At 71.2% G+C, this 57,173-nt stretch carries 49 protein-coding genes; 25 read left to right on the plus strand and 24 right to left on the minus strand.

The genetic code is table 11. From position 1 onward, the window contains the following. Positions 1-7: 7 nt before the first annotated feature. Positions 8-295: a metal-sensitive transcriptional regulator gene (locus ACZ69Q_RS07880; RefSeq protein ID WP_471038147.1), complete on the plus strand. Its 288-nt coding sequence runs from the start codon at positions 8-10 to the stop codon at positions 293-295. 41 nt (positions 296-336) lie between these two features. On the opposite strand, the gene ACZ69Q_RS07885 is transcribed toward ACZ69Q_RS07880, so the two are convergent. Both ACZ69Q_RS07885 and ACZ69Q_RS07890 read right to left on the minus strand, forming a co-directional pair. Next, on the minus strand, positions 337-1,086 hold the full coding sequence (locus ACZ69Q_RS07885; RefSeq protein ID WP_471038149.1) for a sulfite exporter TauE/SafE family protein: 750 nt from the start codon (positions 1,084-1,086) through the stop codon (positions 337-339). 51 nt (positions 1,087-1,137) lie between these two features. Further along, on the minus strand, positions 1,138-3,003 hold the full coding sequence (locus tag ACZ69Q_RS07890; protein ID WP_471038152.1) for a rhodanese-like domain-containing protein: 1,866 nt from the start codon (positions 3,001-3,003) through the stop codon (positions 1,138-1,140). 216 nt (positions 3,004-3,219) lie between these two features. Here ACZ69Q_RS07890 and ACZ69Q_RS07895 point away from each other — a divergent pair, with 216 nt between their 5' ends. The 3 genes from ACZ69Q_RS07895 to ACZ69Q_RS07905 all read left to right on the plus strand — a co-directional run bounded on the left by ACZ69Q_RS07895 (position 3,220) and on the right by ACZ69Q_RS07905 (position 6,005). Further along, the gene (locus ACZ69Q_RS07895) at positions 3,220-4,308 is read left to right on the plus strand and encodes an S-(hydroxymethyl)mycothiol dehydrogenase (protein ID WP_471040141.1); all 1,089 of its coding nucleotides are present in this window, start codon (positions 3,220-3,222) and stop codon (positions 4,306-4,308) included. Next, positions 4,308-4,937, plus strand: a complete 630-nt coding sequence (locus ACZ69Q_RS07900; protein WP_471038155.1) for an MBL fold metallo-hydrolase — start codon at positions 4,308-4,310, stop codon at positions 4,935-4,937. The genes ACZ69Q_RS07895 and ACZ69Q_RS07900 overlap by 1 nt, the downstream gene beginning before the upstream one ends. A 153-nt stretch (positions 4,938-5,090) precedes the next feature. After that, the gene (locus tag ACZ69Q_RS07905; RefSeq protein ID WP_471038158.1) at positions 5,091-6,005 is read left to right on the plus strand and encodes an SDR family oxidoreductase; all 915 of its coding nucleotides are present in this window, start codon (positions 5,091-5,093) and stop codon (positions 6,003-6,005) included. Here the strand turns inward: ACZ69Q_RS07905 and ACZ69Q_RS07910 are convergent. Then, positions 5,996-6,544, minus strand: coding sequence for a hypothetical protein (locus tag ACZ69Q_RS07910; RefSeq protein ID WP_471038161.1), 549 nt, complete (start codon positions 6,542-6,544; stop codon positions 5,996-5,998). The genes ACZ69Q_RS07905 and ACZ69Q_RS07910 overlap by 10 nt on opposite strands. A gap of 50 nt (positions 6,545-6,594) precedes the next feature. On the opposite strand from ACZ69Q_RS07910, the gene ACZ69Q_RS07915 reads away from it, so the two are divergent. Together ACZ69Q_RS07915 and ACZ69Q_RS07920 are read left to right on the plus strand one after the other, a co-directional pair. Next, a complete protein-coding gene (locus ACZ69Q_RS07915; RefSeq protein ID WP_471038163.1) occupies positions 6,595-7,392 on the plus strand; it encodes an SDR family NAD(P)-dependent oxidoreductase in 798 nt (265 codons plus the stop codon). 147 nt (positions 7,393-7,539) lie between these two features. Continuing rightward, positions 7,540-8,241 (plus strand): L,D-transpeptidase family protein, encoded by a 702-nt coding sequence (locus ACZ69Q_RS07920; RefSeq protein ID WP_471038165.1) that lies wholly within the window; start codon positions 7,540-7,542, stop codon positions 8,239-8,241. 32 nt (positions 8,242-8,273) lie between these two features. Here the strand turns inward: ACZ69Q_RS07920 and ACZ69Q_RS07925 are convergent, their stop codons facing one another. The 4 genes from ACZ69Q_RS07925 to ACZ69Q_RS07940 are packed head-to-tail and all read right to left on the minus strand — an operon-like array spanning position 8,274 to position 12,751. Beyond that, complete coding sequence (locus tag ACZ69Q_RS07925) at positions 8,274-9,476, minus strand: Gfo/Idh/MocA family protein (protein WP_471040144.1); 1,203 nt, start codon at positions 9,474-9,476, stop codon at positions 8,274-8,276. Positions 9,477-9,490: 14 nt separating this feature from the next. Then, the gene (locus ACZ69Q_RS07930) at positions 9,491-10,840 is read right to left on the minus strand and encodes an ABC transporter substrate-binding protein (RefSeq protein WP_471038167.1); all 1,350 of its coding nucleotides are present in this window, start codon (positions 10,838-10,840) and stop codon (positions 9,491-9,493) included. A gap of 10 nt (positions 10,841-10,850) precedes the next feature. After that, positions 10,851-11,768, minus strand: a complete 918-nt coding sequence (locus tag ACZ69Q_RS07935) for a carbohydrate ABC transporter permease (protein WP_471038169.1) — start codon at positions 11,766-11,768, stop codon at positions 10,851-10,853. Positions 11,769-11,785: 17 nt separating this feature from the next. After that, positions 11,786-12,751, minus strand: a complete 966-nt coding sequence (locus ACZ69Q_RS07940; protein ID WP_471038172.1) for a carbohydrate ABC transporter permease — start codon at positions 12,749-12,751, stop codon at positions 11,786-11,788. 164 nt (positions 12,752-12,915) lie between these two features. On the opposite strand from ACZ69Q_RS07940, the gene ACZ69Q_RS07945 reads away from it, so the two are divergent. Both ACZ69Q_RS07945 and ACZ69Q_RS07950 read left to right on the plus strand, forming a co-directional pair. Continuing rightward, positions 12,916-14,076: an ROK family transcriptional regulator gene (locus tag ACZ69Q_RS07945; RefSeq protein WP_471038176.1), complete on the plus strand. Its 1,161-nt coding sequence runs from the start codon at positions 12,916-12,918 to the stop codon at positions 14,074-14,076. 99 nt (positions 14,077-14,175) lie between these two features. Then, positions 14,176-14,361 (plus strand): hypothetical protein, encoded by a 186-nt coding sequence (locus ACZ69Q_RS07950; protein ID WP_471038179.1) that lies wholly within the window; start codon positions 14,176-14,178, stop codon positions 14,359-14,361. 163 nt (positions 14,362-14,524) lie between these two features. Here the strand turns inward: ACZ69Q_RS07950 and ACZ69Q_RS07955 are convergent, their stop codons facing one another. Beyond that, a complete protein-coding gene (locus tag ACZ69Q_RS07955; protein ID WP_471038181.1) occupies positions 14,525-15,889 on the minus strand; it encodes a S1 family peptidase in 1,365 nt (454 codons plus the stop codon). Between the two features lie 251 nt (positions 15,890-16,140). Between ACZ69Q_RS07955 and ACZ69Q_RS07960 the strand changes: the two genes are divergently transcribed. Then, the gene (locus tag ACZ69Q_RS07960; protein ID WP_471038183.1) at positions 16,141-17,319 is read left to right on the plus strand and encodes a MalY/PatB family protein; all 1,179 of its coding nucleotides are present in this window, start codon (positions 16,141-16,143) and stop codon (positions 17,317-17,319) included. A gap of 57 nt (positions 17,320-17,376) precedes the next feature. Continuing rightward, complete coding sequence (locus tag ACZ69Q_RS07965) at positions 17,377-17,760, plus strand: PPOX class F420-dependent oxidoreductase (RefSeq protein ID WP_471038185.1); 384 nt, start codon at positions 17,377-17,379, stop codon at positions 17,758-17,760. Positions 17,761-17,787: 27 nt separating this feature from the next. On the opposite strand, the gene ACZ69Q_RS07970 is transcribed toward ACZ69Q_RS07965, so the two are convergent. Then, the gene (locus ACZ69Q_RS07970) at positions 17,788-20,565 is read right to left on the minus strand and encodes a hypothetical protein (RefSeq protein ID WP_471038188.1); all 2,778 of its coding nucleotides are present in this window, start codon (positions 20,563-20,565) and stop codon (positions 17,788-17,790) included. A gap of 170 nt (positions 20,566-20,735) precedes the next feature. On the opposite strand from ACZ69Q_RS07970, the gene ACZ69Q_RS07975 reads away from it, so the two are divergent. Beyond that, entirely contained in the window at positions 20,736-22,154 is a 1,419-nt protein-coding gene (locus tag ACZ69Q_RS07975; RefSeq protein WP_471038191.1) for a Gfo/Idh/MocA family oxidoreductase, read from the plus strand. Here ACZ69Q_RS07975 and ACZ69Q_RS07980 read toward each other — a convergent pair. Together ACZ69Q_RS07980 and ACZ69Q_RS07985 are read right to left on the minus strand one after the other, a co-directional pair. Beyond that, the gene (locus ACZ69Q_RS07980) at positions 22,136-22,549 is read right to left on the minus strand and encodes a Zn-ribbon domain-containing OB-fold protein (protein ID WP_471038197.1); all 414 of its coding nucleotides are present in this window, start codon (positions 22,547-22,549) and stop codon (positions 22,136-22,138) included. The two genes, ACZ69Q_RS07975 and ACZ69Q_RS07980, sit on opposite strands and share 19 nt — an antisense overlap. A gap of 199 nt (positions 22,550-22,748) precedes the next feature. Continuing rightward, positions 22,749-23,423: a TetR family transcriptional regulator gene (locus tag ACZ69Q_RS07985; protein ID WP_471040147.1), complete on the minus strand. Its 675-nt coding sequence runs from the start codon at positions 23,421-23,423 to the stop codon at positions 22,749-22,751. 324 nt (positions 23,424-23,747) lie between these two features. Here ACZ69Q_RS07985 and ACZ69Q_RS07990 point away from each other — a divergent pair, with 324 nt between their 5' ends. Next, a complete protein-coding gene (locus ACZ69Q_RS07990; protein ID WP_471038199.1) occupies positions 23,748-24,581 on the plus strand; it encodes an ATP-grasp domain-containing protein in 834 nt (277 codons plus the stop codon). A 178-nt stretch (positions 24,582-24,759) separates the two neighbouring features. Continuing rightward, positions 24,760-25,539 carry a cellulose binding domain-containing protein gene (locus ACZ69Q_RS07995; RefSeq protein WP_471038201.1) on the plus strand — a complete coding sequence of 260 codons (780 nt, stop codon included), beginning with the start codon at positions 24,760-24,762 and terminating at the stop codon, positions 25,537-25,539. 356 nt (positions 25,540-25,895) lie between these two features. On the opposite strand, the gene ACZ69Q_RS08000 is transcribed toward ACZ69Q_RS07995, so the two are convergent. The 5 genes from ACZ69Q_RS08000 to ACZ69Q_RS08020 all read right to left on the minus strand — a co-directional run bounded on the left by ACZ69Q_RS08000 (position 25,896) and on the right by ACZ69Q_RS08020 (position 32,570). Next, positions 25,896-26,270, minus strand: coding sequence for a hypothetical protein (locus ACZ69Q_RS08000; RefSeq protein ID WP_401555671.1), 375 nt, complete (start codon positions 26,268-26,270; stop codon positions 25,896-25,898). Positions 26,271-26,682: 412 nt separating this feature from the next. Next, entirely contained in the window at positions 26,683-27,606 is a 924-nt protein-coding gene (locus ACZ69Q_RS08005; RefSeq protein WP_471038205.1) for a MurR/RpiR family transcriptional regulator, read from the minus strand. An 80-nt stretch (positions 27,607-27,686) separates the two neighbouring features. Continuing rightward, positions 27,687-29,237, minus strand: coding sequence for a phospholipid carrier-dependent glycosyltransferase (locus ACZ69Q_RS08010; RefSeq protein ID WP_471040149.1), 1,551 nt, complete (start codon positions 29,235-29,237; stop codon positions 27,687-27,689). A gap of 310 nt (positions 29,238-29,547) precedes the next feature. Next, positions 29,548-31,470, minus strand: coding sequence for a phosphatase PAP2 family protein (locus ACZ69Q_RS08015; RefSeq protein ID WP_471038210.1), 1,923 nt, complete (start codon positions 31,468-31,470; stop codon positions 29,548-29,550). Between the two features lie 200 nt (positions 31,471-31,670). Beyond that, the gene (locus ACZ69Q_RS08020; protein WP_471038212.1) at positions 31,671-32,570 is read right to left on the minus strand and encodes an N-acetylglucosamine kinase; all 900 of its coding nucleotides are present in this window, start codon (positions 32,568-32,570) and stop codon (positions 31,671-31,673) included. A 353-nt stretch (positions 32,571-32,923) separates the two neighbouring features. Between ACZ69Q_RS08020 and ACZ69Q_RS08025 the strand changes: the two genes are divergently transcribed. The 6 genes from ACZ69Q_RS08025 (at position 32,924) to ACZ69Q_RS08050 (ending at position 41,201) form a co-directional block, all read left to right on the plus strand. Beyond that, positions 32,924-34,057: an ROK family transcriptional regulator gene (locus tag ACZ69Q_RS08025; RefSeq protein WP_471038216.1), complete on the plus strand. Its 1,134-nt coding sequence runs from the start codon at positions 32,924-32,926 to the stop codon at positions 34,055-34,057. A 274-nt stretch (positions 34,058-34,331) separates the two neighbouring features. After that, positions 34,332-35,663, plus strand: coding sequence for an extracellular solute-binding protein (locus tag ACZ69Q_RS08030; protein ID WP_471038219.1), 1,332 nt, complete (start codon positions 34,332-34,334; stop codon positions 35,661-35,663). Positions 35,664-35,787: 124 nt separating this feature from the next. Further along, positions 35,788-36,699: a carbohydrate ABC transporter permease gene (locus tag ACZ69Q_RS08035; protein WP_471038222.1), complete on the plus strand. Its 912-nt coding sequence runs from the start codon at positions 35,788-35,790 to the stop codon at positions 36,697-36,699. Further along, positions 36,696-37,598 (plus strand): carbohydrate ABC transporter permease, encoded by a 903-nt coding sequence (locus ACZ69Q_RS08040; protein ID WP_471038224.1) that lies wholly within the window; start codon positions 36,696-36,698, stop codon positions 37,596-37,598. The genes ACZ69Q_RS08035 and ACZ69Q_RS08040 overlap by 4 nt, the downstream gene beginning before the upstream one ends. 2 nt (positions 37,599-37,600) lie before the next feature. Next, positions 37,601-39,319 carry a hypothetical protein gene (locus ACZ69Q_RS08045; protein WP_471038227.1) on the plus strand — a complete coding sequence of 573 codons (1,719 nt, stop codon included), beginning with the start codon at positions 37,601-37,603 and terminating at the stop codon, positions 39,317-39,319. Positions 39,320-39,368: 49 nt separating this feature from the next. Next, positions 39,369-41,201 (plus strand): hypothetical protein, encoded by a 1,833-nt coding sequence (locus tag ACZ69Q_RS08050; RefSeq protein ID WP_471038232.1) that lies wholly within the window; start codon positions 39,369-39,371, stop codon positions 41,199-41,201. A gap of 5 nt (positions 41,202-41,206) precedes the next feature. Here ACZ69Q_RS08050 and ACZ69Q_RS08055 read toward each other — a convergent pair whose 3' ends face one another. Further along, entirely contained in the window at positions 41,207-41,887 is a 681-nt protein-coding gene (locus ACZ69Q_RS08055) for a nucleoside/nucleotide kinase family protein (protein WP_471038237.1), read from the minus strand. Between the two features lie 227 nt (positions 41,888-42,114). Between ACZ69Q_RS08055 and ACZ69Q_RS08060 the strand changes: the two genes are divergently transcribed. The 3 genes from ACZ69Q_RS08060 (at position 42,115) to prcB (ending at position 45,484) form a co-directional block, all read left to right on the plus strand. Further along, positions 42,115-43,611 carry a hypothetical protein gene (locus ACZ69Q_RS08060; RefSeq protein ID WP_471038241.1) on the plus strand — a complete coding sequence of 499 codons (1,497 nt, stop codon included), beginning with the start codon at positions 42,115-42,117 and terminating at the stop codon, positions 43,609-43,611. Next, complete coding sequence (locus ACZ69Q_RS08065) at positions 43,608-44,555, plus strand: lysylphosphatidylglycerol synthase domain-containing protein (RefSeq protein ID WP_471038244.1); 948 nt, start codon at positions 43,608-43,610, stop codon at positions 44,553-44,555. The genes ACZ69Q_RS08060 and ACZ69Q_RS08065 overlap by 4 nt, the downstream gene beginning before the upstream one ends. 74 nt (positions 44,556-44,629) lie before the next feature. After that, positions 44,630-45,484 (plus strand): proteasome subunit beta, encoded by an 855-nt coding sequence (prcB, locus tag ACZ69Q_RS08070; RefSeq protein ID WP_471038247.1) that lies wholly within the window; start codon positions 44,630-44,632, stop codon positions 45,482-45,484. A 65-nt stretch (positions 45,485-45,549) separates the two neighbouring features. Here prcB and ACZ69Q_RS08075 read toward each other — a convergent pair whose 3' ends face one another. From ACZ69Q_RS08075 to sthA, 3 genes are all read right to left on the minus strand, one after another. After that, positions 45,550-46,521, minus strand: coding sequence for a hypothetical protein (locus tag ACZ69Q_RS08075; RefSeq protein ID WP_471038251.1), 972 nt, complete (start codon positions 46,519-46,521; stop codon positions 45,550-45,552). A gap of 10 nt (positions 46,522-46,531) precedes the next feature. Continuing rightward, positions 46,532-48,004, minus strand: coding sequence for an APC family permease (locus ACZ69Q_RS08080; RefSeq protein WP_471038254.1), 1,473 nt, complete (start codon positions 48,002-48,004; stop codon positions 46,532-46,534). A gap of 378 nt (positions 48,005-48,382) precedes the next feature. Continuing rightward, the gene (sthA, locus tag ACZ69Q_RS08085; RefSeq protein ID WP_471038257.1) at positions 48,383-49,786 is read right to left on the minus strand and encodes a Si-specific NAD(P)(+) transhydrogenase; all 1,404 of its coding nucleotides are present in this window, start codon (positions 49,784-49,786) and stop codon (positions 48,383-48,385) included. Between the two features lie 167 nt (positions 49,787-49,953). Between sthA and ACZ69Q_RS08090 the strand changes: the two genes are divergently transcribed. Continuing rightward, on the plus strand, positions 49,954-51,117 hold the full coding sequence (locus tag ACZ69Q_RS08090) for a sulfite oxidase (RefSeq protein WP_471038259.1): 1,164 nt from the start codon (positions 49,954-49,956) through the stop codon (positions 51,115-51,117). A gap of 131 nt (positions 51,118-51,248) precedes the next feature. Here ACZ69Q_RS08090 and ACZ69Q_RS08095 read toward each other — a convergent pair whose 3' ends face one another. Beyond that, positions 51,249-51,455, minus strand: a complete 207-nt coding sequence (locus tag ACZ69Q_RS08095; protein ID WP_471040152.1) for a hypothetical protein — start codon at positions 51,453-51,455, stop codon at positions 51,249-51,251. 126 nt (positions 51,456-51,581) lie between these two features. Then, positions 51,582-52,790, minus strand: coding sequence for a beta-1,3-glucanase family protein (locus tag ACZ69Q_RS08100; RefSeq protein WP_471038261.1), 1,209 nt, complete (start codon positions 52,788-52,790; stop codon positions 51,582-51,584). A gap of 499 nt (positions 52,791-53,289) precedes the next feature. Between ACZ69Q_RS08100 and ACZ69Q_RS08105 the strand changes: the two genes are divergently transcribed. Continuing rightward, positions 53,290-54,186 carry a GNAT family N-acetyltransferase gene (locus ACZ69Q_RS08105; RefSeq protein ID WP_471038264.1) on the plus strand — a complete coding sequence of 299 codons (897 nt, stop codon included), beginning with the start codon at positions 53,290-53,292 and terminating at the stop codon, positions 54,184-54,186. Positions 54,187-54,334: 148 nt separating this feature from the next. Here ACZ69Q_RS08105 and ACZ69Q_RS08110 read toward each other — a convergent pair whose 3' ends face one another. Next, positions 54,335-55,240 (minus strand): AraC family transcriptional regulator, encoded by a 906-nt coding sequence (locus tag ACZ69Q_RS08110; RefSeq protein WP_471038266.1) that lies wholly within the window; start codon positions 55,238-55,240, stop codon positions 54,335-54,337. Between the two features lie 146 nt (positions 55,241-55,386). Between ACZ69Q_RS08110 and ACZ69Q_RS08115 the strand changes: the two genes are divergently transcribed. Continuing rightward, on the plus strand, positions 55,387-56,148 hold the full coding sequence (locus ACZ69Q_RS08115; RefSeq protein ID WP_471038268.1) for an SDR family NAD(P)-dependent oxidoreductase: 762 nt from the start codon (positions 55,387-55,389) through the stop codon (positions 56,146-56,148). 6 nt (positions 56,149-56,154) lie between these two features. Here ACZ69Q_RS08115 and ACZ69Q_RS08120 read toward each other — a convergent pair whose 3' ends face one another. After that, on the minus strand, positions 56,155-57,039 hold the full coding sequence (locus ACZ69Q_RS08120) for a Gfo/Idh/MocA family protein (RefSeq protein WP_471038271.1): 885 nt from the start codon (positions 57,037-57,039) through the stop codon (positions 56,155-56,157). Positions 57,040-57,173: the final 134 nt, after the last annotated feature.

A 57,173-nucleotide genomic window follows, 5' to 3' on the forward strand; every position in this document is an offset into this window, starting at 1 on the left:
AGTGATCGTGGAGCTTCAGTTCGAGGGCGATGACCTCAAGTCGGTGCTCAACCGGCTGCGCCGGGCGCAGGGGCAGATCTCCGGAGTGATCAAGATGATCGAGGAGGGCCGCGACTGCGAGGACGTGGTCACCCAGCTCGCCGCCGCTTCGCGCGCCCTCGACCGGGCCGGCTTCGCGATCATCGCCACCGGGTTGCAGCAGTGCCTCACCGACGCGGAGAACGGACGCGCCAACGGCGAGACGAAGGAGCAGATGAAGGCCCGCCTGGAGAAGCTCTTCCTGTCGCTGGCATAGCCACGGGGCCGGCCGTATGTCGTACGGGGTCCTGCTCGGGCTCATGTGACGGCGTCCACCAGCATGAACACGGCCACCGCCAGCAGGGCCCAGGCGAACATCTGCCGCAGCCGGTCTCCGGACACCTTCGCGGCGAGGCGCTTGCCGTCCCATGCGCCGAGTACGGCGGCCGCGGCGAAAGGAGCCACCGCGGCCCAGTCGATCCGCGCCTGCGTGCCCGTTCTCGCCACCAGGGCGACCAGTGAGTTGACGGTGATGACCAGCAGGCTGGTCCCGACGGCGGCCCGCATCCGCAGCCCGACGACGTTCACCAGTGCCGGCACGGCGAGGAAGCCGCCGCCCACCCCCAACACGCCGGTCACCGCGCCGAGTCCCGCCCCGGCCCGGACGACCTGCCAGGACCGCACCGGCACGTCCTCGTGCCGGTCGGACGCGGACGGCCGCAGCATGCGCAGCGCGGCCAGAGCGGCGATCACCGCGAACGCCCCGGTGAGCAGGCCGGGTGGCAGCCACCCGGACAGCATGCCGCCCAACGCTGCCGGGACCAGCCCCGCCGCCGCGAACAACGCCCCGCCCCGCCAGCGCACGGCACCCGCACGGGCGTGCGCACCGAGCGCGGTGGCGGAGGTGACGGCGACCACGACCAGGCTGGCGGTGGCCGCGGCGGCCGGACTGAAGCCGAGCAGATAGATCAGCGCCGGCACCGCCAGCACGCTGCCGCCTCCACCCAGCGCGCCGAGCGCCAGCCCGGTCGCACCACCGGCGAGGAGACCGAGGACCAGGGTGGTCACGAGGGGGCTCCGGGGGTCGGCGCGATGCGATGGAAGCCGTCGGTCCGGACCTCACTCCCCACCGGACGCCCTCGAGTCCGTCACCACGGGGAGGCATGCCTCCGAAACCACAGGGAGACCCGGCTCCGTCACTACAGGGAGGCCGGGCTCCGTCTCCACCGGGAGGGCCGCATCTGCCGCGACAGGGAAGCCTGCCTCCGTCACCTCCGGAAGCCCCGCCTCCATCACGACAGGGAGGCCCGACTCCGCCGCCACAGGGACGCCCGCCTCCGTCACCACCGGAAGCCCCGCCTCCCTCCACGCGTGCATCCCCCCGACGACATCCACGACCTCCGCGCCACGGGCGGACAGCAGGGCCGCCGCCTCGCGGGAGCGCCTGCCGGAGCGGCAGATGGCGACGATCGGGCGCGACCGGGCGGACTCGGGCAGCGGCTTACCGGCCGCCAGGGCGGAAAGGGGAGCGAGGACCGCGCCGGGGGCGTGGCCGCCGGCCCACTCCGGCGCCTCGCGGACGTCCACGAGCACCGCGCCCGCGTCCGCCCGCTCCTGCGCCTCGGCCGGCGTGACGCGGGCCATGGGCAGCCCGGCCGCGCGCGCCGCGTCGAAGGAGTCGTCGACGGCGACGACATCGCGGCCCGCCGCGTCGAGGAGCGAGGCGGCGATACCGGCCCGCATGCCACCGGCGCAGTGCACCCACACGGTGCCGTCCGGTATCTCGCAGAGACGGCCGCGCAGCTCGTGCAGCGGGATGTGCAGCGAGCCCTTGATGTGGCCGGCGTGGCGCTCTGAAGACCGCCGTACGTCCAGGGTGATCACGCCGGCCTGGGCCGCGAGGTCGGTGAAGGTGCCTCGGGGGAAGGAGCGCGGACGCTCGCCGGGTCGTAGCCAGTCGGCCGGGGAACCGGTGGCCGCCGCGGCCGGACGGTCGATGCCGACGCGGACCAGTTCGCGCTGGGCGCCGGCGAGTTGGGCGGGCGTCTCGGCGAGCAGGGTCACCGGCTTGCCCCACGGCAGCAGCCAGGCCAGATAGGTGGCCAGTTGCCCCTCGGCCTCGAAGTTGACGGCCCCGGCGACATGGCCCTCGGCAAAGGCGACCCGATGGCGCAGGTCCACCACCCACTCCCCGGCGGCCAGCCGCGCCGCGATCTCCTCGGCGTCGGCCGGGCGGGGCGGCGTGAGGTCCACAGGAGCCGGGCCCTGTGTGTTGGCGGGCCCCATGTGAGCGTAGTACGCAGGCACGTCGTCCAGCGCGGCGAGCAGCTCGGCGACGAAGGTGTCGACGTCCTTGACCAGGGCGTCGTTGACCTGCCGCTCGCGACCGATGGTCGTCGCCGTGCCGCCGGCCGACTGACCTGCCGAACAGAAACTGCCGAAGCCGTGCGTGGGCAGGACCCGCGTCTCGTCGGGCAGCTCGGCCGCCAGCCGGTGCGCCGAGTCGTACTGCGCCCGCGCCAGCCCGCCGGTCAGCCCCGGCTCGACCAGGTCGGGCCGCCCCACGGTGCCGATCAGCAGGGAACCGCCGGTGAAGACGGCCACCGCGTGTCCGGCCTCCTCCAGCACGTAGGAGATGTGGTGCGGGGTGTGCCCGGGGGTGGCCAGGGCGCGCAGCGCCAGGTCGTCCTCGATCCGCGTACGGTCCCCGTCGGCGACCGGCACGCGCGCGTAGGCGACCCGTGCCGCGGCCGGCACGAGATAGGCGGCGCCGGTGAGCCGGGCCAGCTCCAGGCCGCCGGTCACGTAGTCGTTGTGGACATGGGTCTCCACCACATGGGTGATGCGCACACCCCGCAGGGCGGCGGCCGTGATCACCCGGTCGATGTCCCGTGGTGGATCGACCACGGCGGCGCTGTGCGCACCGCCCGCCAGATAGCCGCGGTTGCCCAGTCCCGGCACCTCGATGGTGTCGACGAAGTACACGGCAGCACTCCTCTCCTGTCCTGGTGAAGCCCGTGCCGCCCCGGTGGGAAAATTACCCCCGGGGGTATGCAGTCAACAGTAGCAGGGTACCCCTGGGGGTATTTAGTGGCGGTGGCCGGAAGTGCATGTGAAGGTGCCCGCTCCGCGCCCTTACTGATCAGTTGCGTCTAGGGTCGGAAGTGGATGGAGATCCACTTCAGGGAAGGGCTGAGCACCATGGCGCAGGAAGTGCGGGGCGTGATCGCACCGGGCAAGGACGAGGCCGTGCGCGTGGAGACGATCGTCGTGCCGGATCCGGGGCCGGGAGAAGCCGTCGTACAGGTTCAGGCCTGCGGGGTCTGTCACACCGACCTGCACTACAAGCAGGGCGGCATCAGCGACGACTTCCCCTTCCTGCTCGGCCATGAGGCGGCGGGCGTGGTGGAGTCCGTCGGCGACGGCGTCACGGACGTCGCACCCGGAGACTTCGTGATCCTCAACTGGCGTGCCGTGTGCGGGAACTGCCGGGCCTGTCTGCGCGGCCGGCCCTGGTACTGCTTCGCCACCCACAACGCCGGCCAGAAGATGACCCTCGCCGCCACCGGTCAGGAACTCTCCCCGGCGCTCGGCATCGGCGCCTTCGCCGAGAAGACGCTGGTCGCCGCCGGACAGTGCACCAAGGTCGACCCGGCGGTGGCGCCGGCGGTCGCCGGGCTGCTGGGCTGCGGCGTGATGGCCGGCATCGGCGCGGCGATCAACACCGGCAACGTGGGCCGCGGCGACAGCGTGGCCGTCATCGGCTGCGGCGGGGTCGGCGACGCGGCCATCGCGGGCTCGCACCTGGCCGGGGCCGCGAAGATCATCGCCGTGGACATCGACGACCGCAAGCTGGACAAGGCGCGCTCCATGGGCGCCACGCACACGGTCAACTCCCGCGAGACCGATCCCGTCGAGGCGATCCGCGAGCTGACCGGCGGGTTCGGCGCCGACGTCGTGATCGAGGCCGTCGGCCGCCCCGAGACGTACAAGCAGGCCTTCTACGCCCGCGACCTCGCCGGCACGGTGGTGCTGGTCGGCGTACCGACCCCCGAGATGAAGCTCGAACTGCCGCTGCTCGACGTCTTCGGCCGCGGCGGGGCCCTGAAGTCCTCCTGGTACGGCGACTGCCTGCCGAGCAGGGACTTCCCGATGCTGATCGACCTGCATCTGCAAGGCCGCCTGGACCTGGCGGCGTTCGTCACCGAGACGATCGAACTCACCGACGTGGAGAAGGCCTTCGAGCGGATGCACCACGGTGACGTCCTGCGCTCGGTGGTGGTGTTCTGATGACCACCCGTATCGAACGCCTCGTCACGTCCGGGCAGTTCAGCCTCGACGGCGGCACCTGGGACGTCGACAACAACGTCTGGCTGGTCGGGGACGACCACGAGGTGATCGTCATCGACGCCGCCCACGACGCCGACGCCATCGCCGAGGCGGTCGGCGACCGGCGCCTGACGGCGATCGTGTGCACCCACGCCCACAACGACCACATCGACGCCGCGCCCGCCCTGGCGGACCGCACCGGCGCCATGATCTGGCTGCACCCCGACGACATGCCGCTGTGGAAGCTGACCCACCCGGACCGCGACCCCGACGCGCACCTCCTGGACGGCCAGGTCATCGAGGCCGCGGGCGCCGACCTCACGGTCCTGCACACCCCGGGGCACGCTGCCGGCGCCGTATGCCTGCACGACCCGGGCCTCGGCGTCGTCTTCACCGGAGACACCCTCTTCCAGGGCGGCCCCGGCGCCACCGGCCGCTCGTACTCCCACTTCCCGACGATCATCAACTCGATCCGCGACCGGCTGCTCACCCTCCCGCCCGAGACCAAGGTCCTCACCGGCCACGGAGACCCGACCACCATCGGCGACGAGGCACCGCACCTCCAGGTGTGGATCGACCGAGGCCACTGAGCCCGCAACCGGCGGACCCGGACACGCGGCCGCGCCCGGCCGGGTGACCCTGCCGCGAAAAGCGGCACCCGCCCGAAAAAGACGACAGAAGATGTCCGGCTTCCCCGGCACCCTCGATGACGACACCACATACGAGGGCACGGGAGGCCGGACATGTCACAGCCGCTCAGGGACAAGGTCGCACTGGTCGCCGGGGCGACACGAGGCGCCGGACGCGGCATCGCCGTGGAGCTCGGCGCGGCCGGCGCCACGGTCTATGTGACGGGACGCAGCACCCGCGCCCGGCGCTCGGAGTACGACCGCCCCGAGACGATCGAGGACACCGCCGACCTGGTCACCGAGGCGGGCGGCCAAGGCATCGCCGTACCCACCGACCACCTCGACCCGGCACAGGTCCGCACCCTCGTGGACCGGATCGCCGAAGAACAGGGCCGCCTCGACGTCCTCGTCAACGACGTCTGGGGCGGCGAGAAGCTCTTCGCCTGGGACAGCCCTCTCTGGGAGCACGACCTCGACAAGGGCCTCAGGCTGCTCCGGCTCGCGGTCGAGACGCACGCCATCACCAGCCACCACGCCCTGCCCCTGCTCCTGCGCCACCCGGGCGGACTGGTCGTGGAGATGACCGACGGCACGGCGGACTACAACAGCGTCAACTACCGCAACTCCTTCTTCTACGACCTCGCCAAGGCGTCAGTGCTGCGCATGGCCTTCTCCCTCGGCCACGAGCTCGGACCACGCGGCGCCACCGCCCTCGCGCTGACCCCGGGCTGGCTGCGTTCGGAGATGATGCTGGACGCCTTCGAGGTGCGCGAGGACAACTGGCGCGACGCCCTCGGACGCGTCCCGCACTTCGCCATCTCCGAGACGCCGCGCTACGTCGGCCGGGCCGTCGCCGCCCTCGCCGCCGACCCCGACGTGGCCCGCTGGAACGGCGGGTCCCTCTCCAGCGGGCAGCTCGCGCAGGTCTACGGCTTCACGGACCTCGACGGCAGCCGGCCCGACGCCTGGCGGTACCTCGTCGAGGTGCAGGACGCGGGGAAGCCGGCGGACGTGAGGGGTTACCGCTGAGGCGGTACGGGCGTGGCATCGCGGACCGGCCAGCGCGCCGAGTGGCCCGGCGGGAGGCCGAGGTCCTCCCGTACGGCCGCGTAGTAGGCCTCGCGTCCGGCGCGCTGCCGCTCCAGCAGCGCCTGCCAGCCCGCACGGTCCTGACCGGCCGAGCGGACGAAGTTCTCCATGTCCATCGCCGTCACGACCCAGGCCCGTGCCGCCTCCACCACCGCGATGCCGCCCAGCATGATCAGCGCCTCGCCCGAGGGATCCCGTTCCATGTTCGCCTCGGCCAGCAACGACTCGGCGTCCGCGAGGGTGAGCGGCGCCGGGTGCGTGCTGAAGCCCTGCTGTGAAGCGACCCGGTAGGTGATCGTGACCGTCTTCTTCACCGTCCGCGCGTAGTCGCCGTACACCGCGAGCCGCCGCTCCTCCCAGCGCGCCGCCTGCTCCCGTCCGAACCTCATCCGGTCGCCCCGCACGACCACCACGTAGGAACCGAGGGCGCCGACCACGACGCCTATGAGCGCGGGGAGTTGCTGAAGGAACACCGACATGGGTGCACGCTATCTGCCGCGATGATCGTCCCGGCACTACGGTTCGCCCCATGACGGACACGACGCGCTTCGCAGACCACGCAGTCCTGATCACCGGCGCGGGCCGCGGCATCGGCGCCGCGACCGCGCGCCGCCTCGCCGAGGAGGGCGCCCGCGTCCTGGTGACCGACCGGGACGGCCCCGAGGCCGAGAGGACGGCGGGAAAGCTGCGGGGACGCGGGCTCGTGGCCGAGGCGCTGGCCTGCGACGTCGGCGACCGGGTGTCGGTCGAGGCGGCCGTCGCCCGCACGGTCGCCGCCTTCGGCTCGCTGGACGTCCTGGTCAACAGCGCGGCCTCCTGCACACCCGACACCGAGCTCTTCGAGGACGGCCCCGACGACGCGTGGGCCCTCGACCTCGACATCACGCTGACCGGCACCTACCGCTGCTGCCGCGCCGCCCTGCCGCACCTGGCCGCCTCCGGCCGCGGCGCCATCGTGAACATCGGCTCCGTCAACGCCCTCCAGGACTTCGGCAACCACGGCTACAGCGCGGCCAAGGCCGGCCTCGGCTCCCTCACCCGCACCCTCGCCGGCCACGCCGCAGCCCGCGGCGTCCGAGTCAACCTCGTGACACCGGGCACGGTGCGCACCTCGGCGTGGGAGGGGCGGGACGAGGAGCTCGACGCGATCCGTGGCCTGTACCCGCTCGGCAGGGTCGGCGAGCCCGAGGACATCGCTGCGGCCGTCGCCTTCCTGGCATCCCGTGACGCGGCCTGGATCACCGGCACCACACTCACCGTCGACGGCGGCCTGACCGCGGTGAACACCGGATTCCTGGCAGCGCTCAGGCGCGCGGACGACGCCTGAGGGGCCGGGCGCCTTGGCCGGAACATTGCCTTCCGCCTGCAAAACTTCACCGTTCGGTCACAGCCGGGCAAGGAGCACAACCGATCCCCCCGTACACCGGTCTACCTGGCAGAAGTCCACAGGAACACGCTAGGGAAGGGCCCGGCCATGGGGGACATACGCAGACGGCGCGCCGTCGCACTCGGCATCACCGGCGGACTGGTCGCACCGCTCGCACTCACGCTCACCGCCACTCCGGCGCAGGCGGCGCCGAGCTGCACGACGCAGGCCGGCCCGTATCAGAAGCAGGTGGAGAAGTTCCTGGGCCGTCCGGTCGACGGCAGGCAGTCCAGCGCCGACTGCAAGGCCATCCAGGCCTTCCAGACCAAGCACGGCATCTCCCCGAACGCCGGCTACGCGGGTCCCGTCACCTGGGGCGTGATGGACCTGATGAACAAGCAGAAGGCCGTCGGCACGAACCCCAACAAGGAAGGCAAGTGCCCCGTCAACAAGGGCCGTATCGCCTGCGTGAACCTCACGCTCCAGCTCAGTTGGATCCAGGACGGCAGCAGGCTCGTGTACGGCCCGGTCCCGGTGCGCACCGGTCGTAACGGCTACGAGACCCGCACCGGCCTGAAGAAGATCTACTACCGCAACATCGACCACGTGTCGAGCATCTACAACGTGCCCATGCCCTACGCCCAGTTCTTCGACGGCGGCCAGGCCTTCCACTCCGTGGGCGTCAGCATGTGGAACCCGCCGGGCTCGCACGGCTGCACGAACATGACCAAGACCGACGCCAAGAAGTACTGGTCGCTGCTGAAGAACGGCGACGACGTCTACGTGTACGGCCGCAAGCCGGGCACCTGAGAGGTCCCAGGCACCCGGCTCGCGGAGAAACGTCACGCCCCGGGTGCGTCCCCGAAGTCCGGGATCTCCAGCCTGGCCCCTCCCTGCCGCGCTGACTCGTGCGCGACGATGCCCGGCAGGGTGTAACGGGCCGCCACCCACGCGTTCACGGACGGCAGGGTGCGGGAGTTGACCGCGGTCACGAAGTCGTCCACCAGGAAGTGGTGGCTGCCCTCGTGCCCGTTGTGCAGGTTGTCGAACTCCCTCGGCAGCCGGGCGCGGTCGTGCACCGGCGCCGAACCCGAGGTGAAGGCGGCCCGCAGGTCCGGCGCGATGTGCTGGAGCGACGGATCGTCGGGCGACAGGGTGGGCTTGGGCTCCAGTAGCTCACTGATGTCCTTGACGCCCTTTTTGTCCTGCCATAGCGCCACGGTGGCGAGCTGCTCCATGCTCGCCTCGGTGCCGAAGAACCGGAATCGCGACTCCCGTATGTGGGAGGGATATCCGACCCGACGGAACTCGTTCGTACGGAACGATCCGCCGCCCGCGACCTCGAACAGCGCGGTCGCGTTGGACACGTCGTTGCCGAACTGGCTGACGGACTTGTCGAAGACGCCGTCGCCGCGGTCGTCCACGACGCCGATCGCCGACACGCTCACCGCGTGCGTCTGCCAGGCCCCCAGCACACCGCCCACCGCATGCGTCGGATACAGCAGCGGGGGATAGGAAGCCGTCGCCTTCCAGTTCTCACCGCCGCTGTACTGGTACGCCTCGTAGAACCCCAGATCCATGTCGTGGACGTAGTCGCCCTCGGCGTAGAAGAGCCTGCCGAAGGCGCCCTCGGCGATCTGGTTGCGGGCGTGCACCGTCGCCGGGTTGTACTGGCTGGTCTCGCCCATCATGTACGTCAGTCCGGTCGCCCTGACCGCGTCGATGATCGCCGCGATCTCCTCCGTGGTGATCGCCATGGGGACGGCGGAGTAGACGTGCTTGCCGGCGTTCAGGCCCTGGAGCACCAGCGGGCCATGGGTCCAGCGCTGGGTGAAGATGGCGACCGCGTCGACGGCCTTCGACTCCAGCATCGCCTCGTACGAGGGGAAGGTGCCGGCCAGTCCCTGTGCTTCGGCGAGCTGCTCGGCCCGCTCTGGCAGCAGGTCGGTGACGTACACGTCGCTGACACCGGGGTGGGCCTGGAACAACGTGGCGAACTGGCCGGAGAACTGGCCGGCGCCGACGATGCCGAGGGAGAACGTCATGGAGTGTGTGCCTTTCACTGGCCGAGGATGAGGTTGATCTGGTCGTTGGTCCTGGTCAGGCCGCTCACCGGGGCGTCGTTGGCGTAGACGTCCTGCATGGCGGGGCGCATCAGGGAGTACACGTCCGCCGCGTAGTCGGTGATCGGGAAGGAGAAGGTCGCGGAGTCCTTCTGGTCGGTGACCGGCTCGGTGAACGCGGACACGTCGATGCCCTTCTTCTCGTACGCGGCCACCGCCGCCGCCGTGCCGTCCGGGGTCGAGGGGAAGACGATGCCGTAGCCGCCGACGGTCTTCTGGCACTCGTTCGAGGCCAGGTACCGCACCCATTTCTTCGCGCCCTCCTTGTTGCGGGCGTTCTTGGTGACGGAGTCGGCGAGGCCGTTCATCATGGTGGCGCGCTTGCCGGTCGGGCCGGTCGGCGTGGGCGCGGTACCGACCTCGAGGCCCTTGGTGCCGTAGTAGGTGGAGATCATCCAGGCGCCGTCGAAGGAGGTCGCCGCCTTGCCCGAGGCGACCTGCGCGTTGGCCGGGTTGGCGCCGTCGGTGTAGTCGGTGAAGGGCGCGAGATAGCCCTTCTTCGCCAGGCCGAAGTACCAGTCGACGACCGACTGGAAGGTCTTGCTGTCGTACTGGTACTCGGTGCCCCAGCGCGCCTTGTCCGTGTAGCGCCAGCCCGCCGAGGCGACGAACGGGCTCCAGGTGGTCTGCCCGTCGGCGTCGCCCGCACCGCCGGTGGCCATCCCGTACACCTTGACGTTGTTCTTGTCGAAGCCCTTCTCGTCGCCGCGCTTGCCGTTCTTGTCGACGGTCAGATGCGCGATGGCCTTCTCGAAGGTGCCGCCGTCCTTCGGGTTCCAGGACAGGCCGTCGAGCCCGTCGGTGGTGAGGCCGGCCTCCTCGACCAGCTTCTTGTTGTAGAAGAGGGCGACGGTGTCCCAGTCCTTGGGCGCGCCGTAGCGATGGCCGTCCTGGCCCTTCCAGTTGGCGGCCAGCCCCGCCTGGTAGGCGGAGTCGTCGATGCCCAGGTCGTCCAGCGGTTCGAGCACGTTCAGGTCGGCGAACTGCCCGAACTTCTGGATGTGGTCGGTGAACACGTCCGGCTCGGTGCCCGCGATGAAGCTCGCGGTGAGCTTGGTCCAGTAGTCGGCCCAGCCCATCTGCGTGATCTTCACCTTCAGGCCCGGATTCTGCTTCTCGAACCCCTTCGCACATGCCTGGTACGCGGGCAGTTGGTTGGCGTCCCACAGCCAGTACGTCACCGTGTTCCCGCCCGACCCGGCCGCGCCGCCCTGCGCGCAGCCGGTGGCCAGGGACAGCGCCATCGCCCCGGTCAGCGCCAGGACCGTACGCATACGAACTCGCATCCCCGTCCCCTTACTTGATCCCGGTGAAGCTGATGGAGCTGACGATGCGCCGTGCGAAGCAGCCGAACAGCACGAGCATCGGAAGGGCGGCGATCAGCGTGGCCGCCATCAGGCCGGACCAGTCGTAGCCCGACTGCGGGGTCTGTGCCCGGAAGATGGCCAGCGCCACGGTGAGCACACGCGAGCTGTCGCTGTAGGACACCATCAGCGGCCAGAAGTAGTCGTTCCAGGCGGTGATGTACGTCAGCAGTCCCAGTGTGAGGATCGGCGTGGACGCCATCGGCAGCATCACCCGGAAGAAGATCCGTATCTTCCCCGCCCCGTCCAGCAGCGCGGCCTCCTCGACCTCCCGGGGCACGTTCATGAAGAACTGGCGCAGGAAGAACACCGCGAACGGCGTCATGAACATCGTCGGCAACGCCACACCCAACAGGCTGTCCACCAGGCCGAGTTGCTTGATGAGCACGAAGTTCGGCAGCAGAGTGAAGATCGCCGGCACCATCAGCCCGGCCAGGAACAGCCCGAACACCTTCTCCCGACCGCGCCAGCGCAACCGGGCGAAGGCGTACGCGGCCATGGCGGAGAAGAAGATCTGGCAGACGGTGATCAGGGTCGAGACGATCACCGAATTGATCAGATAGCGCCAGAACTTGAGTCCGCCGCCCGATCCGCCCTGGGCGATCGCCTCCTCGGTCGACTGCAGGCCCAGGGCCCGCTCGAAGCCTCCGGTCGTCGCGTCGACCGGCAGGACGTCGCCGGGATGGGCGGCGAGCGCGGTGTTCGAGGACAGCGCGGTGCGCAGGATCCAGTAGAACGGCAGCAGCGTGATGAGCACGATGGCGGCCATCACCGCCCAGGCCACGATCCGCCCGGGGGAGGGCACGCGCCTGATGCGCCGTACGGTCGTCGTGTCTGCCACAACAGCCATGTCGGTGTCTCCCTCCCTCAGCCGAGGTCGCTCTGACCGGCCCGGGTGAGCCGGTACTGCAGGACCGTGATGGCGCTCAGCACGACCAGCAGGGCCACCGACATCGCCGAGGCGTACCCGAACTGGAAGCGGCCGAAGGCGGCGCCGTAGATGTAGTACTGCAGGACGTTCGTGGCGTTCGCCGGCCCGCCGGTCGTCGTCACCGCGACCGTGTCGAACACCTGGAACGAACCGATGACCGTCATGATCAGCACGACCGCGAGGACCGGCCTGAGCAGTGGCATCGTGATCCGCCAGAACATGCGCCACTCGCTCGCGCCGTCCACCTTCGCGGCCTCGTACATGTCGTTCGGGATCGCCATGAGCCCCGCGAACAGCAGCAGCGCGGTGTAGCCGACGTGCCGCCACACATTGATCAGGGCGATCGTGGGGATCGCCCAGGTCTCGTCCGCGAGGAACGGGATCCGGTCGAGGCCGATCCCGGCGATGATCTCGTTGCCGATGCCGAGCTGGGTGTCCAGGATCCACAGCCAGACGATGCCCGCGACGACGTTGGACATCAGATACGGCGTGAGCACGATCCCGCGCAGCACCGCCGACTGCGTCAGCCGCTGGAGCAGGACGGCGATGGCGAGCGCCGACACCGTCTGCACGCCGATGTTGATGACCACGTACTCGACGGTCACCAGCAGCGAGTCCCAGAAGATCGGGTCGTGGACCATCCGGACGTAGTTGTCCAGGCCCACCCACTCCGCCGGCGTGAGCAGATTGAAGCGCGTGAAGCTCAGATAGATGCCCCGCAGCGTGGGCCAGAGCAGGAAGACGACGAAGCCCAGCAGCGCCGGCGCGATGAACACCGCGGCGAGCCGTCCGTCCCCCTGGTTCTCACGGGTCGCCGCCCGCCGTGTCCTGTGCTCGGTACCTGCCTCCGCGGCGCCGCCCAATGGCAGACGCGACGGAGGGCTGCTGGAGGCGATGGTCATCGGGAGACTCCCTCGTCTGCGGCTCGTCCTCGGCTACTTACTTTTGTGGCGGAAGAATTGAGCCGTCAAGAGTCCTGCAAACATCTTCTTCAGGCCGCACCGGGCGCCATAGACTGGCCTGGTTGGTTTTGGGGAGAAAAAAATCATGTGGGAGCCTGACGACCATGACCGCAGTAGCCGCAAGCTGGCTTCCCCTCAGCCCCGGTGAACGCTCGGTGGCGATCGAGGTGCTCCTCGCCGGCCCCCTGTCGCGCACCGATCTCGCCCGGCGCCTCGACCTCTCCGCGGGCAGCCTCACCCGGCTGACCAAACCGCTGATCGAGTCGGGCCTCCTCGTCGAGGTTCCCGAGGCGGGCGGGGTGATCGAGGTGCGTCAGGGGCGCCCCTCCCAGCCGCTGGACGTCGTCGCCGAGTCACGGTCCTTCGTCGGCTACAAGATCACCGAGGACACGGTCTACGGCGTCGTGACCACCCTCCGCAGCGAGATCGTCGCCCGCTACGACCGCCCCCTGACCTCCCACGAACCGGCCGACGTCGTGGCCCTGCTGGGCGAGATGACCGACGAGCTCGCCGCGAGCCACCCCCGGCTCGCCGGCATCGGCATCGGTGTGGGCGGCCTGGTCGAGGACCGTGCCGTGGTCGGGGAGTCGCCGTTCCTGCACTGGCGGGACGTGCCGCTCGCCGAGCTGGTGGAAGAGCGCACCGGGCTGCCGGTGGTGGTGGAGAACGACGTCGCCGCGCTGGTCGAGGCCGAGACCTGGTTCGGCGCAGGGCGCGGCCTCGACCGGTTCGTCGTCCTCACCATCGGCGCCGGCATCGGCTACGGGCTGGTCCTGGGCGGCAAGCGGGTGCCCTACGCCGAGGAGGACCGCGGCTTCGGCAGGCACTGGATCATCAACCCCAACGGCCCGCTGACCCCCGACGGGGCGCGCGGCAGCGCCGTCTCCCTGCTGACCATCCCCAACATCCGCTACCAGGTGCAGGCCGCCACCGGCCGTGACCGTGGTTACGAGGAGATCCTGGAGCTCGCGGCGGCCGGGGAACCGGTGGCCGCCCGCGTCATCGAGGAGGCGGCCGGCGCGCTGGGTGTCCTGGTCGCGCAGATCGCCAACTTCGTGCTGCCGCAGAAGATCCTTCTCGCCGGGGAGGGGGTGGGGCTGATGGACGTCGCCGGCGCGACTGTGGCGGACGCCATGCGCGCCCACCGGCACCCCCTCGCGGCGCCGATCGACCTGGAGACGAAGGTGTCCGACTTCCACGACTGGGCCCGTGGTGCGGCCGTTCTCGCCATCCAGGTGCTGGTTCTGGGAGCCACGGACGCCTGAACTCGACGCCCCCCGTTGACGGATGACGTGATCAGCAACACGGTCCTTTATGTCCGTATTGAGTGTGCTTACTCACAGCGCCTTCACGTCCCGAGCCGTATGCTTCACAGCATGTCCACCACTGTTGAAATCGCCTCCGATCGCTCGGCTGACGAGGTCAACGAGGAGATCCGGGCGCTGTGGCGCCGGTCGGGCGGGCGACTGACCGTCGAGCAGCGCGAGGTATATCAGCGCCTCGTCATGGAGTGGGCCAAGGCGGCCCCGCAGACGGCGAAGGCGGCCTGAGCCCCCGACTCGGCAAAGGCCCGAGCACTCTCCTCGGCCCGCCCCGCACCCGATCCTCCCGAGGCACCCCTGATCAAAGGGGTGCCTTTCTCACACCGACCTCTCTCACACCTACATCCGCCCCACGGGCCTCGGCCGCCACTCGGCCGAGGGCCCGGGCCCGTCACCCCCAGGTCGCCGAGTAGTACCGCCGGTACGCCTTGCGGTCCTGTTCCGCGCGGATGAAGCGGGTCGCCACCAGGGCGACCAGACTGCCCGCGATGACCAGCAGGCCGGGACCCACGTTCTTCGGGTCCGCGAGCCGCGCCAGCAACGTCGCGGCGTCCTCACCGGTGATCGGCGCCGACGAGCCGGGCGAGGCCTCACTGGGCGCGATGGCGCTCTGCGTCGCCGACGGGGCGGGGGCGGCACCCTGGCCGGAGCCGTTCTGGGCCGCCACGATCAGCTTCATGTTCAGCGCGGCCAGGGCCTTGGTCACGGGCTGGAAGAACGTCGTACCGCCGGACGCGCAGTCACCGCTGCCGCCCGACGTCACACCCAGCGCGATCCCCTCGGAGAACATCGGGCCACCGCTGTCCCCGGGTTCGGCGCACACATTCGTCTCGATGAGCCCGGTGACCGTCCCCTCCGGGTAGTTGACCGTGGCGTTGAGCGCCGTCACCTCGCCGTCCCGCAGCCCGCTCGTGCTGCCGCTGCGGAACACCCGCTGACCGACGGCCGGATCGGCGGCGCCGGTGATCCGCACGCCCTTGCCGTCGCCGATGGACACCACCTCGGCACCGGCGCCCGCGTCCCCGCTCGCGTACTGCACCAGCGAGAAGTCCCCGCCGGGGAAGTTCTGCTGGACGGTCTGCCCGATCTGCTGGGTGCCCCGGTTGTCGGCGAACCACACGGAACCGTCGGGCCCGCAGTGCCCGGCCGTCAGGATGAAGTCGCGCTGCCCGTCGGTGACGTTGAAACCGGCCGAACAGCGCCCGGCCGTCGACAGCAGCGGCAGCGCACCGTTGAGCCGTGTCGTGAACGTACCCTCGCTCCGCTCCATCCGGACGAAACCGCCCATGCCGTCCGCGAGCTGCGTCATCCGCGACCAGTCGGCGGCCGAGACGGTGCTGTCGCCCTTCACGACCACTTCGTTGGACCGGTAGTCCATCACCCACGCCGTACCGGCCACCCGGGGCGCCGAGCGCAGCGTCTTCGTCACCGACTTCAGCTCGTCCATGCTGTGGTCGACCATCTTGGCCTCGGCGCCGGCCTTGCGGACCTCGGCGGCCGCCTCCTCGTCGGTGACCGCGACGACCGGCTTCCCGGCAGCGTTGAGCCAACTGCCCGCCGTACGGGACGCACCCAGACGGGAGACCAGGTCACTGCCGGTGTCGGCGGCCGAAGCCGCGTATGTGCGAGGGACGGCGAAGGTGCCGTCCGGCTCGCTCGCCACGGCGCGCGTGACCATCGTTCCGCCGAGGAGGAGTCCGCCGACGGCCGCGAGTCGTGTCACTCGCCGGACGAGACGTCGTCGTGCGTGCCTCATGCATGGCTCCCGAACCAAGTACAGCGCGGCATCAACGCCACGGGGCCCTCCCGGAGTTGAGCACCCTCTCTCCATACGGAGCCCGGCGCGCCCGCGTTCACGCCACCGGTGATCTTTCTCGCGCCGGCGGGCCGGCGGGCCGGCGGGCCGGCGGGCCGGCGGGCCACTTGCGGGCGGCCACCGGCCCGGCACCGGACACTGTCCGCCGCGCCGGTTCCCGGCCGCTGCACGGGCCACCTATCTTGTGCCTCATGACGAGGATCCCGCACGAGACGTCCGGTGAACCGAATCCCCTGCGCGCCCTGACCCTCGACCGCCTGCGATGTCGTACGAGCATGAAATGGCGCGCCTACCCCGACGACGTCCTGCCGCTGTGGGTGGCCGAGATGGACGTCATGCCGGCCGAACCCGTCGTCCGCGCGATCACCGACGCCCTGGCGATCGGTGACACCGGCTACCCCGCCGGCACCGGCTACGCGGAGGCACTCGCCGGTTTCGCGGAGAAGCGGTGGGGCTGGGGCGGACTGGCCGTGGAGCGGACGGCGATCGTGCCGGACGTGATGCTCGGAGTGGTCGAGATGCTCAAACTGGTCACCGGGCCGGGCGATCCGGTCGTGCTGAACTCGCCCGTCTATCCGCCGTTCTTCCAGTTCGTCGAGCACATGGACCGGCAGGTGGTCGAGGCCCCGCTGGGCGCCGATCTGCGTATCGACCTCGAAGTACTGGAGGAGACCTTCCGGCGGGTGACCGAGGGCGGCCGCGCCGCCGCCTTCCTGCTGTGCAGCCCCCACAACCCGACCGGCACCGTACACACCGCCGACGAACTGGCCGCCGTCGCCGCCCTCGCCGACCGCCACGGAGTACGGGTCGTCATCGACGAGATCCACGCACCGCTCACCGCGCGCGGGATCGACTTCGTGCCCTATCTGAGCGTCCCCGGCGGCGAGAGCGGGCTGTCGCTGATGTCGGCGTCGAAGGCCTGGAACCTGGCCGGCCTCAAGGCGGCCCTGGCCGTAGCCGGGCCCGACTCCGCCGCCGACCTGGCCCGGATGCCCGAAGAGGTCGGCCACGGGCCCAGCCACCTCGGCGTCATCGCCCACAGCGCGGCCCTGCGAGACGGCATCGACTGGCTCGACAGCCTGCTCGCGGGCCTCGACGACAACCGGCGCCTGCTCGCCGACCTACTGGCCGAGCATCTCCCGGCCATCACCCACCGCCCCGCCGCGGCCACCTACCTCGCCTGGCTCGACTGCCGCGCCCTCGGCCTCGGCGACGACCCGGCGGAGGTGTTCCTGCGCCGCGGCCGGGTCGCCCTCAACTCCGGTATCCCCTTCGGCACCGGCGGCGCCGGGCACGTGCGGCTCAACCTGGCGACATCGCCGGAGCTGATCACGGAGGGCGTACGGCGGATGGCGGCGGCGCTCGACTGAGCCGGCCGGGGTGGGGCAGGGCGTCCGCGTCCTGGGCCGCCGCCTACACTTCCGGCCATGGACACGTCGCTGGAGCAGCTCGGCGCGGGCAAGTACCTGCTCGTCACCAGTTACCGCAAGAACGGCACCGGAGTTGCCACGCCGGTCTGGGTGGTCCGGGACGGGGACGCGCTGGGCGTGTGGACGGTCGCCGACTCCTGGAAGGTCAAGCGGATCCGGGCCCGCGGCGACGTCCTCGTCGGCCCCTGCGACCTGCGCGGCAGGCCCACGGGCGAGTCGGTTCCCGCCACCGCCGAGATCTGCGACGAGGCGACCAGCGCCCGCTACCGCGGGCTCATCGCCCGCAAGTACGGGATCACCGGCCGCCTCACGCTCCTCGGCAGCCGACTGCGCCGCGGTGCGAAGGGCACCGTCGGCCTACGGATCACGCTGACGCCCTGACCCGGGTCAGGGCGTCAGCGCGCGGGGTCACGAGCCGTCCAGCACCGTGCCCGTGATCACCGGCGCCCCGGGCTGCGGCGCACCGGAGTCGTCGGTCGCCTGGAGGCGGACCGACTCGGCCTGTTCCGCCACCTGGTCCTTCACCGTCGGGATCACCAGCTCGGCGGACGTCTTGCCCGCCTCGACGTTCACCCACAAGGACAGCCCGTCCAGCTTCGACAACGGCCGTTCCGGGTCCGGGGACTGACCGGTGGTCTCCTCCAGCCAGCGGGGGTCGACGTCCTTCGTCGACAGTTCACGGCCGTTTGTGACCGGCAGTACGGCGTACGCACCGCTGATGTCGGCGTCGGCGACCGCCGACAGGGAGACCCGCCATTTCAGCGGCTGTCCCTCGGTCACCCGGTCGGCGAGGGGTGCCACGGAGATCGACGGCATCGGGTCGTCGTTCTGGACGGTCACGCCGCCCAGGTGGGAGCCGATCACAGCGGTGCGGACGGCCTTCACGAACGCGTAATGGCCCGAGTCGTAGCCGTAGCGGGTGTTGCCCTCGACCTTCACCGGCACGTCGATGGCGTTCGTGCCGGGCCGCACCGTCAGCAGCCGGTCCGTGACCGCGCCCGTGGCCGGGTTGGTGACGAACAGCCGTACCTGTCCGCTGCCCTGTCCGGAGACGCTCACCGGCACCCGGTAGGTCCGTACGCCCGAATCGCCTTCCTTGACGGTCAACCGGCCGATGTCGACCCGGGGCAGCGGGGCCTGCGTCACCGCCGGTGTGCCCGGCCGCCAGGCCCAGGCGTCCATCAGCCATGCCTTCCCGGAGCGCGTGCGCGGGGTCAGTGTCAGGGACTTGACGTGCCGCAGGTCGAGCGCGGACGCGTCGTCGGCACCGATCGGCACGCGTACCTCGCGCGCCCAGTACGAGGCGGTCCGGCCCGTCCCGGGCAGCCCGTCGACCTTGACGCGGCCGAGGGTGCGGTGCCGTCCGGCGGTGTCGGTGACGGAGACGTCCAACTGGGTCCCGGTCGAGTTCGGCGGGACGAAGACGCGCAGCGCCAGCGCCTTCGAACCGGCGAGGGACACCGCGTGGTCCGGGCTGATCCGGGTGGCGGAACCGGCCGCGGACCAGCGCAGCGCGACCGCTCGGCGGCCGGGCTCACGGTCGGTCTCCCACCGCGCGAAGTGCGGTGACGAGCCCGCCGCCTCCGACGGCAGACAGGCCTTGGCCGTGTCAGGGTCCACCGCCGAGCACAGCCGGGCTCCGCTCACGGTGACCTTGCCGTCCGGCAGGAAGCCGGCGCCGCGTCGGGCGCCCACCGCGTGGGTGAGGACGCGCGCGGGATCGGCCGAGGGCGCGCGGCGGTCCGAGCCGTCCAGCAGCGGACGCACCCGGTCGTCGCCCGCGACGAACAGCCGTGCCGCCGCCGCGATGTAGGTCGCGCCGGCCTTGTGCTGCTGGTCGGCGGTCAGCCGGGTACCGGTGCCGGGAGAGCAGACCCGGTCGCGCTCCCCGTCATCGGTCCAGAAGTCGTCCTCGGCGGGCGCCTGGGCCTGCCCCGGCGTCCACTCGCTGTTGAAGAAGTTGTGGTTGGCGCCCACCACGTACACCGCGCTGTGCAGGGCGGCGCCGCGACTGACCTGACGGGTGCCGTCGACGTACACCTCGCCCTGGAGGTCGGACACGTCGCCGTCGCAGCCCGGCAGGATCGTCACCGACGGCACGTCCGGAACCGGGTTCTGGCCGAAGATCGTCGGGCCGATGAGCACGGTGCCGCGGATGCGCCAGCGCACCGGGCCGTGATAGCCGTCCTCCGCGGCGGGCGCCGCGTAGAGGCTGTCCATCGCCGCCCGGTTGACGCCCTCGCCACCGCGGGAGTGCCCCACGAGCAGCACCCGGGAGAGATCGGCCGGAGGGGCCTGCCGTACGGCCGCCGGGCCGGTGCCCGGGTGGGCGGACCAGTCGGCCCAGCGGGCCAGGTGCTGGCGCACCAGCGACGAACGGGCCTGCGCGCCGCCGTCTTCGGCCTGCCAGTCCTGGCCGTTGACGCCGTTGGCGGAGATCGACACCGTCACATAGCCCTGAGAGGCCAGAAGACGCTGGTCGCGCAGATAACCCCGGTGGCTCGGTATCGGCTTGGCGCCGGTCGCGCAGGGCCAGTCGCCGGTGGTCTCGCCCTGCGGTGTGTAGCAGGTGGAGTGGCGCCCGTGGAGGAACAGGGCGAGCGGACGGCGGCCCTCGGCACCCTTGGGCGCCACCACCACGGCCCGCATCTCGACCGGCTGGGGGAAGCCGGGCAACCGCACCGGGTCGAGGCCGTACTCGCCCGTGACGGTCCGGTATGTGCCCGGCTTGCCGGGGTCGACCTGGTTGGCCGGCAGCCGGGGCGGGACGGCCGCTCCCGCGCGCGGGCCGGAGGAAGAGCCGGGGGCCGCGTCGGGCGCGTCCAGCCTGCGCCCCGCGGCGCGTACTTGCAGGTCCCGCGCGGAGTCCAGCCGGACCCCGTCGAGGCCGAGCCGGAACGTCCGGCCGTCCTTCGCCGGCGCCGGATGGCCGAGCAGCCGGTCACCGGCGTAGAACTCGACGCGGGCGTCCCCCATGGGCACTCGATCGTCCGACCGCCAGACCAGCTTGCGCGCCGATCCCTCGCCGGTGACGCTCCAGTCCGGCGGCAGACCGTCACCGACCTCGGCCGCGTCCGCCAACGCTCTTGTCCCGGACGCCGGTTGGGCCTGGGCCCACCCTGGCGACGCCCCCACGATCGCGAGCACCGCCAGGGCGGTGACCCATATTCGCCGGGCACGAATCACGTGCCCCTCCTTCCGCTCGCTCCGGGACGGACGGTCCCGGGCTCTCACCCCGGGAGGACGGAAGGAGTTGGTTGTGCGTTGCCTGTGACGAGCGAGAAAGGGGATCAAAGACGGGGCGATCGGGCCGGCGGACATGACTGGTGGGGCGTTCGGCGGGAAAGGCCACCACGATGAGCCGAACTTCCCAACGCCGCGCCGCCGTTGTCGGCACCGGCCACCGCGCCCAGACCTTCACCCGGGCCCTCGCCGAACGCCCCGGTCATCGGGTCGCCGCCTTGTGCGACCCGAGCCCGACCCGCATGGCCTTCCACAACCGGCTACTGGCCGACGCCGGCGAGCCCGCCGCGGCCCAGTGGGAGCCCGACCGCTTCGCCGACCTGCTCGCCGAGGAGGACATCGACGAGGTCGTCGTCACCACCGTCGACGCCGAGCACGACCGCTACATCGTCCCCGCCCTCGCCGCGGGCTGCCGCGTGGTCACCGAGAAGCCGATGACCGTCGACGCGCAGCGCTGCGCCCGCATCCTCGACACGGTCCGGGCAACCGGCAACTCCCTCACCGTCGCCTTCAACTACCGCTTCAACCCCGTGCACGAGAAGGTCCGCGAGCTGCTCGCCGACGGCGCGGTCGGCGAGATCCTCTCCGTCCACTTCGAGTGGCTGCTCGACGTGCGCCACGGCGCCGACTACTTCCGCCGCTGGCACCGGGAGAAGGACCGCAGCGGCGGACTGATGGTGCACAAGTCGAGCCACCACTTCGACCTGGTCAACTGGTGGCTCGCGGACGAGCCGCGGGACGTGTTCGGCTACGGCCGGCTCGGCTTCTACGGCCGTGCGGCGGGCGAACGCCACGGACTGCGCCGGGACTACGACCGAGCCCACGGCGCCGACCAGGCCGCCGACGATCCCTTCGCCCTGGACCTGGCGGCCAACGACACCCTGCGCGCCCTCTATCTCGACGCCGAGCGCGACGACGGTTACCTGCGCGACCGCAACGTCTTCGGCGGACCCGTCACCATCGAGGACGACATGGCCGTCCTCGTGCGCTACGCCGGCGGCGCCACGATGACGTACCACCTCACGGCGTACTCCCCGTGGGAGGGCTACCGCGTCATGTTCAACGGCAGCGCCGGCCGGCTGGAACTGGAGGTGGAGGAGAGCCGGTGGCAGCAGCCCATGACCCGGATCGGCTCCGACAGCGGCGCGCTGCACGGGGACACGGCCGCCGAGCACGCGGGCGGAGCACGGCTCACGCTGCGGCCGCTGTGGCGGGCCCCGCTGGACATCCCCCTCGTGACCGCCCACGAGGCGCACGGCGGGGGAGATCCACGGATGCTCGACGCCCTGTTCGGGCCGGTCGACGGCGCGCTGCCCGCGGACTCGGCCGCGGTGGCGCATCCGACGGCGACCGAACGCGACGGGGCGCTCGCCCTGGCCGTAGGGCTCGCCGTGAACCAGTGCTTCGAGACCGGACTGCCGGTCGCCGTAAGGGAGTTGGTCCCTGGGCTGCGGCCGGTCTCAGGCGCTCGCGGGGATCAGGCGGACGCGGGAGAACCAGGAGGGCAGGGGGATCAGGTCCAGGCCCGGTAGGGCTCGTCGACGAGTTGGAACACCGGCTCGCCCCGGACCGGGTCCTTCGCCGTCGACAGCCGTACCCGGTCCCCGCTGTGGATGCCGATGGGCGGGCCCATGACCCGGCCGCGCACGACGAACCCCTCGGCCATCTCGATGAGTGACACATTGCGCGCGGCGGGGGTGTTGCGGTGGATCACCGTGGAGTGGCGGACGGTCCCCACGCCCTCGCTGCGCTCCGTGCGCAGCTCGCTGCCCTGGCAGACCGGGCACAGCAGGCGGTGGTACGTGGCGGTGCCGCACCACGTACAGCGCTGGAAGACGATGGCCTCCGCGTCGGTCACCGTGCGGTCGAGTACACCCGCCGCGAAGCCGACGGTCTGACTGGCAACGCTTCCTGAGTGGTGGTACACGCTGGTCAACTCCCTGCGCTCGGCCGGAATCCCACGTGCGCGGGTCGCCCGTGCACGCACGTGCCCGGTTCCCGTGCCACCGTGCACACGGCCAGCGTATGGCACTCAGTGCCACACGTAAAGGCACTCCGTTCCCTGAATCTGGCGGGGTTCGAGGAATCCGTTTCCAGGAATCCGGCGAGGATTCGGCCGCGGGCGGTCAGCCGCGGTCGAGCGTCGCCTCGATCTCCTGGACCACCCGCCACAGCGGGGCACCGCGCCGGGACACGACGACGACCACGTCCTCGGGCCCATCGGCGCGCAAGGGAGGCGGGGGAGGGGCGACGCCGAAGGTGGACTGCACATACCCGAGGGCCTGGTCCACTCCGGCGCTCGCGTCTCCCTGGCCGTCCGAGCGCAGCCAGGAACGCAGCGCGTTGTTGTGCGCCGCGACCACGGCGGCGGCGATCACGTCGGCCTGCAGAGTGCCGTCCCGCCGGCCGGCGAAGCGCACCCGCAGATACTCGGCCAGGGCCCGCTCGTAGCGCCAGACGACGGACAGCTCGTACGCGCGCAGCCCGGGCACCTGCTTGGTCAGCCGGTATCGCTGCACCGAGAAGGTCGGGTTCTCCGCGTACATGCGCAGCACCAGCCGGGCCGCGTCGCACACCCGGCGCACCGGCTCGTGCTGCTCGCCGCTCGCGGCGAGGAAGGCCGTCATGTCGGCCAGGCAGCGCTCGTGGTCCGGGAAGACCACGTCCTCCTTGGACGGGAAGTAGCGGAAGAACGACCGCCGCCCGACGCCGGCCAGCGCCACGATGTCATCGACGGTCGTCTGCTCGTAGCCCCGCTCCAGGAACAGTCGGAAGGCCGCCGCGACCAGGGCGTCCCGCATCGGGGGCTTCGCCGCCGCGGCCTCCGGCCTGCCGGCCTTCTCGGTCCTTTCGGGCCGTTGGCCGCGGCCGGGCGTCGCGCTGCTGGAGCTCATGGACGCGAACGTAGCATCTGAGCTGGATCGATGGCACTCAGTGCTGCGATGAGGGGGACTGAGTGCTGTCAAGATATGAGCGGAATCTGACCGCCTGGACGATCGTATCGATCTTTCGTTCGGCAGACAGGAGCTGTGGGCGGCCGGGCTCTGACCCCGAGAGATCCAACGTTTGTTCGGTGAAGGACGGGCCGCATACGATCGGCTGCCGCCGTAGCCTAGGAGTACCGCATGCCGCCCGCCCGCCCCCGCATCCTGTACGTCACCGACCTGGCCTATCCGGCACGCGGGCGCCGCTACTGCGACGAGGACATCTTCCTCACCTCGCGGCTGCGCGACGACTTCGACCTGGCCCTGACCCACCCCCGGGACGCAGCCGCGCTCATGGACGCGTTCGACGCGGTCGTCGTCCGCAACAGCGGTCCCGTCCTCACCTACCAGGACGCCTACGACGACTTCCGCCGACGGGCGGCCGCGGGCGGGGTGCGCGTGTACAACCCGCTGACCGGCAAGGCGGACATGGCGGGCAAGCAGTATCTGCTGGACCTGACCGCCGCCGGATATCCGGTCATCCCCACCGTGGACCGCGCCGAGGACCTGCATCTCCTGCCCGAGGCCGACCGGTATGTCGTCAAGCCCAGGCTCGGCGCCGACTCCATGGGGCTGCGGATCGTTTCCGCTCAGGACGTGCGCGAGTCGACCGACGGGGACGTCCTCGTCCAGCCCTGCGTCGACTTCGTCTACGAGGTCTCCTTCTACTTCGTCGACCGCGACTTCCAGTACGCCCTGTACGCGCCGCACACCGACCGGCGCTGGGAGCTGGAACCGTACGAGCCGACCGACGGCGACCTGGAGTTCGCCCGACGCTTCGTCGACTGGAACGACATGGATCACGGCATCCAGCGCGTCGACGCCTGCCGTGCCCCGGGCGGCGAACTCCTGCTGGTCGAGCTGGAGGACCTCAACCCCTATCTGTCCCTGGACACCCTGGACGACACGCGGCGGGACGCCTTCGTCGCCGCGATGAAGGCGTCCCTGCACCGATTCCTCGCCCCGCGCCACTGAGCACGGCCGCCGAGGAGAGGTACTGGCCGATCGCGGCCCGCTGCCCGTCCGTGGCCCCGCCGACCCAGTTCACGTCGGGCATGGAAACGCCCGGTCGTGAACCGGCGGGACGCCAATCCCGTATCACTTCCCGGGGATTGGCGAAGCCCCGTGCAGACGGGGATGGAAGGAGAGCGGTGTGCCCACACGGCCCGATCCCGAGGAGCCGGACGAGAACCCGGTCCTGGAACCGATCCGCGTCCTGCGCCCGCGCCGCACCGACGCTCTCGCAGAGCTGTTCAGGGAATGGGAGGAGGGGAACCGCGGCTACGAGAGCGTGGTGGTGCCCGGTTCCCTGCCCGGCACCGAGGACGCGACCGAGGAACTGCCCGCGGTCGCCGAGGACTCGGCAAGTGCACGGCGCGGTCGTGCCCGTACCGGTTCGGCCGGCTCCGGACCCGGATTTCGCCGCACCGCCGTGGCCGTCGCCGTGACGGCAGCGGCGGTCGTCGGCTTCGGAGGCGCCCTCCTGCTCGCCGGGCGCGACGACGGATCCTCCGCCCGGGATACGACTCCGTCCGCGACCGCCTCCGCAGCGGCCGAGCCCACCCCGACCGCGTCCGACGGACCCGGCGCGGGGGCGCCCGCCGACCCCGCCTGCACCGCGTCCTTCCGGACGGTCAATAGCTGGCAGGGCGGCTTCCAGGGCGAGGTGACGGTGACCAACGCGCCCGCGTCCGCCGCCTCCGGCTGGACCGCGACGGTCGTACCGGTCGACGGAGCCCGCCTCACCCAGGTCTGGGACGGCACCCTTTCCCCGGCAACGGACGACGGCAGGGCGACCGTCACCAACGCGTCGTGGAACGGCACTCTGGCACCCGGCGCGAGCATCACGTTCGGATTCCTCGCCGCCACCTCGGAATCGGCAGGTGACCCGTCGGCGACGGTGACCTGTGCCGCGACCGCGGACACTTCCTGACGCTCGGACGGCGAGGTCTCGCGCCGTCACCTCGCCGAACCGGCCACGGAGGTAGCTCTTCCGCCTCCTCCGCCGACGGACGGCACCGCCGGCCCTGAACACGCTCGAACACCCGGCAAAACGAGGAAAGCGCAGGTGACCGGGCCCGAAGAGGCGCCATCCTGGAGACGCAGCAAGGCTGCCTGCCGCTCCGCTCCGTACCGAAGGTCCCGCCGATGAACGGCTCCCGCATTCCGGGCCTCGTGCTGCCCTCAGTGTTCCTGTTGGCCCTCGTCCTCGGCCTGTTGTGGTACTGGAGGCACCGCGGCGACTGACCCACGTGGGCGCCGGGCCCAGCCGACGCGGCGCGGCCGAGGTCAGCGCCCGCGGTCGACCAGTGCCTGGGACACCGCGCGCACGCTGCGGGCGATGTGCTGCAACTGCATGACCTCGGCCGCGTACATCTTGATGGTGTGCTCGATGACCGACTCGGGCATGCCGAGCGCGGGCAGGTCGGCGCGTGCGGTCTGCAGGGCGGTGCGCGCGACCCGGATCTCGTTCTGGACCTGGATCTGCGCGTGCCGGGCGAGCAGGACGGGGTGGCGGATCAGCGCCGGATAGCTGGAGTAACGGGCCGGCACCAGCTCGCGCAGCCACTTCGCGGCGGAGCGTTCCCAGTCGTAGGAACCCGGGGTCTTGACCTGGCACGGCCAGTCCGGGGTGATGCGCGTGGTCGTCAGTGGCATGGTCATCGCTTCCGGTGTGCGGCGTCGTCTGGGTGTCCGACGGGGTCGGGGCGGCCCCGGCCTAGGGGATGACCGGGGCCGCCGCCACGGGCGCTCGCGCAGGCGATGCCCGACCGAACAGCCCGAGCGCCGACGCGGGTAGGAGACGGCGGCCACGGCTGTTCGCAGTGGAGCCCGGAAGGCAGGCGGCAGTCGCACGACGGATGGGGTGACGTGCGCATGAGCGGACCGGCTGCTTTCGGCGGGCGGGTGGTGCGTGTGAAGTATTTATATATGCCGTCTGGTTTGCAAGACGTATGAAAACATTCATGCGCGATTTGATGTGAATGGTGCCCTTGCGATCCGGTATCCACCGGAGTGGGAGGGGTGCCGCGTGGTTGCCGCGTGGGCGGCGAGACGAATCGGGCGATACGAAGGATCAGTCCCGCAGGAAGAACTGGTGCTGGTCGGAGATCTGCTCGTAGTCCTCCAGCCGCGCCTGCGTCCGCTCCGGGTCCGCGTCGGTCATGGCCTGGAGCAGCGCGGCGGCCATCACACCGGGCGCTGCGTAGGAGTCGAAGACCAGCCGCGATCCCGTGCCGGTGGCGAAGACGACGTCGGCCGTGTCGGCCACCGGGCCGAGCGCCAGGTCGGTGACCAGGGCGACCTTGAGCCCGGCGCTGCGCGCGACCCGCACCGCGGTGAGCGTCTCCTGGGCGTGCCGCGGCATGGAGAACGCCAGCACCCAGGTGCCGCCCGCCTCGCGTGACTGGAGCAGCGCGTCGTAGGCGACACTGCCACCCCTGGTCACCAGCCGGACGTCGGGGTGGATACGGCGTGCGGCGTAGGCGAAGTACTCGGCGAGGGAGGCGGAGATGCGCAGCCCGAGGATGGTCAGCGGCGTCGACTGCGAGAGCTGGCGGCCGACGTCGATGACCTGGTCGGGGTCGGCGAAGTCGCGCCGCAGGTTCTCCAGGTTCTCGATCTCGGCGTCCACCGCCGACTGGAGTTCGTTGGCGCCGTTCTCCTCGGCCGCCACCGGCCCCCCGGAGAGGGCGCCAAGGGCGATCGACTGGAGCCTCTCCCGTAGCGCGGGGTAACCGCTGAAGCCGACAGCGGCGGCGAAACGGGTCACGGAGGGCTGGCTGACGCCGACCCGCTCGGCGAGATCGGTGATCGAAAGGAACGCCGCCTCGGTGATGTGCTCGATCAGGTACTGGGCGATGCGCCGCTGCCCGGGGGAGAGTCGGGGCTGGTCGAAGAGCTCCCTGAGCTGGGAAGTCGGGGACGCCCCGGCTTCCGGGACCGTCTTTCCAGAGGTGATGGCGGATGCCTGTGCGCGTGCCTGCTGGGGCGATGGCACCGGTGCGCCTCTTTTGTCTCCCACAGTGCCTCAACATAGCTCACACACCGTGTCGACCCGGTCCGCTCATGCGCCCCTACTCAGCGGCGGTAGATCGTGATCGAGTGACCGATGCTTTCGATCGGCTGACTGCTGTCGATCAGGCGGGCCAGTCGCCCGGTCGCCTTGGCAGCCGCGGAGTCCGACACCACCAGCAGTCCGCGCACCTCGCGGGCGTCCGCCTTGCGCGGATCGTTGGCGCGGATGCCGTAGTACGACGGCACCCCGCTGCCCTTGTAGACGAGCCAGATCCGCTCGCCCCGGTACCGCTCCCGCAGCCGGTCCGCCAGCCGCCCCAGGTCCTGCCCCCAGTCGACGTTCGAGTCGTGCAGCCGCAGATGGGTCTTCGCCGGACCGCCGAACGCCTCGTTGGAGTACGGCAGATAGTAGGGATACGTCCGCAACGAGCTCACCGCGACGAACAGCACCAGCGCGCCGACCGCCGCCCGCACCCAGCGCCGGCGCACCACCAGGACACAACCCGCCGCGACCGCCAGGAACATCGGCACGAAGACGGCGTACCGCGTGCCGAAGTCCCGCGACCCGAGCATGGCCGCGCCGAGCAGCACGGCGGTCGGCACCAGCAGATACGGCGCCACGGGCCGCAGCCGCCGTACCGCCACCAGGGTGACGGCGCCCGCGGCCCACAGCGCCAGCATGCCGAGCGGTGTCTTCACCAGCAGTGCGGCCGGCAGGTAGTACCAGAGCGACCCCGTGTAGAGCCGGCCGAACAGGAAGCCCTGCCACGGGTAGTCCTCGAAGTCGAACTGCACGCGCATGCCGTCCCGGTACGCCTGCGGGAACGGCAGCAGGTCCACGACCAGCCCCCGAAGGCCCTGCACCGCGGGCACGGGCTGCTCCGGTGCCCAGCGCAACCGCGGATCGACCACGAGATACGACGCCCATACGACCGCCATCGCGGCCAGCACGAGGACACCGGCGCCCGCCGCCGCCCGCCCCAGCGTCCGTCGACGGGACGTCGAGGGTGCTCCGGCGCACCACACCGACAGGCCGGTGAGCGCCATGAGCACCGGGATCGCCGCGAGCATGCTCATCTTCGTCGCCAGGGCCGCTCCGAGTGCCGCCCCGGCCAAGGGCACGTACAGCCGGGGCCGGTGGCGGGCCCGCCACAGCAGCCAGACCGACGTCAGCACGAACCCGGCCGCCGGCACGTCCAGCGTGGCGAGCGAGCCGTGCGCGATGAGGTCGGGGGAGAAGGCGTACAGGCCGAGCGCCGCCAAACCGCCCGCCGCACCGGCGAGTTCCCGGGCGAAGGCGAACACGACCAGCCCGAACGCGAGCGTCAGGGCGATCACGGGCAGCCGGGCGAACAGCATCAGACGCCATGGGTCGTTCCCGGACTCGTACAGCAGATGCCGCCCCAACCGGCCCTGATCGCCGTTGAAGGAGGCGTCGACACGTGGATCGGCGAGGGCCACCCCGACACCGATGACCAGCTTTCCGAGCGGCGGATGCTCTGGGTTGTGGACCACCCGGTGCTCGTGCAGGTACTCGGCCGCCGTGCCCACGTACACGGGCTCGTCGATGGTCGGCGTCTGCCGCACGGCGGTCGTCACCATCGCCGCGGCCATCTGGCCGAGCAGCACGACCACGAGGAACGGGACGAGCAGGCGTCCGAGGGGCCGCCGCGGACGCCGGGCGTCGTTCTGCGGGCCGGAGAGCACCTCAGAAGTCGGGGCCGGGGCCGGGGCCGGAGTCGGGGCGCCCGACGCCGCGCTCGCACCGGCCGAAGCCGTCGTCGGGGCCGGAGCCGGGTTCGAGGCCGATTGCTGTTCGAGCGCCATCATCCGCTCCGCGGCACGGTCGGTCCCGCGATGGCGGAAGCTGATTCTCGGGCGGCCCATGGGCCTACTCTGCATCAGCTCCCGCCCGGGACGCCGGTTACCGCTTCAGGAGTCGTACCGACAGACCTTCCGTCGTGTAGACGGGTACGGCTCGCAGCGCCTGTGAGTTCAGCTCGATCCGGTCGAACTGGCCGCGCAGCCGCTGTCCCCCGATCACGGGAATCACGGAGCCCGCGACCGGCGGGCGCTCGGTGTCCAGGCGCAGCGACAGCACCCCGCCCCGGCCCAGCACCACCCGGCCGGACACGTCGAGCGCCGGACCGTGGTTCATGCGCAGCAGCAGCTCCAGGCTCGTGTCGCCCTCCTGGACGTACGCACCGCGCACCCGCAGCACCTTGTCCACCCGCAGCGTGCCACCCAGGACACGCACATCGCCCCGGCCGAGGGCACTCGCGGACGCCGCGACGAGCACGCCGCCCTCGACGACCGTGCAGCCGTGGTAGCGGTTGTGGCCGGACAGCGTGAGCGTGCCGGTGCCGCGCTTGGTCAGGCCGCCTTCGCCGCGGATGTCGTTGCGCCAGTGGTCCGCCGCGCCGAAGCCCCCGGCGGCCGCGTCGAGTGTGACGGTCACGTCGCAGTCGAAGGCGCCGTAGCCGTCCGCCGCCGCGAACAGGTCGAGCCGCCCCCACTGTTCGAATCCGTCCAGCAGGACGTACCCGGCGGGCAGCGCGGTCGTGCGCAGCACCTCGCGGCGCTGGACCGCGGTCAGGTAGGGCTGGCGCGTCTCCAGCAGCACCTCGGCGCCCTTCGGCACGGTCAGCGGCACGTCACGGCCGCGCCGGGTCAGGACATAGGTCAGCTTGGGCCGGACCGTACGGGCGTTGGCCTCGCGGTCGGCGTACGGGTCGGCGTCGGGCCCGGCCGAGTGGGCGTAGGCGTACAGCGTGTCGGCCGTGGTGCCGGTGCGCTGCCGGAAGTACGCCAGAGCCTGGGCACGGGCGGCGGCCTTGAGTTCGGCGTTGGCCGGGTCGGCGAGGGCGGCGGCGGCCAGGGCGGTGGCCATCACGCGTCCGCCGAGGACGTCGACCGGGGAGTGCATGCCGGCGACGATCCGGGTGTGGCTGAGTTCGAAGGCGCGGGTCACCAGCTCCTGGAAGCGCTCGGGCACGGCGTAGGCGTACGCCAGGGCCGCCAGGTGCAGGGCGTTGGTGTGCCCGCTGGGGAAGCCGCCGTCCTCGGCCGGGGTCTCGGCGCGTTGGCGCAGCAGTTGTGGGGCGACGCTCACCGGCGAGTCGTAGACGGGGAAGCCGAAGGCGTCCTTCGTGCCGGTGTCGACGACCTCGCTGTCCTCGTTCATCCGCCACGGGCGCGGGTACTGGAAGGCGAACTTGGCCGGGTTGCCCGAGGCGAACGGACCGCGCACGGTGTCGACCAGCCTGGCCACCTGGCCGAGGTCCGAGTCGTAGGAACCGGCGCCGATCGCGGAACCCGCCGGGGCGTCGGCGGGCAACGCGTCGCTGATCTTCCCGGCGGGCGTGCCGTCCGGGGCGCTGGTGATCGACGTGACCGCCTTGGCACCGGTCCTGTACAGCTCCGCCAGCGGGCCGAGCCCGGCGATCACCGAGTAGCTCTGGTGCTGACGGTCGATGATGAACGATTCCTTCGCCTGGGCGTCCGTGCGCGCGGCGGTGATCCGGGCGCAGTAGCGCATGTTGGCGCGCAGCACCTCGGGCATGAGCGGCGTGCCGGTGTTCCAGGCGCCGCCGGTCTTCCACACCTGTCCGAAGCCGCCGAGGATCCGGACCACCGCGTTGGTCTCGGGCGTCTGGTTCGCGACGACGTTGCTCTTGTAGTCGTCGACGAACGCGGCCGCAGCGGCGGCAGTCTTGGCGTCCGCGGTGGGCAGCCAGCCGGCGAAGGCGGGCACCACCACCAGTGCCGCACCGCCTCCGGCGGAGGTCAGCAGAAAGCGCCTTCTGTTGAGGGGCGGGGTGGCCTGACCCCCGGCGGGTGACGGCATGAGTGCCTCTTTCGGATTCTTCGGCCGTACGGCCGCGAGGAGATCGAATCGATCGACTCGACCGACCGGCACGCAACCGACCGGTACGCAACGGACGGGCATGCGGCGCGCGAGACGCCGGGGATCGCGATCGAGTCTTACGAGCGAAGATCTACGGGCGAGTTGTGTCGGACTCGAGATGGCCCGGAATCCGGCGGATGTCACACGAGTGAACGCGCGAGTGTCACGGCCCCCTCCACCGGAGGCACTTCCAGGGGCCGTGGCCGCGCCCCGGGCACGCTGTCGGTGAGCGCGGCGGCGAACGCGTCGTACAGAACGGGCTGGGCGAGGATCGTGCTGCCGGCGACCACGACGTCGTCCACCGGCACCCCGCGCGCGGCGAGTTGCTCGACCAGCGCGGCCAGCGACCGGCCGCCCTCGTCGATCACCGCGCGGGCGAGCGGTGAACCGGCCTCGGCCGCGGCGAACACCACCGGCGCGTGCCGGCCCCAGTCCGCGGAAGGGCTCTTCGCGCTCTCCAGAGCTGCCCCGAGTGCCGGCACTTCGGGTACCTGGAACGCGTCGAGGAGCCCGAGCGCCAGTGCGTCGGGCTCCTCGCCGAGGTCGTGCGCCGCCCATACGGCCCGTGCGGCCTCGCGGACCAGACCGGCCGAGCCGCCCTCGTCGCCGAGGACCGCGCCCCAGCCGCCGACCTGGACCGCTCGGCCGTCGGCCAGTCGGCCGACCGCGACGGAACCGGTGCCGGCGACCAGGCCGACGCCCTTGTCCAACCCGGCGGCGAGAACGAGCAGTTCGGCGTCGCCGACCACCGACGCGGGCGCGTCGAAGTGGAGTTGGAGAGCGGTGCGGATCTGGGCGCACTGGCGCGGAGTCTCGCAGGCGTGGCCGCCCACGGCGACGGCCGACACGCGTGCGCCCTGCGGCAGCGCGTCGGCGACCAGCGCGGCCAGCCAGCCGGTGGCGGCCACGGGGTCGTGCGGCCGCCAGCCGCTGCTCGCCTGGACGTGGTCGGCGACCAGGGCGTCCCCGGCGCAGGCCCGGAGATGCGTCTTGGTCCCGCCGACGTCGATACCGACCACGAGGGGCATGAAGTCCTGCACGGAATCTCTCTCGTCGTTGAGCCGGCGCGGGCGGTTCGGCAGCGCCCCAAAAGGGCGCGGGGCCGTGTCAACATGCGGCTCCGCCGCGTGGGCGCGATCAAGCACGATGGCGCCGCGAACAACCGACGGCGCCGTGCGGCACAGCCGGCGAAGCGCCATGGCGGGCGAAGCGTGCCTGGAATTGCGGGAGTTGGTGAACTAGGGAAGCCCCGGGACGGGCTTCTGGCGGACACGGCAGGCGAGTACCGTGAAGTTCGTTAGGAAGTTAACTAACGAAGTACAGTGCGTCAAGAGGCATCGCGCACTCGACCACTGAGCGGCCCGTGACCCGTGGGAGAACTGTGATACACGACGTGGCGGAAGCCCCCCGCCTGACCGAGAGCGCAAGCGCGGTGTTCGCCGTGCTCGCCGAGGCGGGCAGCGCGACCCGGCCGCAGCTCGCGAGCCTGGCGGGCCTGTCCAAGCCCACCGTGTCCTCCGCCGTCGCGGAGCTGGAGAGCGCCGGGCTGGCCGCCCACTCCGGCACAGCCTCCGGCGGTACGGGCCGCTCGGCCGCCGTCTACGGTCTCGGGCCCGCCGCCGGGGTGGTGCTCGCGGTGGACCTCGGTCCCGCCCTGACCCGGGTGCGCGGCTGTGCCCTGGACGGCACCCTGCTCGCCCAGGCCACCGGGACCCGGGAGGAGGCCGCCGACGTGGTGCGCGAGGCACTCGGCGCGCTGCCCGCGGGCGCCCCGCTACGCACCGTCGTCGTCGCCGTCGGCGACGTCACCGCGCGCGAGAAGGAGGGCGCCCGCATGCGCCCCGCCACGGCCAAGGCCGGCCCCGTCTTCGACGCCATGGCCGTCGCCCTGCCGCCGGGCGTCCCCGTCCACCTCGAGAACAACGTCAACTGCGCCGCGCTCGCCGAACTGCACGAGGGCGCCGCGCGCGGCCGACGCACCTTCGGCTACCTGCGGATCGGCGTCGGTATCGGCCTCGGCATCGTGGTCGGCGGTGAGGTGCTGCGCGGAGCCAACGGCGCCGCCGGTGAGCTGGCCCGGCTGCCCTACCCCTGGGACGACGGCCGCGAGCCGCGCCACGAGGCCCTGGAGGAGTACATCGGCGCCCGCTCGCTCCTGCGGCGGGCGGCCGAGGCCTGGCCGGACGAGGACGGGCCGTGCCCGCGCACCGCCGAGCAGCTCTTCGCCCGGGCGGGAGAGGGGCGGCCCGCGGCCCGCGCGGTGATCGACCGCCACGCCGTCGACGTCGGCCGTCTCGCCGCCGCCGTGACCGCCGTACTGGACCCCGGACTGATCGTGCTCGGCGGCAGCACCGGCGCCGACCCGCAGATTCTGCCCGGCGTGCGGGCGGAACTCGCCCGGCTGAGCTGGCCCACCGAAGTCGTCAGCAGCATGGTCGGTGACCTCGGCACGGTCGTGGGCGCCGCCCGGCTCGCGGTCACCCGAGGAGTCCAAACCGTGACCGAGACCGCGGGGGCGAAGGATTGACGGCCTCCGACTCGATCTGCCAATGTCCGGACAAGCGCTTTCTAAGTCGGCCGGGACGCCGGCTTGGGTTGAGCATCCCGCCCGTACGCGAAGTACGGCAGCCGCACAAGGGCGTGCTTGTGCGACGACGGCCCTCATGGCCGGGGATCCCACCCGTCGAGGCGATGCGGCCGGGCGAGGCCGCGCCCCCGGAAGGCGAAATTTCCCGCAGAACGCACCCGTGCCGCCTCGGCCGGCCCCGTGCTTCCTCCGCTACGACGAAAAGGGATCGAAGATGACCAGTGTGGGTGTGCGGCGCTCTCGCCGACTCGGTCGCGGCGGCCTACGCCGTGTCATTCCCCTCGCTGCTGTGGCCACGGCAGGTGCCCTTCTGCTCTCCGCCTGCGGCGGGTCGGGGTCGGGCTCGGGTGGGAACTCCAAGTCGCTGACGTTCTGGATCTCCACGGTTCCGGGGCAGGACGCGGGCTGGAAGAAGATGGTGGCGCAGTACAAGAAGGAAGCCGGCGTCGACGTCAAGCTCGTCAACATCCCCTACGACGGCTACACGACGAAGTTGCACAACGCCGCGCAGGCGAACTCCCTGCCGGACGTGGCGGCCGTGCCGGCGCTGGACCCGATCTGGTCGAACAAGCTGATCGACCTCAGCTCCATCGCCAACAACAAGAGCAACAAGATCAATGCCAACTTCCTCGCCAAGGACTCCTCCGGGAAGGTGCTGTCCATCCCCTCGGACGTCACCGCGTCCGGCCTGTTCATCAACGAGACGCTGTTCAAGAAGGCCGGCGTCGCCTTCCCGGCCTCGCCCTCGAAGACCTGGACCTGGAAGGACTTCATCGCGGCGGCGAACAAGGTCCGCGAGAAGACCGGCGCCAAGTACTCCCTGACCTTCGACCAGTCGCCGTCCCGGCTGCGCGCCATGGTGTACGAGATGGGCGGGAAGTACGTCCACGCGGACGACTCCGGCAAGTTCTCGGTGGACGCCGCGACCAAGAAGGCCGTGAAGTACTTCGTCGGACTGAACGACGACAAGACCATGCCGAAGTCGGTGTGGACCAGCGGCGCCGACCCGTCGGCCATGTTCCAGAGCGGCGACGTGGTCGCCTACTGGTCCGGCGTGTGGCAGGTTCCCGCCTTCGCGGAGAGCATCAAGAAGTTCGACTGGGCGAGCGTCCCGACCCCCGCCGAGCCGGTGCAGGCCAGCGACGTCAACAGCGGCGGCATGATGGTGGGCTTCAACAACAACGGCGCCGCGGCCACCGCCGCGGAGAAGTTCATGTCCTGGCTGTACGAGCCGGACCACTACCGCGCGCTGTGCGAGGCGTCCGGGTTCCTGCCCGTCGAGAGCGGTCTGAACCCGAAGTACCCCTTCACCTCCGAGGCGGCGCAGGCGGCGTTCAAGCTGTACAACGAGGAGATCCCGCTCTACGCCCCGATCTCCGGCTACTTCAACACCGCGCAGACGGACTGGGTGCTGAAGGGCAAGAGCCTCACCGAGGACCCGACGAAGACGGAGCTCGGCAAGGCGATCAACGGCCAGCAGTCGGCCGACAAGGCCCTGGAGAACATCGTGGCCGGCTACAACCAGCAGGTCGGCGGCGCGTCGTAGACCCCAGGGCCGGGGGGGGGGGGGGGGGGCCCCCCCCCCCCCCCCCGGCCCTGGACTCCCACGTGATGCCGGGCCCACGGAGTGAGCCCACAGCAACCCATTCCACCAGCACGGAGTCAGGAAGATGACAAAACGCGCCTCGGACGTGTCCGCGAGCCCGCCCAGGAGACGCAGCAAGTACACCCTTGCGCCGCTCGTCCTCATCGCGGCCAATGTCGTGCTCTTCGCGCTGTTCTTCGTCTGGCCGGCGGTGATCGGGCTCGTCTACTCCTTCACGAACTACACGGGGGTAGGGGCGTTCCAGTTCGTCGGACTGGACAACTACAGCAACCTGTTCGGGGACTCCACCTTCTACGACGCGCTGAGCCGGACGCTGCTGTACACCGTGCTCGTCGTTCCGCTGAACTTCGTGCTCTCGCTGCTCGTCGCCAACCTGGTCGTGAGCAAGCAGGCCAAGGGTGCGACGGTCGCCCGTGTCATCTTCTTCGTCCCGTGGCTCATCTCGCCCATCGTCGTGGGTGTCCTGTGGCGATGGTTGTTCGGTGAGAACTTCGGACTGATCAACTACGTCATCGAGAAGCTCGGTGGGGACGCGATCGCGTGGCAGTCGAACGCGGACCTGTCGATGGGCGTGGTGGTGATGGCGGGCGCCTGGTGGGGAACGGCCTTCTCGATGCTGTTGTTCATCGCGGCGATCAAGAACGTGCCCACCTCGTACTACGAGGCGGCCTCGCTCGACGGCGCGGGCCCCTGGCGACAGTTCATCAGCATCACACTGCCGAGCATCGCGCCCACCTCCTTCATCGTCATCCTGCTCACCACCATCAACGCGATGAAGGAATACCCGCTGTTTCTCTCCCTCAACAACGGCGGACCGGGTACCTCGAACAACCTGCTCGTCCAGTACATCTACCAAACCGGCTTCAACCGGGGCCAGATCGGCTACGCGAGCGCCGCCTCGTTCGTGCTCATGCTCATCCTGATGGCCGTCGCGGTCATCCAGCTGATCGTCAACCGGCGGGTGGAGAACCGATGACAACCACAGACATGCCACGCCCGGTCGACGCCGGGTCCGGACGGGCCGTCTCCAAGAAGCTGCCCCGCGGTGGACGCGGCGGTGGACTTCGGCAGGCGGTGTCGGCGACGACCCTGCTGTGGATCCTGGCGTGCCTCTACGGGCTGCCGGTGCTGTGGTTCGTCCTCAGCTCCTTCAAGCCGGCCGGAGACCTGTTCTCCCTTCCGCTGACGGTGCTTCCGCACGACCCCACCCTGTCGGGCTACACGGCGGCGTGGGACAGCGCCAACTTCTCCCAGTACTTCATCAACACGACCATCGTGTGCGTGATCACGACGATCCTCACGGTGGGAGCGAGCTGCTGTACGGGGTACGCGCTGGCCAAGTACGACAACAGATGGCTCAAGGTGTTCTTCATGTGCATCCTGGCCACCACGATGCTGCCGTCCGAGGTCATGCTCGCCCCGGAGTTCCTGGTCGTCCGCGACCTCGGCCTCTACAACTCGCTCGGCGGCATCATCCTCCCGGCCGTGCTCACCGCGACCGGATGCTTCATGTTCCGCCAGTTCTTCCTGACGGTCCCCGACGAACTCATCGAGGCCGCCCGCATCGACGGCGCGCGTGAGCTGTCGATCTTCCTGAGGATCATGGTGCCGGTCTCCCGGCCCATCATGCTGACGCTCGCCATCCTGTCGTTCCAGTGGCGGTGGAACGACTACATCTGGCCGTTGCTGATGCTCAACGACCCCAACAAGTTCACCGTGCAGATCGGCATCCAGAGCCTCGTCGGTGCGCAGAACATCAACTGGTCGGTGCTGCTCGGCGGTTCGGTCATCTCCATGATCCCGCTGATCCTCGTCTTCCTGGTGTTCCAGCGTTACGTCATGAACGCCAACATCAACGCGGGGCTGAAGGACTGACCGTGCAGATCACGCTCGACCGCGAGTTCGTCCGTGCGGTGGCCCGCGCCGCCGACCGGCCGGCCGTCCCGCTGGCGGCCCGCCCGGACAAGGAGCCCGCCGGTGTGTCCCATCGCGGTCTGGCGCGCCGGGTGAAGACACTGCTCGCGGCGTACCGTTCACAGGACTCGGCGCTGCACGCCAGTGACCGGGCCGTCGCCGCCGCGATGACGCACCTCACCGCTCTGCGGGCCGTGCAGACCCCCTCCGGTCTCTTCGCCGGTGGCGACAACGTGCAGTCACCCCCGGATTCCGCGTTCACCATCAACGACGTGTGCGACGCGCACGTCATCGCCGTGAGCGCCGGACCGGAACTGCGCGAGGCCGCAGCCGCCCTCGCTGAGATCGCCGGTGCGGCTTCCGAAAGCCTCCGGACCGGCGGGGTGCACACGCCGAATCACCGATGGGAACTGTGCGCGGCGCTGGCCCGGCTGCACCGGTCGTTCCCGGACGGCCAACTGCTCGACCGCATCGACGCGTGGCTGGCCGAGGGCGTCGACATCGACGCGGAGGGCCTGTACTCGGAGCGCAGCGCCAACTACGCGGCCCACGTGTCCAACCCTTCGCTGCTGTTGCTGGCCGACGTGCTCGACCGCGCCGACCTGCTGGAGGCCGTCGAACGCAATCTCGCCACGACCCTGGACCTCATCAGGCCGGACGGCACGGTGGAGACCGTCCACTCGCGACGGCAGGACCAGAACCACCCGTTCCCGCTGGCGCCCTTCCTGCCGCACTACCGGCTGCTCGCGATCCGCACCGGCCGGGGCGACTTCAGCCGGGCGGCTCGGCTGGCGGCCGCCGACGGCATCGACGACCCCGACCTGCTCGCCCAGACCCTCCTCACCCTCGACCTGTGCCGCGCCCTGCCGGCACCGGCCGCGGAAACACTTCCGCGCGACCGGTACCTCACCACCGCGCGCCTCGCCGCACGCGCCTCGGCCACCGCGCACACGGTGGTGTACGGCGGCTCCGACGTGCCCGAACACCGGCGCATCCGCTCGGGCCTTGCCTGCAATCCCACCTTCCTGCGCCTGTTCGCCGGCGATGCCGTCCTCGACGCTGTCCGGCTCTCGCGAGGATTCTTCGACCTCGGCCCGTTCCGCGCCGACGACATGCACCAGCTCGCCGGCAACCGGTACCGGCTCACCGAAACCCTCACGGCCGCCTACTACCAGCCGCTCCCGCCGGACCTGCGACGGGACGACGGCGCCTACCGGATGGCGGACGAGGGACGCTTCTCGGCCGCGATGGCCTTCCCGGACCGGCCTCGGGACGAGGTCTCACACACGACCCGCGTCGAGGTGGACCTGAGGGAGGACGGTGCAGACCTGCGGATCGACATCAGCGGACCACGGGTGCCCTGGGCCGTCGAACTGACATTCCGGCCGGGCGGCGTGTCGGAGGGCGCCGTACCGATCGGGGACGGACGCTGGTGCCTGACGACCGGGCCGATGACCTACCGGGTCGGTGACGACGAGATCCGGGTCGAGGCCGACGTCGAGGCGGGCGAACCGTTCGCCGGGCCGGACCGCAGCGACGTACTGCGGTACGACCCGGGGCAGGACCACACCGTGGTGGGAGGCACCGACGCGACGACCGGGAACCGTGTCTACCTCGGTGGACTCGGCCCGCACACGCTGACCCTCGCACTGCGCGCCCGCCGTACCGCACCTGTCGTGTGACCCCGACGAACCACACCATGGCCACCCCAGGCATGAAGGGTTGATCCCCGTGCACCTCCCACGCCAGCTCGGCCCGCTGCACGACCTCCCCGACACCCCGGAGGCCTACGACGCCGTCCTCGCCCGTGTCGTCGAGGAGGCCCTGGCCCGGCTCACGCCGGAGGGCAACCTGGAGCACCCGGACTGCGACGACGACATCGGCGACACGTCCCTCGGCGTCACCTCGCTGCTCGCCCTCGCCTGGCAGCGCGCCAAGGACCCCCGCCTGCCGGAGGCGGTGCGCCGCAGCCTCGCCTTCCATCTGCGCGAGCGGGTGTACACCGAGGACAACCCCGGCTACCCGAACCTCAGGGCCCGCGGTACCGGCCTGCCGTACGCCCGCTACGTCCTGGAGGCGGGCGCCCACCCCATCGGGGACTGGCCGAGCACGGTGTGGGCGCTGCTCCAGTCGGTCAACCTGCTGGACCTGGCGGAGGGGCTCGTGGAGGACGGGCAGCGTGCCGAACTCGTCCGGGTGGCCCGTGGATATTGGCGTTGGCTGACCGAGGCGACCTTCTTCAACCCGCAGGAGGCCGGCAACCAGGCGATCGGCTGCGTGGTCGGCGGTCTGATGCTGGCCCGGCATCTCCCCGCCCCGGACGGCGACGCGATGCGCGAGCGCGCCCTGCGCCTGTACGAGGAGGAGATCCGCGCCCACCGGGTGCGCGACCGGGGTGCCCTGCTGCCCCCCGAGCACGGCGGCGCCTACGACAACAACTACGGCCCGATCTCCCTGTCCTTCCTCGCCCAGGCCCACCGCGTCAGCGGCGAGAGGGTCTTCGCGCAGGACGGCGACGCGCTCGCCCGGTACATCGACGCCCGCCTTCCGGGCGGCGGCTTCGACAACGGCGGCCCCCGCTACAGCGAGCAGCACAGTGGCTTCGAGTCGGTCCTGGGGCTGCGTTACTTCAGCGCCCGGATCGGCTCCGACCTCGGCCGCTACCGGGGTGACACCCGCTGGGGGCGGCACGCGGTCAAGGCGGACGGCGGCGTCGACGGACACTTCGCGTGGATGCTGGTGTGGCAGATCCAGGACACCACCCGCTGGCACCGCGCACCCTCCACCACCGCGACTCGCCACCAACTCCGCGCGGGCACCGTCTCGGTGGCCTTCGACGACCGTATGACCCCGTCATTGGTCGAGGCCGCCGGCACCTACTACCTCCCCGCGGCCGTGAACAGGCAGCACGGCTTCGGCCCGGTGACGGACGGCTTCCTGCACTGCCGCCCGATGGGCGAGGTCCGCGTCCGCGACATCGCCGCCGGCGGCCTGACGGCCAAGCTGGTCACCAAGCCGGTCGTCGGCCGCGACCACGTGCTGCGCCATGTGCGGTCCCTGTACGTCACCGACGGCGCGAGCCTGTGGATGACGGTCGCTGTGCAACGGCTCCCCGGCACGCCGTACCTGCTCGCGGGCCTGCCGTACGCGGCCGACGACGGCGACCGGGTGCGCCGCACCGCCGAAGGCGAGGTCACGGCGGCCGGTGAACTGCGGCTGACGCACCCCGAGCAGGACGGCGTGGACCACTTCGACGCCCGCGCCGAGCGGACCCAGGAGGAGGCCGCCTTCACCCTGGCCGCCGATCCCCGCGGCTACGGCAACCCCGACCTGGGCTGGAGCCACCTGGTCGGCTCGACGGCCCTGGAGGCCGAACCGGCCCCCGGCGCCCCGGACGGCCTGCACGTCTTCGCCGTGCGCTACGGCCCGGGCGGCCCCTTCGCGCCCGCCTTCGCAGCCGACGGTTCAGGTCTTTCGGTCCGCACGGAGTGCTTCACCGCCGTGATCGGTGACCCCGCGGGTGACGCTCACGGCGAGCCGGAGCTGACCATCACGGCCCTGTAGGCCGCTCACGCCCCCGCACGAGCCGTCGGCGGCTCGTGCGGGGCGGACAGTTCCGTGACCGGCACCAGCAGATCGGCCCGGTCGCGGGTCATGGCGACCAGCTCCGCGTTGCGCTGGTCCGAGCGCATCACCCAGGCAACCGCCTGCTCGTGCGACTTGCCGAACCGCTCGTGCCGGGTGATCAGCCGCCGCAGCCGCTCCGCCTCGTCGAGCTCGCAGAACCACACCTCGTCCAACTGCGCCCGCACCCGGGCCCACGCGCCCGTGTCCAGCAGCAGATAGTTGCCCTCGGTCACCACCAGCCGGGCCGTCGGCTCCACCGGGACCGCTCCCGCGATCGGCTGCTCCAGCACCCGCTCGAAGCCGGGCGCGTACACGATGTCGTCGTCGGCGTCCTCGTGCAGCCGCAGCAGCAGCGCCGCATATCCGGCCGCGTCGAACGTGTCGGGCGCGCCCTTGCGATCCCGCCGCCCGAGCCGGTCCAACTCGACGTCGGCGAGATGGAAGCCGTCCATGGGCACCTGCGCGACCCATGGCTCCCCGGCACCGTTCAGCTCCCGTACCAGGCGTTCGGCGAGCGTCGTCTTGCCCGCACCGGGGCTGCCGGCGATACCGAGGACGGCGCGCCGGCCGTCCCGGGTGAGGGACCGGGCGCGGGCGAGGAGGTCGTCGAAGGTCAACGTCACACAGCAGAGTCTGGCACCCGGGCGGCGACGAATTCCGGGGGTGTGCCTGAGCCACTTGGCCGTGCGGTCACCGGCCCCCGTCATTCGCCTGGCCGAACCATGCTCTGCACACCCATCCCCTTCGGGTTAGTTTGTCCGTGTTTTCGATCATTTCCGGCCCCCGCTGCCCAACTCGCCAGGCCGTGGGGCTCAGCCGCCCTACGGCTCGTAGGGGTGAGGGGTGGACGATGGCCCAGGGCACGCAGCCCATGCTCGTCGGTGCGGGGCGGCGCGACGAGGCGCTGCTGTCCGGCAGGTCCCGGCGGGCCCGCGGCGACGGCCTGCTCGCGGCGGTGGCCGCTGCCTTCACCGTCCTCCAACTCCTCCTCGTCCGACCCTCGATGGGCCTCGGCTGGGACGAGGTGGTGTACGTCAGCCAGGTCGGTACCGAGGCTCCGGCCGCGTTCTTCAGCGCACCCCGCGCGCGAGGCGTCCCGCTGCTGGTGTGGCCGATCGCCTCCTGGTCGCCCTCCACGATCCTGCTGCGCGTCTTCCTCGCCGTCTTGTCCGGACTCGCCCTGTACCTGGCCCTGCGCGCCTGGCGCGATCTGTTCCGGGCCCGCGTCCTGGCCGGCGCGGGCGCCTTCTTCGCCACCCTGTGGGTGACCCTCTTCTACGGCCCCCAGGCCATGCCCAACCTCTGGGTCGCGTTCGGCGCCCTGCTCTGCGTCGGCTGCTTCGTGCGCGCCCGCCTCCACCGTCTCGACAACCGGGCCCTGTGGGGCGTCCTGGCCGGCGCCGCGCTCATGGCGTTGATGCGGCCCACCGACGCCGTCTGGGTCACCCTGCCGCTGCTCGCCCTCGCCGCCGCGGCTCGCCACTGGCGCCTCGGCGCCACGCTCGCCACAGGGCTCGCCGCGGGCGGCGTCCCGTGGGTGATCGAGGCGTACGTCAGCTACGGCGGCCTGCGGGAGCGGCTGAACGAAGCCTCCCGCATCCAGGGCGACCTCGGCTGGAACCTCGCCGTCGACGACCAGCTCCGCAGCCTGGTCGGCAGCACCCTGTGCCGGCCGTGCGACATCGCGACCCCCCACCCGTCCGTGTACGCCTGGTGGTTCGTGGTTCCCCTGCTCGCCGCCTACGGCCTCACGGTCGCGGTCCGAGCCGGCCGCACCGCCCGCACCCTGGTCCCACTGGCCTGCGCCACGACGGCCGCCTTCCCGTACCTGTTCCTCATCGGCTACGCGGCACCCCGCTTCCTGCTGCCCGCCTACGCCCTGCTCGCCATCCCGGTCGCCGACGGGCTGTCCCACCTCGTCACCGCGCCGAACGGACGGTGGCGCCCCGCGGTCGCGGCCGTGGCAGGGCTCGGCCTCGCCGGACATCTGGCCGTGCAGTACGCCGTCCTCGACCGCACCGTGGACCGCACCACCGCCGCCCGCGTCGACTGGGCCCGCTCGGCCGCCGAGCTGCACCGCCTCGGCGTGCGCCCGCCCTGCCTGCTCACCGGGCACGAGGCCATCCCCGTCGCCTACTACACCGGGTGCGACTCCGCCGCGATGCACGGCCACAACGCCAACACCGGCAGGGCCGAGATCCTGCGCACCGCCCGCCGTGTCCCGGTCGGCACCCTCACGGTGCCCGGCCGCAAACCGCCCCACCACGCCCGTGCCTGGAAGCTGCACCGCCTCGACGGTCTGGACGTCCGCATCGCGCCGGCGCCGGTCGCGGGCGGACCGGAATGACGTCGGAGGAAGTCCTCAACCCACTCCGGCGCAAAGCGATCTACTGGCACACCGCGCTGACGCTCGCCGTCCTGGGAGCCGTGGGCCTGCTGGCGCGGCGGCACTGGCCGGTGCTGGAGACCGGCGCGGTCCGGCTGGCCGTCGCCGACCAGCGCTGGCTGCTGCTCGCCGCCGCGGCCACACTGCTGACCTGGCCGTGTTCGGCGCTCGCCCAGCAGGGCGCCGTGCCGCGCCGGTTACCGCCCGGACGGCTGGTGGCGGCACAGTTCGCCGCCTCGGCCGCCAACCAGGTACTGCCCGCCGGGCTCGGCGCGACCGCGGTGAACCTGCGCTTCCTCATACGCTGCGGCGGCATGCCGCTCGGCGACGCCGTCACCGCCGTCGCGGTCAAGGGCACCGCGGGCGGGATCGCGCGGGGCGCTCTGATCGCCGTACTCTTCGCGGCCTCCCCGGATGTGCCGCACCTCCCGCGCGTCAACGGCGGGTTGGTCGCCGCGGTGTGCGCCGCGGCCGCCATCGCGCTCCTTGTGCTGGCCGGCCCGCTGCGGCCCCGTTGCCGACGGGCTCTGGTGGCGGTGCGTGCGTACATCGCGGCCGTCCACGCGCGACCCGCGAGAGCGGCGGCCCTCTGGGGCGGCTCGCTTGTCTTCGTGGTCCTGCACTGCGCCGTGCTGATCGCCGTCACGCGCGCGGTCGCCCTGCCCCTCGCCCCGGCCCGGGTGGCGCTGCTCTACCTCGTCGCGAGCAGTGCCGCCGCGCTGCTGCCCACGCCGGGCGGCCTCGGCTCCCTCGACGCCGTGCTCGCCCTCGCGCTCACCGCCACGGGCGCCCCGGCCGCGGCGGCCGCCTCCGCCGTCCTCGGCTACCGGTTGCTGACGGTGTGGCTGCCGCTGCTCCCGGGCCTGGCGGCGCTCGCGGTGCTCGTCCGGCGCCGGGCCCTGTGAAGGCCAACAGTGTTTCCCCACAGCCCGGTTCAGGTAGGACTCCGGTTGTCGGAGGACTCAGGAGGGGGAGTGCCATGACGAGCGGTGAGCACGACGGGAAGCTGGGGCCGGAGTTCTTCACGCCGGGGACTTCGTCCTTCACGGAGTTCCTGACCGCGCACCGCCCGGCCCTGCTGCCGATGCGCCGCCCTTTACCCGACGGTGTCCGCGTGGCACCCGACCGTTTCCCGCACGGCACCACGGTCCTGGCGCTGACCTACCGCGACGGCGTGCTGATCGCCGGCGACCGCAGGGCCACCATGGGCAACCTCATCGCCCAGCGCGACCTGGAGAAGGTCCACCCCGCCGACGACCACACCGCGGTCGCCTTCGCGGGCACCGTCGGACTGGCGCTGGACATGGTCAAGCTCTACCAGGTCGAGCTGAAGCACTTCGAGAAGATCGAGGGCACACCCATGACCCTCCAGGCGAAGGCGTCCAGGCTCGCCGGCATGATCCGCCAGAACCTCGGCCAGGCCATGCAGGGTCTCGCCGTCGTACCGCTGCTCGCCGGCTACGACGCCAGGAAGCCCGAGGGCGCGCGCGGGCGCATCTTCGACTTCGAGGTCACCGGCGGGCCGTACGAGAAGTACGACTTCCACGCCGAGGGCTCCGGATCGCCGTATGCCCGGGGCGCGCTCAAGAAGCTGTTCCACGCCGGGATGTCCCGGCGCGAGGCGGCGCTCGCCGCGCTGCACGCCCTGTACGACGCGGCGGACGACGACTCGGCGACCGGCGGCCCCGACATCAACCGGCGGATCTTCCCCAGCGTCTCGGTGATCACCGAGGACGGCTTCGAGCGGCTCTCCGAACCGGAGACGGAGGAGCTGAGCCGCGAGATGGTCGAACAGCGCCGCACCCGACCGGACGGCCCGAACGCCGCGCCCTGATCGGCAGACGACGGGCCCGCGGGCCGAGGAGCCCTGAGACGGGGCCGCCTCGCCCGCCCGGACGGTCAGCCCCGCACCCCCACCTCCCGGTGCCACTTGACGAACTGCTTTTCCGGGTCGCCGGTGTACGCCCACGGCGCTCGGGTGGCCCGGTGCCCCAGCATCCGGAACAGGGCCGATGCGATGTCGTGGACGCCCGCGTGACAGGCAGCGTGCGCCAGGTAGTTGAGGTCGCGCAGCTCGCCCGGGGCCACGTCCTTCTCGGCGCGGCCCATGATCCAGCGCTCCCAGGTCCGGCGTACGTCACTGACGGCACCGTCGTTGCCCCAGTGCTGGCCGATCCCCATGGAGGTGTGCTGTCCCTTGGCCGCGTCCAGGGCGTAGCGGAACTCCTCGACCCGGGCGTACTGCACGAGCACCGGCAGCGGACAGCCGGACGGTGCCACCCCGGCCGCGTCGCGGGCGAAGTCGTACATCAGGCCGTGAGTGCCGTGCCAGCGCGAGGAGTAGTAGTGCAGCACCTGGAGATGCCCCTCCACGCTGTACGGGTCGCGCCCGTGCAACTCGTCCCACCAGCGCCCCAGTTCCTGCCGCCGCACGCCCTTCGGATAAAGCCGGGCCACCGAGATCAGCGAGATCCACGGCGTCGGATCGTCCGGATAGGAGTCGGCGGCCCTCAGGCACGACAGCACCGCCGTGTCGATGCGGTGCGTGTCGATCGGCACGCCCCGGCCCGCGGTGATGGCCACGTTGAACGCCCGGGCCGTCTCCGTGGCCGCCCGCAGCACCAGCGCGTCACCGCTGTGCGGCTCGGCGGCCAGCCACGACTCCACCGTGGAACTGCTCGCGCAGGCCTGCGCGAGCAGCCGGACCCGGTGGCCCCGCACCAGCCAGTCGGGCCCGGTGGAGCGCAGCAGCTCCCGCAGCCCCTGCCAGCGGCCGATGACGATGTCCTGCCGGGCGTGGGTCAGGGCCGAGTCCCCGCAGTCGGGGTCGAAGTCGGGAGTGAAGTCGCGTCTGAAGTTGCCTCGCGCCATCGGGTCTCCCTCAGAAGTCGGTCGGAAGACCCTCGTGGACGAGGGACTGGTCGCCGCCACCACCGGCCGGGACGTAGTCCGCCTCGACGGTCCGCGTGGCGTCCAGCTTGGCCGGCCGGTAGTAGTCGCTGCCCTGCCGCCAGTACCAGAGCATCGGGATCAGACCGGCCGCGATGCCGCCGAGGCCGATCGCGATGGCCGAACCGCTCAACTCGCCCAGCGACTCGACGAAGATCCAGAACATGAACAGGGCACCGAACAGCGGCCACAGGCCGCCGAGCACGAAGTCGCCCACCGACGTCAGCAGCATCTTGCGGTAGGCGACGACGGCCGCGAGACCCGCCAGCCCGTAGTAGACCGCGATCTGGAGGCCGATCGCCGAGATGGCGTCGGAGAGGATGTCGCCGACCGTGCCCAGGGCGTTGGAGGCGATGAACATCCCCAGCGCCACCACGCCGACCACCGCGACCGCCACCCACGGCGTGTTCCACCGGTGGTGCACCTTGCCCAGCGCGGACGGCATCGTCCGGTCCCGGCCCATCGCGAACAGCGAGCGCGTCACCTGGATGAGCGTGGTCTCCAGCGTGGCGATCGTGGACAGCATCACCGCCACGATCAGCAACTTGCCGCCCCAGCCCGGCCACACCTCCTCGCCGAGCACGGCCAGCACGTTGGCGTCGTTGTCCTGGATCTGCTTCGAGGAGAGGATGACGTTCACCGCGATCGTGAACACCTCGAAGAGCAGGAACACGATGCCCACCCCGATGACTCCCGCGAGGCCCGTCGTACGGCGGCTGTTGCGGGTCTCCTCACTGAGGTTGCTGGTCACGTCCCAGCCCCAGTAGTAGAACGCGGCGATCAGCGCCCCCGACGCGAATCCCGCCGCCCCGTCGAACTGCCCGAAGCCGAGCCACGACCAGTCGAAGGCGCGGGCACCTCCCGAGTGGAAGACGGCGAGCACGGCGAACAGGGCGAGTATGACCAGCTCGACACCCGACATCACGATCTGCGCCCGGACGGTGAGCTGTGCCCCGCCGAGCACCACCAACAGCATGATCAGGAACCAGCATGCGCCGACCAGCGTCGACAGGGCGGTGTTCTCGGCGAGTTCCTCGTCGAACAGGGCCAGCGTCATCGAACCGGCGGGCAGCGAACCCGCCACCATGAAGATGGTCGTCGAGATCACCAGCGCCCAGCCGCTGATGAAGCCGAGAAAGGGATGCAGCGTCCGCCCGACCCAGGAGTAACTGGCGCCCGCGTTCACGTCGATGCGGCCGAGCCGGCTGAACGCCAGCGCGATGCCCAGCATCGGTATCGCGCAGTACAGCAGCGCCGCCGGGCTGGCCAGGCCCACCGCGCCGACGAGGACCGCCGTGGTCGCGGCGATCGAGTACGCCGGGGCGCTGCCCGCGACCGCCATCACCACCGTGTCGAAGGTGCCGAGGACATTGGCCTGTAGCCCTCTGCCCCTGTTGTTGCTCATGGATGCGCTGCTTTCCGTCGTGCACGACGCGAGGGCGACGGCCCAGCGCCGTAAGGGGGGTGGGGGGTGGAACAACGCCACGAACCGGAGAGGGATGACCTCGGGTCAGGGGCGGCTGACAACGGGTGGCGGACACTGTACGCCGTTGCGTCGCTGTGCAGTCACGCCGTGTGTGCGAGTGATGATAGCCACACTCTTTGAGGGTTCAAGAGCCACCGATCTTCCCGCCTCGGAGATCGCGCCACGTGTGCGGGGGAGGCCGTCGCGGCACCGAACACACGCCCCTGGGAACAGCAGGACGTCGTGCTGTCCGGCGGCGATGCCACCGCGCAGCACGACGTCGAAAAGTCCTGTCGGAGAGCTATATGAGCCGGGGCCTCAGTCCCCGATGTGGTCGATCTGGCGGAGCCTGTTCGTGGCGTCCAGGGCCGCGACCTTGTAGGACTCGGCGAGCGTGGGGTAGTTGAACACCGCGTCGACGAGATAGTCGACCGTTCCGCCGCAGCCCATCACCGACTGCCCGATGTGGATGAGCTCAGTCGCCCCCGTGCCGAAGCAGTGCACGCCGAGCAACGTGCGGTCCTCGGGGGAGACCAGCAGCTTCAGCATGCCGTGCGAGTCGCCGATGATCTGCCCGCGGGCCAGTTCGCGGTAACGGGAGATGCCGACCTCGAACGGCACCCGGTCCTCGGTGAGCTGGTCCTCGGTCCGCCCCACGAAACTGATCTCCGGGATGGTGTAGATCCCGATCGGCTGGAGGTTGTGCATCCGGCCGACGGGCTCACCGCAGGCGTGGTACGCCGCCGAGCGCCCCTGCTCCATCGACGTCGCGGCCAGCGCCGGGAAGCCGATGACGTCGCCGACGGCATAGATGTGCGGCACCTCGGTGCGGTAGTGCTCGTCGACGGTGATCCGGCCGCGCCGGTCCGCGGTCAGCCCGGCCTTGTCCAGGTCCAGCTCGTCGGTCAGGCCCTGCCGGCCCGCCGAGTACATCACCGCGTCGGCGGGGATCTTCTTGCCGCTCTCCAGGATGGTCAGCGTCCCGCGGGCATGGCGCTCGACCGCGGCGACCGTCTCCCCGAAGCGGAACGTCACGGCGAGGTCCCGCAGGTGGTACTTGAGCGACTCGATCACCTCGACGTCGCACATGTCGAGCATCCCGGCGCGCTTCTCCACCACGGTGATCTTGCTGCCGAGCGCGGCGAACATCGAGGCGTACTCCATGCCGATGACCCCGGCGCCCACGATCACCATGGAGCGCGGCACCCGCTCCAACGCGAGAACGTTGTCGGAGTCCATGATCGTCCGGCCGTCGAACTCGACGCTGTCCGGCCGTGCGGGCCGGGTACCGGTGGCGATGACGATGTGCTCGGCGGTCAGCAGCCGATCATGGCCGGTGACCTCGCGCAGGGCGATGGTGTGCGGGTCGACGAAGCGGCCGGTCCCGGCGTACAGGGCGACGTGGTTGCGGGAGAGCTGGCTGCGGATGACGTCGACCTCGCGGCCGACCACGTGCTGGGTGCGCGCGGTCAGGTCGGAGACGGTGATGTCGTCCTTGAGCCGGTAGCTCTGGCCGTACAGATCGCGCTGGGTGAGGCCGGTCAGGTACAGCACCGCCTCGCGCAGGGTCTTGGAGGGAATGGTCCCGGTGTGGATGGAGACACCGCCGACCATGTCGGGGCGGTCGACCACGGCGACGCGGCGGCCCAGCTTGGCCGCGGCTATGGCGGCCTTCTGGCCACCGGGGCCGGATCCGATGACGAGCATGTCGAAGTCGGGCACCCTCCGGAGTCTGTCAGCCGCGCGACCCCTTTCGAAAGGGTGAGCCCTGAACCATTGCCCGGTGAAGTGCCCGGAGCGCAACGGGGGTTGTGCCTGCGCCCGGCCCACGCACCGGATCGTGCCGCTTCACCGGCGCGATGTCGCGCGTGCGGGTCGATAATGCGGGTATGGGTCACCGCCTCGCCGATGCGAGCACGCCGGCCCGGCTGGCCGCCCCGGACGAGGGCATCGGCCGGGACGAACTGGCGCTCGCGACCCGCAACCACGGCCTGCCCCTCGAAGCCCTGCGTCACGACATCACCCCGCCGGGCCTGCACTACGTCCTGACCCACTACGACATCCCGTACGTCCCCGACGGCACCCCCTGGCCCCTGACCCTGGACGGCCGCGTCCGCCGCCCACTGCGCCTGGACCCCACCGACCTGCGCAGGTTCCCGCAGGTCACCACGCGCGTCACGCTGGAGTGCGCCGGGAACGGCAGGGCCCTGCTGACCCCCCGGCCGGTGAGCCAGCCCTGGCTCGTGGAGGCGGTCGGCACCGCCGAGTGGACGGGCGTACCGCTGCGCCTGCTGCTCGCCGAGGCCGGGGTCGCGCCCGACGCGGTCGACGTGGTCTTCACCGGCGCCGACCACGGGGTCGAGCGCGGCGTCGAACAGGACTACCGGCGCGCCCTGCCCGTCGAGGTCGCCACGGGCGACGATCCCGAGGTACTGGTCGCGTACGCGATGAACGGCGACCCACTGCCCCCGCAGCACGGCCGCCCGCTCCGGCTGATCGTGCCCGGCTGGTACGGCATGGCCCAGGTGAAATGGCTGCGCTCGATCACCGTGGTCGACGAGCCGTTCACGGGATTCCAGCAGGCCGTGGCCTACCGGCTGCGCCAAGACCCCGGGGACGTGGGCGAGCCGGTGACCCGTATCGCCCCGCGCGCCCTGCTCGTGCCACCCGGATTCCCGGACTTCATGTCCCGGGCCCGCGTGGTCCGGCCCGGCCCGGTGGCGTTGGAGGGGCGTGCCTGGTCCGGGCGCGCGCCGGTGACGCGTGTCGAGGTCAGCACCGACGCGGGACACACCTGGCAGGACACCGAGCAGGACCCGGACGACGGGCAGCGGTGGGCGTGGCGCCGCTGGCGGTACGACTGGACGGCCACCCCGGGTGAGCACGTGCTCAGCGCACGGGCCACCGACGCCGAGGGCCACAGCCAGCCACTGGAGCAGCCCTGGAACCGCGGGGGCTTCGCCAACAACCTCGTACAGCGAGTGCCCGTGCTGTGTCTGGACGACGAGGACAGGGCGCAGGGCGGTGGAACCGAGGGGGACCAGGGGCGCTGACCCAGGGGTCGAGCCGGCGCGGTGACCCGGAAACAGGCCGGACGCACGCCGGGGCGGCAGGCAGACGAGGCCGCCCCGGGTGCCGACGCTGCAGTCCGGGGCGACCCGTGCGGATCGGGGTGGAGGTGGGGCTAGGGCAGCAGCTTGTCGAGGGCGGACGGTCCTTCGGCCTCCAGCTTGCGCTTGGCCCATTCCAGGTTGCGCGGGGTGAGGTCCTTGCCTGAGGCAAGCACGATGTCCTCGGGGGACACCTCGGTGCCGGTGCGGGCGTGGAGCAGGTCGTCCGGGGTGGTGCGGTTCTCGGACGGCCCGGATGTTTCGGGCTGGGACGTCGGCATCATCTCTGCTCCTCGGATCCGGGTTACTTCGGGCCCGGTGCGGTCATCGGGTCTGCTATCACCATTCAACGCCTGAGCGCACCCTGCATCCGGAAGGCCCCGGGACCCGCCCCCGCCCCGGTCGCCTCAGGCCTCGAAGGGCGTGAGTGTCAGCGTGATCCCCGTCGGTGCCGTGTCCTGGACGTACGAGGCGAAGTCGGCCACGTCGTCGAAGGCGAAACCGTACGCCTTACCGTCCTCGGCGGCCGCGTGCATCGCACCGGCGTAGTGGTTGGTCAGGTCGGTCCGGTAGAAGGCGGCCGGGTCGGTCGTCGGCTGCGCGGGGTGGCTGAGCAGGGTCGAGCGGTTGAAGCCGGCGCCGAGGACCGCGGCGACGGGGCCGGTCGTGCCGTCGTTGGGGGCGGCGAGGTTGCCGTCGCAGAACAGCACGTCACGGGTCGACGGCTTGGCGAAGGACACCTGGGCGGGTCCGTCGAACGTGAACCGCTCACCGCGTACCCGCCCGGTGAACGTCCCCGCGTTGGTCGTGACGGTCAGATCCCGGCCGGTGTAGGTGCTCCACACCTCCTCGATGTACGGCGCGAAGTAGTCCTCGGCGAACAGCCCGGCGTCCAGGCCGTGCCCAGGGGCGATGACGCGGGTGTCGTCCACGACCAGCCGTGCGAACGCCTCGGCCTCGCGCACCGCGGCGAACGCGGCCGCACGTCCGCCGGCCCGCAGCTTGCCCGTGGTCTGGTCCTTGGCGCCGGTGAGCCGGATGCTCATCGGCACGCTGAACATGTCGACCATGGTGGTGTTGCAGAACATCCCCGACGCGTTGTGGGTGAACTCGGCGCAGTCGTGCAGCACCGGGTAGTTGGGGTCCGAGGTGACCCAGCCGGCCGGGTACTGGAGGGCGGCGTTGCCGTTGCCGTCCGCGACTGCCTTGAACTTGAGTTTCTCGCCCAGCGCCACATAGATACGGCCGGACATGTAGGGGAGGGAGAGCCGGGTCTCGCCGCCGCCGGCCAGGGAGATGGCGTAGTCGGTGAAGCCGTCGGGACCGTTGTCCGACAGCGCGATCGGCGTCAGGGTGCCGTCGGGCGTGACGCGGACCTGCCTGCCGTCCTGGTTGCCGACGATGTAGAGGTGGACGTTCGCGTTGCCGAAGGAACCGCTGTCGTTGACGATCGTCAGCGGCAGCGAGCCGGCGGCAGTTGGCGCGGCACCGTCCGCGGGCGTACCCGCGAGTGCGTACGGGGCCACGGTGGCGGCGACGGGGACGGCCACCGCCGCGCCGCCGAGGGCGAACAGGAGCCTGCGACGACCGAGGGGGCGCTGATGACGGGAAGTCATGTGGGGGATCTCCCGGAGTGCTTGTGGGGGTGATGGAGCCGTGCCAGCGAACCGATGGGCAAGCTTGAGAGCGCTCTCGGATTGCTCTTGCACCGACTCTGCCCGCTGCCGACGAGCCCCGATGCTACGCACGACCCGCGGGTCGGCCAATGGGTCTGCACGGAGTTCAAATGCCGCTGAACTGCGGGAACTTGAATGACCACGGAATGACCACATCCGCTTAACTCTTGCCTAAGGCCCACTTAAGTCTGAGGGTCGTGCCGAGGGGAGGTTGAGAGCGCTCTCAGTCGGGAAGGCGGTCTGCCGCGAGCGGCGCCAGAAAACCCGTGGACGGCCTGCCGAAGATCACGTACTGTGTGGTTCCACGCCCTGAGACGGACGGAAGGAGGCGAGTGCCGTGCAGTTCACATCTTTCAAGCGCTCCCTTTTCCGTTGCCCCGGCGTGCACCTCGCGATCTGACCGGGAGCGCTCCAAGCAGCCTGTATCCCGGAGGAATCCGTGACCGATCTGGTCATCCATACGCTCTCCACGAGCGACGCCCATCTCTTCGACGCACACCCCGACCCCCTCGGTGCCCGTGAGGGGCATCAGCGCACCCGGTTCCGCTCCGAGTGGAAGCGTGTGGCCCTGCGCGACGGCAGGGTCGTCGCCCGTGGCGCCTGGTGGGGAGGCCCCGACGACTCGGAGCCCATCAACATCAACTGGTTCGACGTGGCCGAGGGCGAGGAGGAGGCCGGCGCCGAACTCCTGCGCTCCGCCCCCTGGCAGGTCGAGCTCGAGATCAACCTGTCCGGCGGCTGGCGGGACGACCCCGCTCTGAAGGCCGCCGCCGAAGCCCGTTTCAACGCCGCGCGTGCGGCCGGATACGAGCTCCTCGTGGAGCGCTTCCTGTACCGCTGGACCCCCGACCTCGGCCTGCCCGAGCGGCCCGGACGCCTGAAGTTCAGCGCCGAGCCCGACGACGCGGTCTTCTTCGACGCGTTGCGGCGCATCCACTCCGTCACCCTGGACGCCCACGCGCTGCGGGACATCGAGGAGGGCGGTCTCGACAAGGCCGCCCAGGCGGAACTCGACTTCTTCCACTGGTGCCCGTCCCCACGGGAGTGGTGGCAGGTCGCGCACACGCCGGAGGGCGACCTGGCCGGCATCCACATTCCGGCTCACAACCCGTCCGGCCCGACCATCGGCTTCATCGGGGTCGTGCCCGAACAGCGCGGCCACGGCTACGCCTACGACCTCCTCGCGGAGTGCACCCACGTCCTCGTCGAGCAGGGCGCGGAGTTCGTCACCGGAGCGACGGACCTGGGCAACTTCCCCATGGCCGCGAACTTCACCAAGGCGGGCTTCCCGGTGGTCAAGGAACGGATCAACTTCCAGGTGAAGACGTCGGCATAAAGACGTCGGCATAAAGACGTCGGCATAGAACACATCGGGATGGCCGAGGAGTAGCAGCTCGGACCCTTGAATGACGGACGGCCCGGACCTCGACCGCAGGTCCGGGCCGTCTGTCGAGGAGCCGTTCGGCGAGCAACTCGCCGCCCGTTCAGGGCAGGACACCCGCAGGGCTGCGCGCGGCGCCCCGCAGGCGTGCGGCGTCCTGGCTGGGCGGTGCGCCGAACTGACGGCGGTACTCCCGGCTGAACTGCGACGGGTTGTCGTAGCCCACGCGCTGACCGACGCCGGTGACATCGCCGGGGTGGGTGGCGAGCAGCAGCCGGGCCTCCTGGAGCCGGATCTGTTTCTGGAACTGGATGGGGCTCATCGCGGTCACCGCCTGGAAGTTGCGGTAGAACGCGGAGACGCTCATGCCGGACATCCGGGCCACGTCCTCGACCCGGAAGGGATCCGCGTAGTGCTCGCGGATCCAGCGCACGGCCCGCGAGACATGACTGAGGCTGCTGTCGGCCAGGCCGAGCTGCCGTACCGTCGCCCCCTGCTCGCCGGTGATCACACGCCACAGGATCTCGCGCTTGACCAGCGGCGCGAGCACGGCCCGGTCGCGGGGCTCGTCCAGCAGGCGCAGCAGCCGGACCACCGCGTCGAGCAGCGCTGCCGGAGCGTCGGTCACGGCGATCCCCGACGGCGGGCCCCCGCCGGGCCGGGGAGTGACTCCCGGACCGGCTTGCAGCAGCAACTCGGCCACGGCGGACGGGTCCAGCGTGAGTCCGAAGCCCAGGGCGGGGTGCTCGGGATCGGCCCCGGTGAACTGGCCGGTGACCGGCAGGTCGACCGACGCCACCAGATACTGCCCGGCGCCGTACTCGAAGACGCGGTCGCCCAGCGCGAGGCGTTTGGCGCCCTGGGCGATGACCGCGAGGACCGTGCCGGACATCGAGGGCGCGGGCGGCTCCGACCGGTCGACCTTCGAGATGAGGACACCGTCGATGGGGGTGGTCCAGTCGGGACGCGCGTGCCGGGCCAGCAGCACGCGGAGCTCTTCCAGAGGCATACGGCCATTGCAGCACGGTTGCGCCCGACAGCTCCCGAACGCGAGAGGATCGTGCAAGTGCGAGCGAGCATCGTTCTAACGTTTTCACAGGTCAGATGGGTTGAATGGAATCAGTTCACCGGTTCCGTTCACTCACAGGAGAGACCATGAAGATCGCCATCGTCACCGGCGCCAGCTCCGGCATCGGGCAGAGTGCCGCCATCGAGATCGCCAAGCGCGGCGTCGGGGTGATCCTGACCTACGGCAACAACGCGCGCGGCGGGCTGGAGACGGTCGCCGCCATCGAGGAGGCGGGCGGTACGGCCGTGGCGCTGCCGCTGGACGTCGGGGCGAGCGACACGTTCGACGCCTTCCGCGACACGGTGGGCGGCGCGCTCAAGGAGACGTGGGGGCGCGACACGTTCGACTACCTGGTCAACAACGCGGGGATCGCGCAGACGGCGCTGATCGAGGACATGACGGAGGGCATGTTCGACCAACTGACCCGCGTCCTGCTCAAGGGGCCGTACTTCCTGACGCAGAGGCTGCTGCCGCTGATGGCCGACGGCGGCGCCGTCGTCAACACCAGCAGCAACTCGGCGGGCACCACCACCGGCCTGGAGCCCGGCTACTCGGCCTACGCCACCATGAAGGGCGGCCTGGACGTACTGACCCGCTACATGGCCAAGGAGTTCAGCGGCCGCGGCATCCGGGTCAACGCCGTTTCGCCGGGGGCGACCCGCACCCGCCTCGCCGACGACGCCTTCACCCGGTTCCCCGAGGTGGTGCCGGCCCTCGCCGCCAAGACCGCGTTCGGCCGGGTCGGCGAGCCCGACGACATCGGCGCGATGATCGCCACGCTCGTCTCCGACGAGAGCCGCTGGGTCACCGCCCAGAACATCGAAGTGTCCGGCGGCTACAACCTCTAGGGCCGGTCAGCCGCCGTTCAGCAGCGTCTCGGCCTCGGCCAGGATCTCGGTGACCCGCAGGCCGAACGCCGCGTCGCACGGGTGCGCTCGACCCGTGCGGGACGCCGCCAGCAGGGCGTCGGCGGCCCGGGTCAGGGCGGAAACCGCTGTCTCGGTACTCTCCGGCAGGAGTGTGACCCCGGACGTGCCCCGCAGCTCCACCGTCGCCCCCGCGGCGGCGGGCGGGGCCGTGAGGCTCAGGGCCAGCGTGCTGGAGGCGCCGCCGACGTGGTCGAGGACGAGGTGGACGGTGTCGCCGGGCCCGGGTGCGGCCGCCGTCACCCGCTTCGCGTCGCCCAGGACCGGCAGCAGCACCGACAGCGCGTGGGGGCCGACGTCCCACAGTGCGCCCTTCTCGCGCCGCCACGGCGAGTCCGCGAACGGGCTGTCGTCACCGCTGAACACCGCGCCGAGCCACTGCGCCCGGCCGGTGAACCAGCCTTCCACGCCGGCCTGTTCGGAGATCCATGCCGCGGTCTCCGGCTGGAAACGGGTGGTGAAGAAGACGACCGAGGCGACTCCGGCCTCCTTCACGGCCTCGACGACCGCGCGTCCCTGCTCCACCGTCGGCGCGAGCGGCTTGTCGAGCAGCAGATGGCAGCCCGCCCGCGCGGCGAGCGCCGCGAGGTCCGCCTGGATCGCCGGCGGCAGGGCGACGGCCACCGCGTCCACGTCGGCGAGCAGTGCGTCGACCTCGTCGTAGGCGCGGACACCGTAGCTGTCGGCCAGTTCCTTCGTGGGGGCCGTACGGCGGCCCCACACCCCGACGAAGTCCAGCTCCTCGTGCTCGCTCAGGGCGGGAGCGTGCGCCATCTGCGCCCACGGGCCGGTGCCTAGCAGTCCGATGCGCATGCCGCCGCCTCTCACAGTGCCGGAAGGTCCGCGACCGTTGCCTGTCCCGTCGAACGACCGGACAACCGGACAGGTGGTCCAGGGTGAGCGTGCCATATCGACCTGGAGGCCGCGCAAGCCGATAGCGGGAGACC

The sequence above is a fragment of the Streptomyces sp. NPDC036764 genome (assembly GCF_055609385.1).

Coding starts and splice junctions, on each gene's coding strand:
- ACZ69Q_RS07895 (WP_471040141.1), top strand. CDS start 3,220: ATGGCGCAGGAAGTGCGGGGCGTGATCGCACCGGGCAAGGACGAGGCC.
- ACZ69Q_RS07900 (WP_471038155.1), top strand. CDS start 4,308: ATGACCACCCGTATCGAACGCCTCGTCACGTCCGGGCAGTTCAGCCTC.
- ACZ69Q_RS07905 (WP_471038158.1), top strand. CDS start 5,091: ATGTCACAGCCGCTCAGGGACAAGGTCGCACTGGTCGCCGGGGCGACA.
- ACZ69Q_RS07910 (WP_471038161.1), bottom strand. CDS start 6,544: ATGTCGGTGTTCCTTCAGCAACTCCCCGCGCTCATAGGCGTCGTGGTC.
- ACZ69Q_RS07915 (WP_471038163.1), top strand. CDS start 6,595: ATGACGGACACGACGCGCTTCGCAGACCACGCAGTCCTGATCACCGGC.
- ACZ69Q_RS07920 (WP_471038165.1), top strand. CDS start 7,540: ATGGGGGACATACGCAGACGGCGCGCCGTCGCACTCGGCATCACCGGC.
- ACZ69Q_RS07925 (WP_471040144.1), bottom strand. CDS start 9,476: ATGACGTTCTCCCTCGGCATCGTCGGCGCCGGCCAGTTCTCCGGCCAG.
- ACZ69Q_RS07930 (WP_471038167.1), bottom strand. CDS start 10,840: ATGCGAGTTCGTATGCGTACGGTCCTGGCGCTGACCGGGGCGATGGCG.
- ACZ69Q_RS07935 (WP_471038169.1), bottom strand. CDS start 11,768: ATGGCTGTTGTGGCAGACACGACGACCGTACGGCGCATCAGGCGCGTG.
- ACZ69Q_RS07940 (WP_471038172.1), bottom strand. CDS start 12,751: ATGACCATCGCCTCCAGCAGCCCTCCGTCGCGTCTGCCATTGGGCGGC.
- ACZ69Q_RS07945 (WP_471038176.1), top strand. CDS start 12,916: ATGACCGCAGTAGCCGCAAGCTGGCTTCCCCTCAGCCCCGGTGAACGC.
- ACZ69Q_RS07950 (WP_471038179.1), top strand. CDS start 14,176: ATGCTTCACAGCATGTCCACCACTGTTGAAATCGCCTCCGATCGCTCG.
- ACZ69Q_RS07955 (WP_471038181.1), bottom strand. CDS start 15,889: ATGAGGCACGCACGACGACGTCTCGTCCGGCGAGTGACACGACTCGCG.
- ACZ69Q_RS07960 (WP_471038183.1), top strand. CDS start 16,141: ATGACGAGGATCCCGCACGAGACGTCCGGTGAACCGAATCCCCTGCGC.
- ACZ69Q_RS07965 (WP_471038185.1), top strand. CDS start 17,377: ATGGACACGTCGCTGGAGCAGCTCGGCGCGGGCAAGTACCTGCTCGTC.
- ACZ69Q_RS07975 (WP_471038191.1), top strand. CDS start 20,736: ATGAGCCGAACTTCCCAACGCCGCGCCGCCGTTGTCGGCACCGGCCAC.
- ACZ69Q_RS07985 (WP_471040147.1), bottom strand. CDS start 23,423: ATGCGGGACGCCCTGGTCGCGGCGGCCTTCCGACTGTTCCTGGAGCGG.
- ACZ69Q_RS07990 (WP_471038199.1), top strand. CDS start 23,748: ATGCCGCCCGCCCGCCCCCGCATCCTGTACGTCACCGACCTGGCCTAT.
- ACZ69Q_RS08000 (WP_401555671.1), bottom strand. CDS start 26,270: ATGACCATGCCACTGACGACCACGCGCATCACCCCGGACTGGCCGTGC.
- ACZ69Q_RS08010 (WP_471040149.1), bottom strand. CDS start 29,237: ATGGCCGCGGCGATGGTGACGACCGCCGTGCGGCAGACGCCGACCATC.
- ACZ69Q_RS08015 (WP_471038210.1), bottom strand. CDS start 31,470: ATGCCGTCACCCGCCGGGGGTCAGGCCACCCCGCCCCTCAACAGAAGG.
- ACZ69Q_RS08030 (WP_471038219.1), top strand. CDS start 34,332: ATGACCAGTGTGGGTGTGCGGCGCTCTCGCCGACTCGGTCGCGGCGGC.
- ACZ69Q_RS08035 (WP_471038222.1), top strand. CDS start 35,788: ATGACAAAACGCGCCTCGGACGTGTCCGCGAGCCCGCCCAGGAGACGC.
- ACZ69Q_RS08040 (WP_471038224.1), top strand. CDS start 36,696: ATGACAACCACAGACATGCCACGCCCGGTCGACGCCGGGTCCGGACGG.
- ACZ69Q_RS08060 (WP_471038241.1), top strand. CDS start 42,115: ATGGCCCAGGGCACGCAGCCCATGCTCGTCGGTGCGGGGCGGCGCGAC.
- ACZ69Q_RS08065 (WP_471038244.1), top strand. CDS start 43,608: ATGACGTCGGAGGAAGTCCTCAACCCACTCCGGCGCAAAGCGATCTAC.
- prcB (WP_471038247.1), top strand. CDS start 44,630: ATGACGAGCGGTGAGCACGACGGGAAGCTGGGGCCGGAGTTCTTCACG.
- ACZ69Q_RS08075 (WP_471038251.1), bottom strand. CDS start 46,521: ATGGCGCGAGGCAACTTCAGACGCGACTTCACTCCCGACTTCGACCCC.
- ACZ69Q_RS08080 (WP_471038254.1), bottom strand. CDS start 48,004: ATGAGCAACAACAGGGGCAGAGGGCTACAGGCCAATGTCCTCGGCACC.
- ACZ69Q_RS08090 (WP_471038259.1), top strand. CDS start 49,954: ATGGGTCACCGCCTCGCCGATGCGAGCACGCCGGCCCGGCTGGCCGCC.
- ACZ69Q_RS08095 (WP_471040152.1), bottom strand. CDS start 51,455: ATGCCGACGTCCCAGCCCGAAACATCCGGGCCGTCCGAGAACCGCACC.
- ACZ69Q_RS08100 (WP_471038261.1), bottom strand. CDS start 52,790: ATGACTTCCCGTCATCAGCGCCCCCTCGGTCGTCGCAGGCTCCTGTTC.
- ACZ69Q_RS08110 (WP_471038266.1), bottom strand. CDS start 55,240: ATGCCTCTGGAAGAGCTCCGCGTGCTGCTGGCCCGGCACGCGCGTCCC.
- ACZ69Q_RS08115 (WP_471038268.1), top strand. CDS start 55,387: ATGAAGATCGCCATCGTCACCGGCGCCAGCTCCGGCATCGGGCAGAGT.
- ACZ69Q_RS08120 (WP_471038271.1), bottom strand. CDS start 57,039: ATGCGCATCGGACTGCTAGGCACCGGCCCGTGGGCGCAGATGGCGCAC.